The sequence below is a fragment of the Nitrospira sp. KM1 genome, assembly GCF_011405515.1.
Classification (GTDB): Bacteria; Nitrospirota; Nitrospiria; order Nitrospirales; family Nitrospiraceae; genus Nitrospira_C.
Genome location: NZ_AP022671.1, coordinates 3687924 through 3744228 on the forward strand (window position 1 = coordinate 3687924; position 56305 = coordinate 3744228).

The 56305-nt window shown below is 57.6% G+C and carries 63 protein-coding genes, 1 tRNA gene and 1 pseudogene (2 of these 65 only partly in view); 43 read left to right on the forward strand and 22 right to left on the reverse strand.

Features of this window, described 5'->3' with window-relative positions; translation table 11 throughout:
* Positions 1–397 carry the end of a DUF6159 family protein gene (locus W02_RS17370; RefSeq protein ID WP_173049961.1) on the forward strand. It extends 464 nt beyond the left edge of the window, so only the last 397 of its 861 coding nucleotides appear in the window; its start codon lies off the left edge, out of view; its stop codon occupies positions 395–397.
* A 160-nt stretch (positions 398–557) separates the two neighbouring features.
* On the opposite strand, the gene W02_RS17375 is transcribed toward W02_RS17370, so the two are convergent.
* Genes W02_RS17375 through W02_RS17390 form a run of 4 tightly spaced genes read right to left on the reverse strand, consistent with a single transcriptional unit; the run spans position 558 to position 2025 of the window.
* Complete coding sequence (locus W02_RS17375; RefSeq protein ID WP_173049963.1) at positions 558–854, reverse strand: ATP-binding protein; 297 nt, start codon at positions 852–854, stop codon at positions 558–560.
* Positions 851–1264 carry a hypothetical protein gene (locus W02_RS17380; protein WP_173049965.1) on the reverse strand — a complete coding sequence of 138 codons (414 nt, stop codon included), beginning with the start codon at positions 1262–1264 and terminating at the stop codon, positions 851–853. Before W02_RS17380 ends, W02_RS17375 begins: the two co-directional genes overlap by 4 nt.
* A gap of 14 nt (positions 1265–1278) precedes the next feature.
* Positions 1279–1629 (reverse strand): ferredoxin, encoded by a 351-nt coding sequence (locus W02_RS17385; RefSeq protein WP_173049967.1) that lies wholly within the window; start codon positions 1627–1629, stop codon positions 1279–1281.
* A gap of 12 nt (positions 1630–1641) precedes the next feature.
* Positions 1642–2025 (reverse strand): hypothetical protein, encoded by a 384-nt coding sequence (locus W02_RS17390; RefSeq protein ID WP_173049969.1) that lies wholly within the window; start codon positions 2023–2025, stop codon positions 1642–1644.
* A 171-nt stretch (positions 2026–2196) separates the two neighbouring features.
* Between W02_RS17390 and ald the strand changes: the two genes are divergently transcribed.
* The 11 genes from ald to W02_RS17445 all read left to right on the forward strand — a co-directional run bounded on the left by ald (position 2197) and on the right by W02_RS17445 (position 9657).
* Positions 2197–3300: an alanine dehydrogenase gene (gene ald, locus W02_RS17395; protein ID WP_173049971.1), complete on the forward strand. Its 1104-nt coding sequence runs from the start codon at positions 2197–2199 to the stop codon at positions 3298–3300.
* A 34-nt stretch (positions 3301–3334) separates the two neighbouring features.
* Positions 3335–3411: transfer RNA gene (locus W02_RS17400), tRNA-Pro, on the forward strand.
* 436 nt (positions 3412–3847) lie between these two features.
* The gene (locus W02_RS17405) at positions 3848–4144 is read left to right on the forward strand and encodes an acylphosphatase (protein WP_173049973.1); all 297 of its coding nucleotides are present in this window, start codon (positions 3848–3850) and stop codon (positions 4142–4144) included.
* A gap of 51 nt (positions 4145–4195) precedes the next feature.
* Entirely contained in the window at positions 4196–5128 is a 933-nt protein-coding gene (locus tag W02_RS17410; protein ID WP_173049975.1) for an RNA polymerase sigma factor RpoD/SigA, read from the forward strand.
* A 3-nt stretch (positions 5129–5131) separates the two neighbouring features.
* Positions 5132–5656 carry an adenine phosphoribosyltransferase gene (locus W02_RS17415; RefSeq protein ID WP_173049977.1) on the forward strand — a complete coding sequence of 175 codons (525 nt, stop codon included), beginning with the start codon at positions 5132–5134 and terminating at the stop codon, positions 5654–5656.
* Positions 5657–5761: 105 nt separating this feature from the next.
* Entirely contained in the window at positions 5762–6337 is a 576-nt protein-coding gene (locus W02_RS17420) for a TraR/DksA family transcriptional regulator (RefSeq protein WP_173049979.1), read from the forward strand.
* A gap of 135 nt (positions 6338–6472) precedes the next feature.
* The gene (gene queC, locus W02_RS17425) at positions 6473–7162 is read left to right on the forward strand and encodes a 7-cyano-7-deazaguanine synthase QueC (RefSeq protein ID WP_173049982.1); all 690 of its coding nucleotides are present in this window, start codon (positions 6473–6475) and stop codon (positions 7160–7162) included.
* 4 nt (positions 7163–7166) lie between these two features.
* The gene (locus W02_RS17430) at positions 7167–7334 is read left to right on the forward strand and encodes a hypothetical protein (RefSeq protein ID WP_173049984.1); all 168 of its coding nucleotides are present in this window, start codon (positions 7167–7169) and stop codon (positions 7332–7334) included.
* Between the two features lie 7 nt (positions 7335–7341).
* Entirely contained in the window at positions 7342–7728 is a 387-nt protein-coding gene (locus W02_RS17435; RefSeq protein ID WP_173049986.1) for a cytochrome c, read from the forward strand.
* A 225-nt stretch (positions 7729–7953) separates the two neighbouring features.
* On the forward strand, positions 7954–8757 hold the full coding sequence (locus tag W02_RS17440; protein WP_173049988.1) for an SPFH domain-containing protein: 804 nt from the start codon (positions 7954–7956) through the stop codon (positions 8755–8757).
* 219 nt (positions 8758–8976) lie between these two features.
* Positions 8977–9657 (forward strand): hypothetical protein, encoded by a 681-nt coding sequence (locus tag W02_RS17445; RefSeq protein ID WP_173049990.1) that lies wholly within the window; start codon positions 8977–8979, stop codon positions 9655–9657.
* Positions 9658–9729: 72 nt separating this feature from the next.
* Here the strand turns inward: W02_RS17445 and W02_RS17450 are convergent, their stop codons facing one another.
* Positions 9730–10728, reverse strand: coding sequence for a hypothetical protein (locus W02_RS17450; protein ID WP_173049992.1), 999 nt, complete (start codon positions 10726–10728; stop codon positions 9730–9732).
* Between the two features lie 234 nt (positions 10729–10962).
* On the opposite strand from W02_RS17450, the gene W02_RS17455 reads away from it, so the two are divergent.
* The 6 genes from W02_RS17455 to W02_RS17480 all read left to right on the forward strand — a co-directional run bounded on the left by W02_RS17455 (position 10963) and on the right by W02_RS17480 (position 15342).
* The gene (locus W02_RS17455; protein WP_173049995.1) at positions 10963–11628 is read left to right on the forward strand and encodes a hypothetical protein; all 666 of its coding nucleotides are present in this window, start codon (positions 10963–10965) and stop codon (positions 11626–11628) included.
* Positions 11629–11762: 134 nt separating this feature from the next.
* Positions 11763–13094, forward strand: a complete 1332-nt coding sequence (locus W02_RS17460) for a dicarboxylate/amino acid:cation symporter (protein ID WP_232068584.1) — start codon at positions 11763–11765, stop codon at positions 13092–13094.
* Between the two features lie 188 nt (positions 13095–13282).
* Entirely contained in the window at positions 13283–13678 is a 396-nt protein-coding gene (locus tag W02_RS17465) for a hypothetical protein (RefSeq protein WP_173049997.1), read from the forward strand.
* Positions 13653–14273: a hypothetical protein gene (locus W02_RS17470; protein ID WP_232068585.1), complete on the forward strand. Its 621-nt coding sequence runs from the start codon at positions 13653–13655 to the stop codon at positions 14271–14273. Before W02_RS17465 ends, W02_RS17470 begins: the two co-directional genes overlap by 26 nt.
* Before the next feature lie 18 nt (positions 14274–14291).
* Positions 14292–14753 carry a hypothetical protein gene (locus W02_RS17475; RefSeq protein WP_232068586.1) on the forward strand — a complete coding sequence of 154 codons (462 nt, stop codon included), beginning with the start codon at positions 14292–14294 and terminating at the stop codon, positions 14751–14753.
* A 22-nt stretch (positions 14754–14775) separates the two neighbouring features.
* Positions 14776–15342, forward strand: a complete 567-nt coding sequence (locus tag W02_RS17480; RefSeq protein WP_173049999.1) for a hypothetical protein — start codon at positions 14776–14778, stop codon at positions 15340–15342.
* Positions 15343–16275: 933 nt separating this feature from the next.
* Here W02_RS17480 and W02_RS17485 read toward each other — a convergent pair.
* Both W02_RS17485 and W02_RS17490 read right to left on the reverse strand, forming a co-directional pair.
* Positions 16276–17451 carry a YncE family protein gene (locus W02_RS17485; RefSeq protein ID WP_173050001.1) on the reverse strand — a complete coding sequence of 392 codons (1176 nt, stop codon included), beginning with the start codon at positions 17449–17451 and terminating at the stop codon, positions 16276–16278.
* Between the two features lie 287 nt (positions 17452–17738).
* Entirely contained in the window at positions 17739–17990 is a 252-nt protein-coding gene (locus W02_RS17490) for a hypothetical protein (protein ID WP_173050003.1), read from the reverse strand.
* An 82-nt stretch (positions 17991–18072) separates the two neighbouring features.
* Between W02_RS17490 and W02_RS17495 the strand changes: the two genes are divergently transcribed.
* Genes W02_RS17495 through W02_RS17505 form a run of 3 tightly spaced genes read left to right on the forward strand, consistent with a single transcriptional unit; the run spans position 18073 to position 22211 of the window.
* A complete protein-coding gene (locus W02_RS17495; protein ID WP_173050005.1) occupies positions 18073–18699 on the forward strand; it encodes a phosphatidylcholine/phosphatidylserine synthase in 627 nt (208 codons plus the stop codon).
* Positions 18700–18724: 25 nt separating this feature from the next.
* A complete protein-coding gene (locus tag W02_RS17500) occupies positions 18725–19612 on the forward strand; it encodes a hypothetical protein (protein WP_173050007.1) in 888 nt (295 codons plus the stop codon).
* 13 nt (positions 19613–19625) lie between these two features.
* Entirely contained in the window at positions 19626–22211 is a 2586-nt protein-coding gene (locus tag W02_RS17505; protein WP_173050009.1) for a TM0106 family RecB-like putative nuclease, read from the forward strand.
* Here the strand turns inward: W02_RS17505 and W02_RS17510 are convergent.
* From W02_RS17510 to W02_RS17535, 6 genes are all read right to left on the reverse strand, one after another.
* A complete protein-coding gene (locus tag W02_RS17510; protein WP_173050011.1) occupies positions 22140–22892 on the reverse strand; it encodes a lipoate--protein ligase family protein in 753 nt (250 codons plus the stop codon). The two genes, W02_RS17505 and W02_RS17510, sit on opposite strands and share 72 nt — an antisense overlap.
* Positions 22858–24267, reverse strand: coding sequence for a dihydrolipoyl dehydrogenase (gene lpdA, locus W02_RS17515; RefSeq protein WP_173050030.1), 1410 nt, complete (start codon positions 24265–24267; stop codon positions 22858–22860). Before lpdA ends, W02_RS17510 begins: the two co-directional genes overlap by 35 nt.
* A gap of 14 nt (positions 24268–24281) precedes the next feature.
* Positions 24282–25679 carry a dihydrolipoamide acetyltransferase family protein gene (locus W02_RS17520; protein WP_173050032.1) on the reverse strand — a complete coding sequence of 466 codons (1398 nt, stop codon included), beginning with the start codon at positions 25677–25679 and terminating at the stop codon, positions 24282–24284.
* A gap of 26 nt (positions 25680–25705) precedes the next feature.
* Positions 25706–28396, reverse strand: a complete 2691-nt coding sequence (gene aceE / locus W02_RS17525; RefSeq protein WP_173050034.1) for a pyruvate dehydrogenase (acetyl-transferring), homodimeric type — start codon at positions 28394–28396, stop codon at positions 25706–25708.
* Positions 28397–28792: 396 nt separating this feature from the next.
* The gene (locus tag W02_RS17530) at positions 28793–29629 is read right to left on the reverse strand and encodes a hypothetical protein (protein ID WP_173050036.1); all 837 of its coding nucleotides are present in this window, start codon (positions 29627–29629) and stop codon (positions 28793–28795) included.
* Between the two features lie 189 nt (positions 29630–29818).
* Entirely contained in the window at positions 29819–30508 is a 690-nt protein-coding gene (locus tag W02_RS17535; RefSeq protein WP_173050038.1) for an SDR family oxidoreductase, read from the reverse strand.
* Positions 30509–30803: 295 nt separating this feature from the next.
* On the opposite strand from W02_RS17535, the gene W02_RS17540 reads away from it, so the two are divergent.
* Both W02_RS17540 and W02_RS17545 read left to right on the forward strand, forming a co-directional pair.
* A complete protein-coding gene (locus W02_RS17540; protein ID WP_173050040.1) occupies positions 30804–31532 on the forward strand; it encodes a DUF3313 domain-containing protein in 729 nt (242 codons plus the stop codon).
* Between the two features lie 39 nt (positions 31533–31571).
* The gene (locus W02_RS17545) at positions 31572–32030 is read left to right on the forward strand and encodes a hypothetical protein (RefSeq protein ID WP_173050042.1); all 459 of its coding nucleotides are present in this window, start codon (positions 31572–31574) and stop codon (positions 32028–32030) included.
* A 12-nt stretch (positions 32031–32042) separates the two neighbouring features.
* Here the strand turns inward: W02_RS17545 and W02_RS17550 are convergent, their stop codons facing one another.
* Entirely contained in the window at positions 32043–33812 is a 1770-nt protein-coding gene (locus W02_RS17550) for an alkaline phosphatase family protein (protein WP_173050044.1), read from the reverse strand.
* Between the two features lie 252 nt (positions 33813–34064).
* Between W02_RS17550 and W02_RS17560 the strand changes: the two genes are divergently transcribed.
* The 8 genes from W02_RS17560 to W02_RS17590 all read left to right on the forward strand — a co-directional run bounded on the left by W02_RS17560 (position 34065) and on the right by W02_RS17590 (position 38214).
* On the forward strand, positions 34065–34358 hold the full coding sequence (locus tag W02_RS17560) for a BrnA antitoxin family protein (protein WP_232068587.1): 294 nt from the start codon (positions 34065–34067) through the stop codon (positions 34356–34358).
* Between the two features lie 92 nt (positions 34359–34450).
* On the forward strand, positions 34451–34582 hold the full coding sequence (locus W02_RS21835; RefSeq protein ID WP_255458529.1) for a hypothetical protein: 132 nt from the start codon (positions 34451–34453) through the stop codon (positions 34580–34582).
* Between the two features lie 11 nt (positions 34583–34593).
* A complete protein-coding gene (locus W02_RS17565) occupies positions 34594–34779 on the forward strand; it encodes a hypothetical protein (protein ID WP_173050050.1) in 186 nt (61 codons plus the stop codon).
* 262 nt (positions 34780–35041) lie between these two features.
* Positions 35042–36034 (forward strand): YafY family protein, encoded by a 993-nt coding sequence (locus tag W02_RS17570; RefSeq protein WP_173050052.1) that lies wholly within the window; start codon positions 35042–35044, stop codon positions 36032–36034.
* Positions 36035–36259: 225 nt separating this feature from the next.
* The gene (locus W02_RS22240; protein ID WP_173050054.1) at positions 36260–36523 is read left to right on the forward strand and encodes a CopG family ribbon-helix-helix protein; all 264 of its coding nucleotides are present in this window, start codon (positions 36260–36262) and stop codon (positions 36521–36523) included.
* A gap of 2 nt (positions 36524–36525) precedes the next feature.
* Positions 36526–36933, forward strand: coding sequence for a type II toxin-antitoxin system VapC family toxin (locus W02_RS17580; RefSeq protein WP_173050056.1), 408 nt, complete (start codon positions 36526–36528; stop codon positions 36931–36933).
* 144 nt (positions 36934–37077) lie between these two features.
* Positions 37078–37764 (forward strand): hypothetical protein, encoded by a 687-nt coding sequence (locus W02_RS17585; protein WP_173050058.1) that lies wholly within the window; start codon positions 37078–37080, stop codon positions 37762–37764.
* Positions 37765–37782: 18 nt separating this feature from the next.
* Complete coding sequence (locus tag W02_RS17590; RefSeq protein WP_173050060.1) at positions 37783–38214, forward strand: hypothetical protein; 432 nt, start codon at positions 37783–37785, stop codon at positions 38212–38214.
* A gap of 751 nt (positions 38215–38965) precedes the next feature.
* Here W02_RS17590 and W02_RS17595 read toward each other — a convergent pair.
* A complete protein-coding gene (locus tag W02_RS17595; protein ID WP_173050063.1) occupies positions 38966–39205 on the reverse strand; it encodes a type II toxin-antitoxin system VapB family antitoxin in 240 nt (79 codons plus the stop codon).
* 1522 nt (positions 39206–40727) lie between these two features.
* Between W02_RS17595 and W02_RS17600 the strand changes: the two genes are divergently transcribed.
* The 9 genes and pseudogenes from W02_RS17600 (at position 40728) to W02_RS17630 (ending at position 48358) form a co-directional block, all read left to right on the forward strand.
* Entirely contained in the window at positions 40728–44159 is a 3432-nt protein-coding gene (locus W02_RS17600; protein ID WP_173050065.1) for a TM0106 family RecB-like putative nuclease, read from the forward strand.
* Between the two features lie 397 nt (positions 44160–44556).
* Entirely contained in the window at positions 44557–44760 is a 204-nt protein-coding gene (locus W02_RS17605; RefSeq protein WP_173050067.1) for a hypothetical protein, read from the forward strand.
* Positions 44761–44940: 180 nt separating this feature from the next.
* Entirely contained in the window at positions 44941–45999 is a 1059-nt protein-coding gene (locus W02_RS17610) for a PD-(D/E)XK nuclease family protein (protein WP_173050079.1), read from the forward strand.
* Positions 46000–46593: 594 nt separating this feature from the next.
* On the forward strand, positions 46594–46887 hold the full coding sequence (locus W02_RS21635) for a transposase (RefSeq protein WP_232068588.1): 294 nt from the start codon (positions 46594–46596) through the stop codon (positions 46885–46887).
* Positions 46832–47137 (forward strand): hypothetical protein, encoded by a 306-nt coding sequence (locus W02_RS21340; RefSeq protein WP_197742255.1) that lies wholly within the window; start codon positions 46832–46834, stop codon positions 47135–47137. Before W02_RS21635 ends, W02_RS21340 begins: the two co-directional genes overlap by 56 nt.
* Before the next feature lie 15 nt (positions 47138–47152).
* Positions 47153–47305, forward strand: coding sequence for a helix-turn-helix domain-containing protein (locus W02_RS22245; RefSeq protein WP_197742053.1), 153 nt, complete (start codon positions 47153–47155; stop codon positions 47303–47305).
* Positions 47306–47582: 277 nt separating this feature from the next.
* Positions 47583–47803 (forward strand): annotated as a pseudogene (locus W02_RS17620) (DUF4160 domain-containing protein).
* A gap of 41 nt (positions 47804–47844) precedes the next feature.
* On the forward strand, positions 47845–48093 hold the full coding sequence (locus tag W02_RS17625) for a DUF2442 domain-containing protein (RefSeq protein ID WP_197742055.1): 249 nt from the start codon (positions 47845–47847) through the stop codon (positions 48091–48093).
* 34 nt (positions 48094–48127) lie between these two features.
* Positions 48128–48358: a DUF4926 domain-containing protein gene (locus W02_RS17630; protein WP_173050083.1), complete on the forward strand. Its 231-nt coding sequence runs from the start codon at positions 48128–48130 to the stop codon at positions 48356–48358.
* A gap of 625 nt (positions 48359–48983) precedes the next feature.
* On the opposite strand, the gene W02_RS17635 is transcribed toward W02_RS17630, so the two are convergent.
* On the reverse strand, positions 48984–49658 hold the full coding sequence (locus W02_RS17635) for a VPLPA-CTERM sorting domain-containing protein (RefSeq protein ID WP_173050085.1): 675 nt from the start codon (positions 49656–49658) through the stop codon (positions 48984–48986).
* Between the two features lie 641 nt (positions 49659–50299).
* Here W02_RS17635 and W02_RS17640 point away from each other — a divergent pair.
* A complete protein-coding gene (locus W02_RS17640; RefSeq protein ID WP_173050087.1) occupies positions 50300–50656 on the forward strand; it encodes a hypothetical protein in 357 nt (118 codons plus the stop codon).
* 654 nt (positions 50657–51310) lie between these two features.
* Here the strand turns inward: W02_RS17640 and W02_RS17645 are convergent.
* On the reverse strand, positions 51311–51571 hold the full coding sequence (locus tag W02_RS17645; protein WP_173050089.1) for a type II toxin-antitoxin system RelE/ParE family toxin: 261 nt from the start codon (positions 51569–51571) through the stop codon (positions 51311–51313).
* The gene (locus W02_RS17650) at positions 51555–51782 is read right to left on the reverse strand and encodes a CopG family transcriptional regulator (protein ID WP_173050091.1); all 228 of its coding nucleotides are present in this window, start codon (positions 51780–51782) and stop codon (positions 51555–51557) included. The genes W02_RS17645 and W02_RS17650 overlap by 17 nt, the downstream gene beginning before the upstream one ends.
* A 306-nt stretch (positions 51783–52088) precedes the next feature.
* Between W02_RS17650 and W02_RS17655 the strand changes: the two genes are divergently transcribed.
* Positions 52089–52760, forward strand: a complete 672-nt coding sequence (locus W02_RS17655; RefSeq protein WP_173050093.1) for a transposase — start codon at positions 52089–52091, stop codon at positions 52758–52760.
* A gap of 266 nt (positions 52761–53026) precedes the next feature.
* Here the strand turns inward: W02_RS17655 and W02_RS17660 are convergent, their stop codons facing one another.
* Together W02_RS17660 and W02_RS17665 are read right to left on the reverse strand one after the other, a co-directional pair.
* On the reverse strand, positions 53027–53740 hold the full coding sequence (locus W02_RS17660; RefSeq protein ID WP_173050095.1) for a site-2 protease family protein: 714 nt from the start codon (positions 53738–53740) through the stop codon (positions 53027–53029).
* Positions 53737–54603, reverse strand: a complete 867-nt coding sequence (locus tag W02_RS17665) for a DUF2167 domain-containing protein (RefSeq protein WP_173050097.1) — start codon at positions 54601–54603, stop codon at positions 53737–53739. Before W02_RS17665 ends, W02_RS17660 begins: the two co-directional genes overlap by 4 nt.
* Before the next feature lie 323 nt (positions 54604–54926).
* Here W02_RS17665 and W02_RS17670 point away from each other — a divergent pair, with 323 nt between their 5' ends.
* Positions 54927–55499 carry an ATP-binding protein gene (locus tag W02_RS17670; RefSeq protein ID WP_173050099.1) on the forward strand — a complete coding sequence of 191 codons (573 nt, stop codon included), beginning with the start codon at positions 54927–54929 and terminating at the stop codon, positions 55497–55499.
* An 84-nt stretch (positions 55500–55583) separates the two neighbouring features.
* Here the strand turns inward: W02_RS17670 and W02_RS17675 are convergent, their stop codons facing one another.
* Entirely contained in the window at positions 55584–56060 is a 477-nt protein-coding gene (locus W02_RS17675; RefSeq protein WP_173050102.1) for a hypothetical protein, read from the reverse strand.
* A 51-nt stretch (positions 56061–56111) separates the two neighbouring features.
* A protein-coding gene (locus tag W02_RS17680) for a hypothetical protein (protein ID WP_173050104.1) crosses the window boundary here: on the reverse strand, positions 56112–56305 show its final stretch. Its footprint extends 301 nt past the window's final position; the window shows 194 of its 495 coding nt (coding positions 302–495); the start codon falls outside the window, past its right edge — the gene reads right to left on this strand; the stop codon is at positions 56112–56114.

A 56305-nucleotide genomic window follows, 5' to 3' on the forward strand; every position in this document is an offset into this window, starting at 1 on the left:
ATTGGCCTGGAGCGTCGCGACGTTTCTGGTCGTGCCGATATTGGTTGCCGAGCGCAAGGGGCCGGTCGAGGCGGTCGAGGAATCGGTGGCGCTGTTACGCCGGACGTGGGGGGAAAACTTGTTGTCCGGAATCGGGTTCGGGCTCCTCTCCTTTTTATGGGCAATTCCTGGAGCATTTGTCCTTGTGGTCGGCGCCGGCATGATCCCATCGCGTCCAGTCGCCGCGATGGTCGTGATGGCACTGGCATTGTTGTACTTCCCCTCGCTCTGGCTGATCCTCTCGACGATGTCCACGATCTTCGATGTCGTGCTGTATCGGTATGCGCGGCTCGGGATGGTCACTCCCGGTTTCGATCGCGAATTGCTCGAATCTTCATTTGTCAAAAAACCTGCATAGGGCGTTGGTCTCGACCGGGCCAAGATGGAGTGGGGGGGGGACAAGCTGTACCCTGGATGCTCCGTCACGACCTCGTCGAGTGACTGAGGAATAGAGTGGAGATATCGAGCAGGCGCTGAGAATGAAACGAACTGCGCCCTCGCTGGATGCCGGAAGCGAGTTATTTTTTCTGCGGCCCCAGAATCTTATCTCCCTTTTTGAACACGGCGTAGATGGCCTGCGACGGACAGGCATCCAGGCACAGCCGGCAGCTCTCGAGACAACGGGAAGGGTCGAACTTGTAAGGCGGTGTCGAGAGCCAGGCTCCGGTGGGACAAATCGGAACGCAGATCGCTTGGTGCAGACACCGGTCGGGATGGCGAACAAGGTGATCGCGGGTGACCATCATGGGCTTGACTCCTTCGAAGAGACCTTGCGAGAAGATCTCGAACATATTTTTTTCAGGCAAACTGCTCACTCCCACTCCTTGACGAGGTCTTTCAGCCGGTTCTTCAATTCCGGAATCTGCTGGAGATTGTTCTGAATGGCGCCGAGAATCTTCTCAACACGCGCCGCTTTCAGCGCCTCCCGGTCTTTCTGTTCCAGGTGATCAAATTCTGCATACGCGTCACGATGCTTCGCTTCGAGATGCTGTCGGGCGACCGCGAGTGTTTCACCCAATTCATAGGGCTCGGTCATCATCGGGGGGGCGACTGTGAACGTTCCGTCGGTAAAAACAATTGCCGCGGCGCCCTGCTTGCCCTTGAGGGCGATGACAGCCTGAATCGTTTTTCCGTTCAAGGCCTCCCAACTAGCCAATAAACCGGGAAATTTCTTCATGAAGGCGACTTTTTGCAAGTTGGCCTTCCATTTGTCCTCAACAGCCATGTTGTCCTGGGACGCTACGTGTTTAGCGGAGGGAGCTTTGCCGGGGCCGGATGATCGGGCATGATCAGACGCGTCACCACTTCGCCACGCATCACATGACGCTCCATAATCTCCGTCACGTCGGCAGTGGAGGTCACTGTGTACCAGATGCCTTCCGGATAGACCACCACGCTGGGTCCTTCGGCGCAATGGTCGAGGCAGCCGGCTTTGTTGGCCCGAACGATATTTTTCAGATTCAGGCGTTTGGTTTCCTGCTTGAAGTGGGCGTGCAGCGCTTCCGATCCCAGTTTTGCGCAGCTCCCGCGAGGATCGTCGGGGCCGCGCTGATTCGTACAGACAAAAATATGACGTTTGAAGGATGGCACGAACGCTCCGTGTTAGGCCCGCATCGTCGTGGCCTGAAAGCGATCGATCAGTTGTTTGACCTCTGCGGCGCTCAAGAGTTGCGACTGTCCGCCGGATCCGCCCAATATGGCAACGATTTCACGCAGACGAAGCGTGGCGCGTTGAAACGCGTCGCCGTTCGAGAGCTCCGATTGCTGGCCTGCAGCAAGTTTTTCATGCTCCATCCCAATGTCCCGGAAATCACGTTGAAGGTTCTTTTGCATGGAGCAGGGCTCGCAATACCATTTCGGACTCTGATCGCTCGAAGGGGACAGGCGGTCGTAAGACCTCCCGAAAAAATCCTTGCCAAGCGAAAGCTTCATCAACGAGATGCCGCTTGCATTGCAGGCATTACAGGATCCCGACGCTGGGCTCATGCCGATTCCTCCACGTAAAATGACGTGTAAAGAAGCGAATTTTACACCAGGGTCTTGCGCACTGTCCACCGAGCGGCCCTTCCGGCAAACGCGAGCCATGTTCAAATTCAGCTGCGCGGTCGATAAAATAGGCATGCGGCCAAGGAGTGAACCAAGGATGGAGGCGAGTGCATGATCATCGGGATTCCAAAGGAAATCAAAGACCACGAATTTCGAGTGAGCGTGACGCCGGAGGGTGCGAGGGCGCTCGTCCATGCCGGTCACGACGTATGGATCGAGTCAACAGCAGGAGTCGGAAGCGGGTATCTCGACGAAGAGTATGGGAAAGCGGGCGCCCGCATCGCGCAGTCGAAGGCACAGGTGTTTGAAAAAGCCGACCTGATTGCCAAGGTCAAGGAACCACTTCTTTCGGAATGCTCCCTCATGCGGCCGGGGCAAATTCTTTACACCTATTTGCATCTTGCAGCGCTACCAGAACTGACCAGGGCGTTGCTCGCGGCCAAGGTGACCGCTGTCGGATACGAGACGATCGAAGCCAGGGACGGAACGTTGCCTATGTTGCGACCCATGAGCGAAATTGCGGGACGCATGTCGATCCAGATCGGCGCGCGCTACCTTGAAAAGATGCAGGGAGGCAGGGGGCTGCTGCTGGGGGGCGTGCCTGGTGTGGAACCGGCCCATACTGTGATCCTGGGTGCCGGCGTCGTCGGTAGCGCCGCCACGCGGATTGCTGTCGGCATGGGGGCTCGGGTGACCGTCATCAACCTCGACATCGAACGGCTGCGGTTTCTCGATGACCAGTACTTTGGCCGCGTCGTCACGCGGGCGTCGACGAAGTTGGCAATCGAGGAGGCCGTTCCCACAGCCGATCTGCTCATCGGCGCGGTGCTGGTCGCAGGAGCGCGTGCGCCAAAACTCGTTTCCCGCGAGTTGATATCACGGATGAAAGCCGGATCCGTCATTGTCGACGTGGCGGTTGACCAAGGCGGATGCATCGAAACGACTAAACCGACGACCCATTCGGAGCCCGTGTATACAGTTGACGGTGTGGTGCACTACTGCGTCGCCAACATGCCGGGGATCGTTCCGCGAACGTCGACCGATGCCTTGACCAATACCACACTCCCGTATCTGCTCCGGCTGGCCACGGAGGGCATGGAATCGACGGTTCGAACCGACCCAGGGTTCGCCAAGGGCATCAACCTGCATGATGGCAAGGTAACCTGCCGCGCCGTTGCGGAAGCACATGGCTTGCGTTTCGCCCCCTTGATGTAAGAGAATCGCGAGTCGCATCTCGGTGTAACTGGGTCGGGGCGTAGCGCAGCCCGGTAGCGCACTGCGTTCGGGACGCAGGGGTCGAAGGTTCAAATCCTTTCGCCCCGACCAACCGCCGATTCCTATCGCTTCCAGCTTTTCGCAAATACACCTAAGACTTGTTTCTCACGCACACTGATCGAAGGCGCAGTCCCCAATCGTTCGTTCAGGCCCAGCTTTCCTATATTAATGGAGGGGAGCCGTCCGGGCCCGCACTCCGTTGCTGCCGATTTGCGTCCGTTCGTGAACGCTTCGTAAACCAGTCCTATCCGCTCGGGCGTGATGGCGTAGTTGACACTTGCGACATTCGATACGATCGTTCAGTCGGATTTCGGATTCGGACAAGGCAGCGGCGTTCGTTTGTCCGTCTCGATATAAACCCGTAAAAAGTATCTGTTCATTTCTCGCGCAGAAGTGTAAAAGACGTGACGCGTTTTCACATGTGTGAGAATATTCGTTCGTTGCCGCGGCAGGCCCGAAATCTGCGCAGTGCCGCAATGTGCATTCGATGACCGATCCAGTTGAACCTCTCGCAATTCGCGCGATCATTTCGGTGAAGGGAAGAGTGCAGGGAGTCGGGTACCGCGCCTTTGCCCTTGGAGCGGCCTCCAGGCGTGGTTTGCGCGGAACGGTGAGAAACCTCGAAGACGGTCGCGTGGAACTCGAAGTCGAAGGCATGAAAGAAACCATTCTCGGTCTCACTGAAGATCTAAAAATCGGGCCTCCCGCATCCCGGGTTACGGCCGTCGATATCGACTGGCACCCGGCGACGGGGCGGTTCAGCGGATTTCACATCCGGTACTAAAGCGGAAGACGGTCAAGGAGCGCAAGACCGGCATCAGACTGGAGTGACCACGTGAGCGAAGCCCGCAGACAATATGCCGATCAGGACGATTCCGGCGACGCCCAGGAACGCGGCGAATCGGAGGAATCGGAAGGGGGATCGAGACGGCATTCCGAGGGTCTCGACACGCTCAAGAGTTATCTTCGTGAAATCCGCCATTCGAGTCTGCTGACGTTCAAACAAGAGCAGCAGCTCGGTAAACGGGTGATGGCCGGGGACGAGCAAGCCCGGCAGCAGATGATCGAATCCAATCTCCGCCTCGTCATCAGCATCGGCAAACGCTACATCCATCGAGGATTTCCTTTTTCGGATATCGTGGAAGAAGGCAACATCGGACTGATCAAGGCCGTCGAGAAATTCAACTACAAGCGCGGATTCCGCTTCAGCACCTACGCCTCCTGGTGGATCCGGCAATACATCGAACGGGCCATCATCAACCAAGGCAAGCTCGTGCGGCTGCCCGTCCACGTGGTGGAACGTCTCAACCGCTATCTGAATAGGGTCGAAGTGCTCGTACAGGAGCTGGGCCGCGAGCCAACGGCGGCTGAAGTCGCCGTCAAATTGAAGACGACAGAGGAAGACGTGCTCGACCTCAAGCAGGTCGTCCGGACAACCTGCTCGCTGGATAGTCCCATCGGCGATCGGGCCGATACCTTTCTGCGCGACATCATCGAAGATCCGATGTGCCCGTCGCCGGCTGACACGGCCGAAGGCGTCCTGCGTCGCGAGGAAATGATGGCGTGGGTGAAGGAGTTGCCGGAAAAAGAGCAAACTGTTATTGTGTCGCGGTTCGGGCTGGACGGTAGCGAAGCCAAAACGCTGGAGGAGATCGGGACCGAGATGGGTCTCACCCGTGAACGGGTCCGGCAGATCGAAATGGCTGCGCTCGGCCGTCTCCGCCATACCATCGAACGGAAAACGCTGACACGATCGGATCTGCTCTAGTCGATGCTCTCAGATTATTATCGCTCCCTCATCCGTGAGGTTCCGGATTTCCCCAAGCCCGGCATCCTCTTTTACGATATCACCACCCTGCTTAAGGATCCGAAGGCCTTCTCTGCGATCGCCGATGATTTGACGGCCTACTATCGAGACCAGGGCATTCACAAGGTCGTCGGCATCGAATCCCGGGGATTCATCTTCGGTGGAATTCTTGCCCAACGGCTCAAGGCCGGATTCATTCCGGTCCGCAAGCCTGGAAAGCTGCCTGCCGACATCTTCGAAGTCCATTACAGCTTGGAATATGGTTCCAATACCCTGACCATCCATCGCGATGCTATTTCCAACGGCGAGCGAGTCCTTGTCGTAGACGATCTGCTGGCAACCGGCGGCACGGCCGCTGCCACCGTTTCCCTCGTCCAACAGCTGGGAGGAACGATCGTAGGACTCGATTTCCTCGTCGAGCTGAAGGAACTCAAGGGGCGTGAGAAGCTCGTCGGCCACGCGGTGCACTCTTCCATTATCTATCCCTAGCGGCCCGCATACCTTTCGCTACAAGCTCTTGTCAAACTCCAACTCGACGTGCTATGAATGCCGCACTTTTTAGCCTACCGACGTCCACCAGGAGGGGACGACGTCATGGCCGCAAAAACGACGGCGAAAAAAAAGGCGTTGCCGAAACCCAAAGCGCCTGTCAAACCGGTTTCGAAACTTGAACCCGCTATTGCAGCGGTCATCGAGAAGATTACCAATATGGAAAAACCAACGAATGCCGCGATTTCTCCGTTGGCAGCCAAACCCAAAGAGTCAGCCAAAGAGCGTGAAGTCCGCGAACGTCGGCGGGATGCCTTGCAGCAGATGCTCATGCGGAAGCGCCAGGAGATCATCAAGGAGATCGAAGGCAGTCTCGGGCAGTCGCTGACCGAAGATCAGCAGCGGCGGCTTGAGTCGGCACGCGATGTCGGAGACCAAGCCTTGATGGACCTGGACAGGGAGTTGGGCATTTCCCTCATGGAAATGCGCAATCGCCGCCGCCAGGCCATGGATGAGGCCCTGACCCGCCTGACGGAGGGCACCTACGGCATTTGCGCCGAGTGCGGCGTCGAAATCAGCGAGCGCCGTCTTGAGGCCGTGCCGTTCGCCAAACTCTGCGTCGAGTGCCAGTCGAAAGAAGAACTCCTCGAGAAGATCGAAAAGGAAGAGGATCGCGACTGACGCGGATCCTTCGGCGGCCCGTTCCAGCACATTCCTTCCGATCGCGTAGGCCTTAATCCGACAAGCGCATGGCCGTGCGGCATGGCACCCCATTTCATGCTGCATCGGTATAATTGCCACGACATGCACCCCGCCATGTCACAACCTCGGGCGGTCATATTGGCGAGCGGCGGGCTCGACTCCACGGTGACCGCTGCCATTGCGCGCGAAGACGGCTGCGAGCTGTACTTCCTGACGATCGATTACGGGCAGCGGCACGCGATAGAAGTGGAGCGCGCCAGGCGGATCGCCACAGTGATGGGCGTCGCTCGGCATCTCGTGACCACGCTCGATCTCCGCGCCTTCGGCGGATCTGCCCTGACCGCGAATGTGGACGTTCCGAAAAACCGAGCTGAGTCGGACCGCGGCCACGGCATCCCGGTCACCTACGTCCCCGGTCGCAATCTCATCTTCCTCTCGCTGGCGGCTTCCTATGCGGAGACGGTCGGAGCGTCAGACATCTATTTCGGCGCCAACATAATCGACTATTCGGGCTATCCGGATTGTCGGCCGGAATTCATCCGTGCCTTCGAAGCGGCGGCCAACCTGGGGAGCAAATCAGGCGTTGAGGGGACGAGTTTCACGGTCCGTGCACCGCTGCTCTCGCTGACAAAAGCTGAAATCATCCGGCGCGGCATCGAACTGCACACGCCGATTGAACTCACGCACAGCTGCTACGACCCGTCTGGCCAACTGGCTTGTGGACAATGCGACAGCTGCCTGATCCGTCGTGAAGGATTTCGTCAGGCCGGGGTTGTGGACCCGACCTCATATCGAGTAACGTAGCCGCATGTTCGACATGTCTACGGAAGAATTCTTCATGTATCTGACGATCGCCCTGATCGTCGTCACGCCGATCGTGGCGCGGATCTACCGCCGCATGACGCTGCAGCGCACGCAAGCCATGCTGCGGGAACAGTTTGGCGAACCGGTTTCCAAGGATCCGGGAAGGAAGTGACACGGACATGACACGATCTCGATGGCCGCTCCTCATCGTCGCCGGTGCATTGCTGGCTGCGGCTGCGTGTGACTCTTCCCAACCCAAACCGGCGGTCGGGGGCGGACCGGTTCCCGCTGAGTTTCAGGCCGGAGAAGGCAAGTTCAACGCCAATTGCGCCGTATGCCATGGCAAGGAAGGCACCGGCACTGCCCAGGGGCCTCCGCTGGTCCATAAGATCTATGAGCCCAATCACCACGGGGATGCCGCATTTCAACGCGCTGCCGCCACGGGCGTGAAAGCCCATCATTGGGAGTTCGGCAATATGCCGAAGATCGATACCGTCACTTCCGCCGACGTGGACCAGATCATCCAGTACGTTCGCTGGCTGCAACGTCAGGCCGGCATCTCATAGTTTCCCCATAAGGTTTTCTCTTCGGCCGTGCCGACCACGCGTGGGGTCTGGAACTCCATGGAACGTCTGTATAAGTACGGGCTTTGACTTTTCAAAACAGCGCTTCGTAAGGTATTCCCATCAGTATGGATTGACGAGGCGAGCAGTTCACTGCGTGGTCCCTCGCGGGAGGGGAGGAAGGGGAGGACAGTTATGAGAGGTCCAGCGGGTTATGCTCCTGGCGTTGTGCTGGCCGTCGCGATAGCGGGTGCACTTAGCGGCTGCGTGGCGGTCGAGGCGGGACATGAGGGAGTTCTGGTCGAACAGCCGTTCTTCTTCGGGCATGGCGGTGTCGATCCGGTGCCGTCCAAGACGGGCCGCGTGTGGGTCGCGCCGACGACAAAGGTCGTCGATGTGGATGTCCGTCCGCTTCAATACTCCGAGCATTTCGATATCATCTCGGCCGAGAACGCTCCGGTGTCTTTCGACGCGTTCATGATCGCCAATGTCGTCGAAGGCCGCTCACCGGAACTCATCTCCCGCTACGGGCCCAACTGGTATCAGAATAATGTGAAAGAGGCCTTCCGGACATTCGTACGTGAAGAAGTGCAGAAGTACCCGCTCTTCCAGTTGACGACGGATCCCACGACGCGCAACAAGCTACAAGAAGCCATCGCGCGCGAAGTGCAGACCAAACTCATTGAAAAGCAGAGCATACCGGTACGGCTGAACCGGGTGGTGGTCGGAAGCATCCTGCCCCCGAAGGGCGTCGTCGAACAGACCACGCAGACCATCGTGCAGGAACAGCGCAAGATCACGATGGTGGAATTCCAGAAGGCCGAGGAGGCGCGTGAAAAGGCGGAAAAGCAGCGCGGCATCGCCGACCGGGCTTATCGGGAGTCGCTCGGGCTGACCGCACCGGAATTCGTCGATTTGCGCCGTATCGAAGTCCAGAAAGAAATCGTACAGCATTCCCCGACGGCTTTGACGGTGATCATGGGCTTGGAACGGGTCGGCATCAACATGCCGCCGTTGGCATCCGAAAAATAGTCGATTGAAGCCCTGTCTTTCCTCCTCTTGCGCGGGCACGGATGTCGTGCCCGCGCACCCCCGTAGAGTCCCCGTAAACGCTTTGTAACCCATTGACCTTGCGCTCGATTGTCTGGTTTTTGCGGCTTGAGCAACTTCAGCGGGTTGATGCCTGTTTCGCGGAAATCGTGATTTCTTAATGAAAACGGTCTATGCTTGAGATCACCTGTCGGAGAGCCTATGCGGGACCACAACGTCCTGAAACCATACCGCATGGTTTGGTTGATCGCTTTGACCGTCATCTCCTGCACCGGGTGCGTCAAGAGAAGCACCTATGATGACGTCCAAGTCCAACTCGATGTCACCAAGACCGAGATTGAAATTGCAAGGACTGAAAAGCAGGTCCTCGCCGAACAGATCAAAATGCTTCAGATTGAGGGGCAGGAACTGACGAAGAAAGCGGAGTCTGCAACTGCCGAGACGCGGAAGGCCAGGGAAGGGGCGGCCGCCGAGCAGCAAATAACTGAGGGAACCCTTACCAAACTCAAGCGGTCCGTGGCTCAGCTCACTGCCACCAGGAATTCTTTGCGGCATGCGCTTGAGGGTGCCCGGCGAGAAGCGGCTGCATTACAATCAAGCGCCGAGGCGTACAAGAACAGACTCAGCCACGAGGAGCGCATCCGCACTCCCTTCTCAAGCGCACCGGAAACTAGTGAACCGACACCCGCCATACCGCCTCCCACAACGGTCGTCCCGAAGACGCCGGCAGAGCCTCAATCAGCGGTGACGACCGCTTCTGCATCCACCGTCGGTTCCGACTCGCCACGAACGGCAAAGACGTCGCCGCTTCCTGCCGAGGAGGGTTTCGTTGCAACCATCAAGGGATGGCTTCTGTCTCTGTGGCATTCGGTCTTTTCGTAACATCCGTGCCAATGTGAGACCCAACCGTGCCGGCTGTACCATTGGTCGAGACGGGTCTCCCATAACGCAGTCTTAGTCATTCCCGAATATGTGCGGATATAAGTTGTAGCTGATCCGAAATCCATACGTCGGTCCGAAATCCTGGCTGTTGAGCTGATCGTTCCACGTTTCCAGCGAAAAATTTCTGATCCGCATCGCGACCGTCCAGAATTGCTGCTCTAACCGGGAGCCGTTGGCATTCGCAAACAATCCCGAGTCCATTGTCGCGCCCGCCTCGACTTCGAACCAGGGTTCCTTATCGACCTTGTCATAAATGCCCCAGCTCAGAGAGGCCTGCGCCAGATAGGATTGCGGGTTCACCGTGCCGGTGGGAAAGGCCGATCCGTTTTGAATCGCCCCGAACCTGCCCATGCCGGAGAGCCGAAATCCCTTCATGAACGCTCGAAACCAGCCGATATTTTCAACGGACTTATCGCAACGATCCCACATGAGCGCCAGCGCGCAACCAAGAGGAAATCTCCTGATTCCCGCCCGCCCGAATCCCTCAGTATAGAGACTTCCCGATGACACGCCGCCTCCGATGAAGAATACGCGAGGCGAATCGAACACGCCGTGCCAGTAGGTCGCAGACGCATCGACCATGAAGTCGAATGAATTGCGTGTTTGGAGTACCGGCACCGTGGGAATGTTGTAAATAGTGTTGTGGATGAACTCATTTTGCAGGTAACGCGTCGGCTGTTCCCCGGTTGGACCGCCGCCGAATGTCACGTTCGTGCTCAAACCTTCGAGCCGCTTCCAGTGCTGCGTCCAGCTCAATGCGCCGAAGTTGAAGCCGCTCGTCTCCGAAATATTATTGAACTGTTCCCTGTCGCCGTTGAATTGTGTGAACCGGTTGCCGGTGTACCCGATCGACAACGTGTCGGCCTGGTCAGGATAGTTGAGGGCACCCCAATGGACCGATGGTGCCGGAGTTTCGGCCGTCACGAAGGAAGGGACCACCAGCAGGCACAGGGCGGTACAGACGGACTGTACGACGGTGCGGCTTAGAGATGTGAGTCGTATAGATCTCATGTTGCAGTTCATTCGAATACTAATTGCCGGTTCCCCCTTAGACAATCTCCGATCTTGGGATCGGAGGACATGATGGCGAGGGGGATGTTCTGAAACAGGACGCATTGTCCGCGTTGCAGACAAGAGTTCCCATTCCAGTGAGAACGGACATGTGAAACGTTCGCTTTTGCAGCCGGTTTGGTCTTTGCACCCGTTGGGACACGGGCTGTCAGAACCAGAAACACCTGCTCTACGATGAATCGATCGACACGCATCATTCACAGATTGCCTGCAGTCAAGACGCTTTTCCTCTGTCTGGTGCTCGCCGCCTGTGCGGGACCCAAATACGTGCCGGAGATCACGGTGTCGTCGTCCGGGCCCATCATCGATGCCACGGCCGAATTCCACGATCTCTATCCAACGTTTGATCTGTTATCAGGAAAGGTGACCTTTGGGATCGATACTCCTGATGCCGAAAAGACCGAGCCAGGGGTGTTGACCGACCAGATCGGGACCGAGATCATAAAAGCAATGGCCGCGGCCGGTGTCTTTATGCGCGTGACACGATTCGATCCGCACCCTGACGTCATTCTGTCTGGGCGGATTGTGGCGCTCAATGAGCATGTTCGTCCTCAGTTCTGGACCAAAGTCCCGGTTCCGGCGTTTGCCACGGTCGCCCAGATGCTGCAGTTCAAGACGCACGTCACCAGTGGCGAGGCGCATCTGATCATCTATGTGATGAAGCCGAACGGCACTCTCATCGGAACATATACCGGTAAATCGGTATTCAAAGAGAAGTTCAATCCCACGAATGACGTCCCACCCGGCACTCGCCTCAATCGTGCGCTCTCCGAGGCCATGAAACAGATTCAAGAGCAGATGGTGCACGATGCGCAGTTGAGAATAATCGCCTCCCGCTAGCCCTGCTCCGGTCGATATGCGTAGAGGTCATCCCTCGCCTGCCGGTAAAACGAATGCCGGAGACGCGGCATGCCCATCGCTGGTATAAGTGCGGCAAGGCAACGTGAGTAGTCCAGCGTTGGAGGATCGGCCAGTTGATCGATAGAGTGCCGTCTCAGGAGACGTCATCAACGTCGGAGAATCGCTCCCGCCTGCCGCTCTACACGCAAGTGCTCATCGCTGTGGCCTGTGGAACCCTGCTGGGAATCCTTTTCGGCCAGCAGCCGTATCTGTTCGGCTTGCGCAACGAACATCTCGGCAAGCTCGGGCTGTTCGTGATTACCGTCCTGAAGACACTCGCCATTCCGCTCATCTTTTTTGCCATTCTCGATTCGTTTCTTCGCACGAATCTGCCATTGCGGCAGGGTACCAGGCTGATCGCCATTTGCCTGATCAACGTGACGGTTGCCATGACCATCGGTCTGCTCATCATGAACCTGTGGGAGCCCGGTCTCTCCTGGAAAGGCCGCGTCGAGGAACTGCTGAATGTCGTACCCGATTCAAAGGCGGCGCCGGCTGTCGCAGCGGCACAACCAGATGATGGAAATGCGTTTGAGCGGATTGCATCCTACATTCCACGGACGATGTTGCAGCCGTTTTCAAGCAACAACGTCATCGGCGTCGTGATCCTGGCCTTGCTCCTGGGCGTCACGTTCCGCCGCCTCCACGCCAAACCCGACCGCACCGGCAGCGCCAAAGATCGCCTCGCCTGGGTCATCGAGCGGATCTATCAGTTCCTCGTGAAGATATTGGAATGGATCATCTTGGTCGTGCCGTTTGCGGTATTCGGCGTACTGGCCTACGTGGTGGGCCGATCCGGGGCCGGGGTGTTTCCCGTGGTCGCCGTGTTTCTCGCCGCAATCATGGCCGGCCTGACGATCCATGCATTTGTGTACTACCCATTGGTCGCATGGCTCATCGGGAGGAAAACCCCGAAGGAGTATATCGGGAAAGGGGCCGATGCGATCATGACCGCCGTCTCGTGCAATAGCAGTCTCGCCACCGTACCCGTCACGCTCCGGTGTCTCGACCGCATGCACGTCTCGCCCGAGTCGGCCCGCCTTGCCGCTTGTGTGGGTACGAACTTGAACAACGACGGGATTACGTTGTATGAGGCGATGGCGGCGCTCTTTCTTGCGCAGGCCCTCGGGTACGATTTACCGGTGACCAGCCAGCTCCTGATCGTGTTGGCCTCGATCATGGCTGGAGCCGGCGTTGCCGGTATTCCCGAAGCCGGGTTGATCGTCTTGCCGCTCGTGCTCTCGGCTGCCGGACTGCCCGATCACGTCATCGTGGCGGCCATCCCGCTCATCATGACCGTCGACTGGATCCTGGCCAGGGCGCGTTCCGGGGTCAACGTGATGAGCGACATGCTGGTCGCGATTCTGCTCGATGCCGTGCAGCAGAGGCGGCAGTCCGGACACTGAGCGCTCATGGGTAGGCAGCGCCGGCCCGGGTGATTTTCACTAGAGAAAACAGTATCCTGACAATGCAGCGACCGGGCCGTCGTGGTAGGGTGTACGATGGCATTGTAACAATGCGTCCTGGTTGCCGTCATGCGAGAACGTTCAAATAGATGCCGGAATCTCTCCGGATTTCACGCGAGGGGGTCACAATGAATTACCGATGGGTACTCTGTGGACTCTGTTTTTCGATCGGCCTTGCCGGCTGTGGAGGCGGAGGCAGGGCTGAGATCAAGGATGAACGGTTGACGGTGGGCAGAGTACAAAGCGAAATCAAGGTCGGCATGCCGTCGGCCCAGGTCGTCGAGATTCTGGGTTCTCCCAACATCGTCACGACCGACGAAAAGCGGCGGGAGGTATGGATGTATGACAAAGTCTCGACCGACCGGGTGAACACCAGCAGTTCCTCCTTTGGCACCTTGATCATCCTGGGCAAGAATTCACAGGACACCTCGAGCTCTCAGCGGCAACGCACGCTCACGATCATCATCAAGTACGATGAAGACAAGAAGGTCCGCGATCTTGCCTATAACTACACACAGTTCTGATCATGCCTCCCGATCAGATCGGCTCGCCGGCCGGGCGGCTTGCTTCGCGTGGGCCGCGGGGCTGACACTGCTGGCCGGGTGCATCCAAGAGACGAAACCCGACGAACTCTTCCAGCTCACACCGGAAAGCTTGCGCAACCGGGCGATGTCCATTCGCACGTTCGACACGGCATCCGAGACCGAATTGCTGTCGGCTTCGGCGGCTGTCCTCCAAGACTTGGGTTACCAGGTCGAGGAGAGCGTGCACGAAGTCGGCTATTTCCGTGCGGTCAAGGAGCGGCCCGCCAGCGAGCATGCCCATGGCCTGCGGCGGAACATGTTTTTCTTTTTCCCGCTGAGGGTCGAGGTTGTACCGGTCGCTCTCCACCAGCAGCTGGTTGCGAATCTGGTCACCAAACCCATCAACGCTGAAGGTACGAAACAACAGGTAAGAATCAGCTTCTACCGCATCGTGTGGAAGGGAGACGGTCACGTCAATCGGGAATACATTCCCCCGGGCGGACAGTACATGGAGATGATCCGCGATCCGGAAATCTATCAACAGTTCTTCGTCAAGCTGTCCAAGGCGGTGTTCTTGGAAGCGCACGATATGTAGCCCGAGGAGCCGGAATCTATGCGGGGATCTGCGCTGAATCGACACCGGGGATGGGGAGCCGCAATCGTCCTCTTGGGACTGTTGTACGGATGCGCGATGTCGGACCCGTCACAGACTCTGCTCGCACCGACCCAGGCTCAGTTGAAGATCCGGAATTATCAGACTCGTATCTTTGACATGAACGACCGTAATTTTGCGATCCGGTCCGTCATCGGCGCGCTGCAAGACTTGGGATTCATCATCGAACGCGCCAACGACGCCCTCGGCCTCGTGACGGCCGCCCGTTTCGCAGAGCCGAATTACTACGACGTCCTCATGCTTACGGTGACCGTACGGCAGCTCAATGAGACCCAGCTCACGGTGCGGGCCAATGCGATTTACAACAACCGGCCGATCGAGGATCCCAAGGTCTATCAAAATTTCTTTGCCTCTCTCGAACGATCGTTGTTCATAACCAAGGATAGCCCAACTGCACCGTGAAAGGGACGAAGGGAATCATGTCATGACGGTTTCCGTGGCATACCGGATGGTCGCTGCCTTGGCCTGCCTCGCGATTCTTTATGGCTGCAACCGTGACGAGCTTCAGGGGAACGGGTTGGACTGGCGGGACCAGGTCTGGCTTTCCGAGACGAGCCAGCTCAAGATTCGGGCCGCCCAAACCAGAATCTTCGACACAACCGATCGCCTGAAACTGCTCCAAGCGGTCGTGTCGACCATGCAGGATTTGGATTTCAAAGTCGACGTCCTTGACCAGGACCTGGGAGTCGTTTCAGGCAAGAAGTTCGTCGAAGTCGAGACCGATTACCTGGGCGACCGGGTCTCGTACTATATGTACCAGCCTGATACCTTGTTGTTCCTTGCCAGAAGCTACCGGTCGTGGGGACCGTTCTATTACCGCAGCAACCTCGTGCGCTTCACTGGAACGATCCGTCCGCGCGGCGAAACTCAATCACTTGTGCGCATCAGTGTCCAGTATTCCATGCGCGCGCTCGAAGATCCGAAGCCCTATCAAGAATTTTTCCGTACGCTCGAACAGTCGGTTTTCCTGCAAGGGCATGAGGAGTCCTAGGAAGGGTGGGTGTTTCCCGTTGAAGGATGAGGTTCCGCTTTCGCTAAGCTTGCAGAACCGGACAATCGATACGATCTCAATGAGCCCTGTACAGCACGAGAAGGAGCATCTTCATGGCAGAGCCGCGTAATTCACCAATCCCCACTGGAATGAAGCCACCGAAAGGTCAGATCATCTGGCAATGTTTCCACTGCTCCCGTCGATATCTTACCGAGCAACGGCCTGCGAAATGTCCGTTCTGTCTTCAACCGGACAGAGCCACGCCCGAGGCCACCATCGGTTCCTGACGGTCTCACCGCCCGCTTCTCAGAACGTACCGGCATTCTTGGAATTCCGAGGGATTCCACAAGGATGCAGAGAGAAGCGGATCTTTTCTCCCAACGTTCACGTCGAGGACGAATTGTCAGTCCCAGACAAGATTTCCCAGCAGCCCCTTGAGCCGGGCAGCCGGTTGCCTCATGCATCGCCATAGCTATCCCGGTGATGTCGCGTATATTTGCATGCAGGCGGACCCTTCACCGGTCGATTGGCCCTGCCTTTGCAGAGCTAGCGGCTGTACCGACTTATTAGTCTGTGACCAGAAGGCTGTTATGCCTATCAGCGCACCGGAAGTGTATGTCGAGGAACACAGCGTGACGATCACTCCCGGCGGCCTCGTCTCCAAAGCGCGGCCAGTTGGTTGGAGCGCGATTTGGGTTGGAGCCCTCGCGGCGCCGAGCAGCAACTCCGACACATCCATGCCTAGAGAACGGGTCCAACGGGGGAAGGTCCTATGCCTTATGTCATCATGTGGCTCTTAGGCGTACCAGTAAGTCTCATTCTCATCATCTGGCTGATCGCCGGCCACTGATGCGGAGGCAGCCGGAGAAAGCCGGGATAGCAAAGGAGCGTGCTGTCCCGGCTTCTCCGGTTGTGTTCCGCGCGAGAATATTTCTACTTCGCGCTCGCCCTCATCGAGCCCTTCTGAAAATGATTGGGCAATAGCATAATGCAGTTCGGATTGAATCCAGCCGATTTCAATGTGTCGATACTTCCCATGACCGTATCGTTTTTGAGATCGATGACGGTGATCGAGCCGTCGCTCATGCCGTCCAAATTGAGCAGGCTGTTCTGGACGAAGAGGTAGCGTTCGTCCGGCGACAGCACACTGTGGTGAGCACCGGCAGCCGCAGGGATCGTCTTGAGGAATTTCGGCTTTCGAGGATCGCTGTTGTCATACAGATTGACGAACCCGGGCTTCGCCGTGGTGACGTACAGCCGATCGGCCTTGGCGTTATAGAGCATTTCCAGCGGCATGCCCTGTTCACGGGGACCGAAATCATCGATCTGAGTGAACGAGAAGGCCTTGGCGCTCGAATCCCAGACGCCGGCCCAGAGCGTTCCTTCCAACATGTTGGTAATGTGCACCACCGGCGGATTGGCATTCGGCGAAAACATGATTTCGACCGGGGCCGATTTGGCAGGAGAGGGTTTGGTCGAGATCTTATGCGTCGAGAGGACTTTCCCGGTGCTGGCTTCCAGCACGGTCACCGACTCCCCCGCGTCCGACATGTCAGGCTTGACGGTGCTCGTCACGAGCACGCGGTCGATGCCATTGTGAATCGCAATGCCATGCGGATAGAGAATTGTCGCGACCGCGGGATCGGACGTGCTGACTGTCTTGGTCGGTCGATCATTCACCGCATCGCCCATGATCACGTTACTGGATCCCATGCAGGTGAGGAACCATGTCTTGTTGTCCTCGGACACCACGAGATCCTCGCCGACCTGGCAATCCGGTACGCCGATGGCGTGCAGCCGGTAAGGAAATTTGGTCAGATCCACGACGTGGAGCAGGCTCTTGCCCAGCGCGGTGACATAAAACTTCGACCGGTCGCGGTTGAAGAAAATATGGTGTGCGACGAGATCGGAAGGCAGGGGAATCTCCATCAGGATTTTTCCGAAGTCAGCCGAGTCGGGATCGATTTCCATGATCGCAATCCCTTCGCGCCGTACCTTTTGATCCGGCTTACTTTCGTAGTTGACCAGCGCGAGAATCTCCGCCGATACCGGCGACAGGCAGGTCACAATCAACCCAATGGTGAGCGAGAGGAGCCGGAGCGTGCTCATAAGAGCCTCCTTGGATGAAGTGGGATGCGGTGAGGAAGCGTACTCCCTTTTCCGAAAAGAAGAAACGTCCGGTGTGGCGCTGGTCTGCATGGAATCCTCCTTTGTGAGCGGCAATCAGGTCCTCTTCGACGAGGTAACGAGACGTCGCACTATAAGCGAATTCCTTACGCGCGTCTTATCCGGGCGTCTGATTCTCTTGCCCAAAGGGGGTCAAAGTTGACGGCAATGGCTGCCGTGTGAGCAGCGGACCATACCGCCGGGCAAGCCCGGTTCGTTGCGGAGAGGGCCTATTCCTCCTGCCTTCGTACGAATTCCCTTGCCCCGCGCAAGTCGGCCCTTGTGCACAGCTGTTTCTCCAACAGGAGATGTTCGAGTGCGGCCACCCGCGCGGTGACCTCCGGCAATACGATATCGATCCGCTCGCAGAGGTCATCCAATCGATTGAGGACGTCGGCTTTTCTTTGAGAGCCGGATGATTTCTTTGGTTTCGAAGCGGCGGCCGGCTGCGTTGTCCGGTTTCGCGAACGGATCTTGTTCATGTTCGTGCCTCCTTGGTTGTGATTCCGCTGTGTTCAAATCTGCGAATAGACATTTTAGGGAATCCCGCGTAAGTTTTCCCTCATGGCCGAGACGCGCCGGAAACATTTTTCGATGATTCGCGAGTTTCACGTCGCGGATGTTCTGACGCTTGCCAATGCCGCCTGCGGACTCGGAGCCGTCCTGTTCAGCATGCTCTATATGGAAAGCCGCTCGCCGACCTATTTTTTCGCCGCCGCGGCCCTTGCGCCCGGTGCGCTATTGTTCGACTGGCTCGATGGCCGCGTTGCCCGCGTACGGCACGAGCATTCGGCGCTCGGCCGCGAGTTGGATTCCCTGGCCGACGTCATCTCGTTCGGCGTGGCGCCGGCGGCGCTCGGGTTCGCGGCCGGCCTGCGCGGAGAATGGGACTGGTTTGCGTTGATGTACTTTGTCTGTTGCGGCGTCAGCCGGCTGGCGAGGTACAACGTGACCGCAGAACAATTATCCGCAGGGCAGGACAAGGTCGCCTACTTCGAAGGGACACCGATTCCGACCACCTCGGTGCTCACGGCCATCCTGGCGGTTGCGGCGTGGCAGGGGCGAGTGGGCGACCACCTGTACGGAGGTGTGTGGACGATCGGTCCCTGGGAGCTGCACCCGCTGGTGCTGATGTTCATTTTGTCGGGCAGCCTGATGATCAGCAAGACACTCAAGATCCCGAAGATATGACTTGGCGGTTGACACAAAGGATCGAATGAAAAAGTCATCAACGGGGCAGTTGCAGTATTCCCCCAGCGACCTCATGACCTACCTGGCCTCGCCGTTCGCCTCCTGGATGGACCGGTATCATCTGGAATGTCCCGGGTCCATAACTCCGGACGAACTGACGGAGGACGATAAGCTGATCGCGAGGACCGGCGCCGAACACGAACGGGCGGTGCTCGGCGACATGAGGACAGCCGGCAGGGCGATCGTCGAAGTGTCGACGCGCAACTTCGCCCAAGCTCAGGCGCAGACACGATCTGCCGTGACTGCGGAGGCTCCCGTCATCTACCAGGCGGCACTGTGCGACGGTCCGTTTTTCGGATTCGCCGACTTTCTTTTGCTCGACGAGCGTGGCCTGTATCAGGTCTGGGACACCAAGCTGGCTCGCTCGTCCAAGCCCTACTATGCCATCCAGCTCTGCTGCTATTCCGACATGCTCAGTTCCGTGAGCGGCCGGTTGCCGCAGACCTTTGGCGTGATCTTGGGGAGCAAGGAAAGGGTCATGTTCAGGCTGGAGTCGTTCATCCATTACTACCGCCATGCGAAGAAGACCTTTCTGGATCTGCAAGACCGGTTCACCGGGAATCTCAGGAATCGTCCGCTGCCGTTTCCCCGCGCCGAACATGGCCGATGGACGTCACATGCCGACCGGTTCTTTCGAGATCGCGACCATCTGGTCCTCGTGGCCAACATCACCTCGAGCCAGATCAGGAAACTCGCGAAGGCCGGCATTCACACCACGGCCCGCCGACGTCTCAGGAACGAAGATTCCCGGGCTCGACTCGACGACGCTCGAAAAATTGGCAGGCCAAGCCCGCCTGCAACGGCGGACGGGCGAAGCCAGGCACGCCGACCCGCAAGCGCCGCCGAGCCATGAGGTGTTGCATCACGTGGGGCCAAACGGCGAGGCGGTCGGACTCGCCGCGCTGCCGCCCGGAGATCCGGGCGACGTCTGGTTCGACATGGAGGGCTACCCGCTCGCGCCTGGCGGGCTGGAATACCTGTTCGGCATCTGCGTTCGAGATCACAGCGGAGGACAATACCGCTTTCAAGACTGGTGGGGGCACGACCGGGGCGGGGAGAAGCTGGCGTTCGAAGGATTCGTGGATTGGGTGTTCGATCGCTGGAAGAAGCATCCGGGCATGCACATCTATCACTATGCACCCTATGAAGTGAGCGCGGTCCGGCGGTTGAGCACCCGCCACGACAGCCGGCAGGATCAGGTCGATGACCTGTTGCGGAACAATGTATTCGTCGATCTCTATCAGATCGTCCGGCGCGGGGTGCGCATCGGCGAAGAGAGCTATTCGATCAAGTCGGTCGAGCGCCTCTATCGTCCGCAACGGGCCACACGGGTAGCAACCGCCGCGGATTCGATCGTCGCCTATAGCCGGTGGATCGAAAGCGGAGAATCCGGCGACTGGAAGCAGAACGGCATCCTCAACGGCATCCGCGATTACAACGAGGACGATTGCCGGTCCACCGCCGAGTTGACCGCCTGGTTGAGAGACGCAGCCAGAGCTCATGGCATCGTCCCGCCTCCTCCGACAGAGCCCGTCCAGGAGGAACAGCGGGAGATGGCACCCATCGTGATCGACCGGTTGCAGACCGTCGGAGATCTCAGAAAGCTGCAGAACAGCACGGCCGCGGCGCTGGCCGACCTCGTAGAGTTCCACCGGCGCGAGCAGAAACCGATATGGTGGCGCATGTTCGACCGGGCGGCGGCTGCTCCAGACCAGCGGCGCGATGATCCGGGATGCATCGAGGGCATTCAGTCTGACGGACCTTGCTCGACGGAGAAAAAGTCGCTCGTCCAGGGCTATGAGTTCGATCCTGCGCAGGAATGCAAGCTGGCCAAAGACGACCAGGTGAGATTCGCGCATAATCTTGACGCCACGTTCACGCTGACTGAAATCGACGCAGCAGCCGGTCGCCTGAAGTTAAAAATCGGTCAGCAGAGTCTGAAAACCAAATGCGAGGGTTTGTTCTACAAGGAGGGATCACTCATCCACAACGAATTTATCTCGCCGGCCGGCATTCCGGACGCATTGGCTGATCTCGCCGCTTCGCATCTTCACGGCGCATTGCCGAAGTCCGTCACGGCGTTGTTGACTCGGCAGCCTCCGGCCGCACGCATGCAACATGAAGCGGAGACAACTATTGATGCTGCCGTACGCATCGCCAGGGGGATGGATGGGGGTTGTCTCGTCATCCAGGGACCGCCCGGTACGGGAAAGACCTATGCCGCTTCCCGGGTGATCGTTGCGCTGCTCGAAGCGGGGAAACGAATCGGCATTGCCTCGAACAGCCATAAGGCCATCGGCAATCTGTTGAAGGCATGCGGCGAGGCGCTGAGAGAGCAAGGCGGCAAGCTGGAGGGCCTGAAGGTCGGAGGGGAGTGCGACGAGCAGCTTCATCAGGCGAACCCGGAATTGGTGCACATTCCCGGCAGCGGAGATGCGAAAGGCCGTTACAAGTCCGGAGTGGTCGGCGGCACGGCGTGGCTCTTCAGTCGCGGCGAATGGATCGACGGCCTCGACTATCTCTTCATCGACGAAGCGGGACAGGTCACGCTCGCAAATGCCGTGGCCATGGCAAGAAGCGCCAAGAATCTCGTGCTCCTCGGCGATCAGATGCAGCTTGAACATCCCGTTCAAGGGTCGCACCCCGACGATGCCGGCCTGTCTGTGCTGCAGTATGCCCTCAAGGATATGTCCGCCAGCTTGCCGGATGTGCCGGTCTTTCACGCGGTCGTTCCGTCGGATTACGGACTGTTTCTCGGTGAATCCCGTCGCATGCACCCGTCTGTCTGCCGATTCATCTCGGAAAGCATGTACGACGAATGTCTCAAGTCTCATCCTGATTGCGCCAGGCAGCAGATCGACCGAGTCCTGAACCGGGCGAACCTCATCCTCAAAGGGAACGGCATCGTCCTCAGCCCGGTCGAACACGAAGGGAACGTCCAGCAGAGCGTGGAGGAGGTCGAAAGGGTCAAAGCGATCTATGAAGAGATGTTTGGCCGCCGCTACACCGGCAAGGACGGCAAGACGAGACCGCTGGCGCTCGAGGACTTTCTGTTCATCGCGCCCTACAACGCGCAGGTGCGTGCGCTGCAGGCCGCGCTTCCCGCTGGAGCCAGGGTCGGAAGCGTCGACAAGTTCCAAGGGCAGGAGGCGCCGGTCTGCATCCTTTCTCTCTGTTCGAGCTACGGGGAATACGGCTCGCGTGGCCTGGCGTTTATCTTGGATCGCAACCGCATCAACGTAGCCGTGTCGCGCGCCCAATGTCTTGCCGTCGTCGTGGCAGACCCCCGCATCGCCGGCTCGATCCCGTCCTCGCTGGAAGAAATGATGCTGCTCAATCTGTTCTGCAAACTGCAGGATGCGTCAGGAAGCGAAAGGGAATCAGGGATGGCTGCGTTCGAGCACATTCCGGATGCCGGCCTGCAAACGGAATTCTGGCCAGCCCGCAACTGATGAAACGGCGTTCCATGCTCCGGCAATCGCATGCTTGAGGTCTGGCGCCTTCGCAGCAATCGTCCTCAGAAAGGCTTCATGGGGCCGGTTCGCCCGATAGTCGGGCTGCTGTGCGGGGTGCTTCAGATACCGCGCAATGAGATCGGCGCGCATGCCGTGTAAGATCGTTCCGTGAAACAGCAGGGCGCGCTTCGTGCGCCGCTGCGCGTTCCCGGATATTTTCATCCCGCCGGCGGCAAGGTCGCTGATCCCGCAGAAGGCTATCTCGGGTTCCCAGCGGCGGAGTGCCGACGCGATGCGGTCGAGGATGAAGCGGTTGGTGGCGCGGATATCCCCCAGGCTGGGATGCAGATCCCGTCTCGCGACGAACGCATAGGAGAGGCAGCCTGGCCCCTGGAGGACCGTCCCGCCGCCGCTGATCCGCCTAAAAATCGGTATGCCGTCTCGTTCGCATTCGGAGACATTGACCTCGTCGGTGGTGCGGGAACTTCGGCCGAGCACCACGAAGCAGCGGTCGCTTTCCCAGAAGCGCAGCAGGGGATGACCCCCGCGTTCTTCCATCTCATCGAGCAACGCCTCATCGACAGCCAGATTCTCAACCGGCGAGGGCAAAGTCAGGTCGAGCAGTCGGAACCGGCCTCCCGCGCTAGCGCTTTGTATAGAGGTGGGTGGGTTGTCCATGGAACGATTCGGCTGCTTCCATGACCGTCTCGCTCAGCGTCGGATGGGGATGGATCGAAGCCGCGACGTCCTCCGCCACCGCGCCCATTTCCACCGCGAGCACTCCCTCGGCGATCAACTCGCCGGCGCCCACTCCGCAGATGCCGACTCCGAGGACGCGGCCTGATTCCTTATCGAACACCAGCTTCGTGAGGCCGTCGTTGCGTCCCAATGTCGTGGCGCGTCCTGAGGCGAGCCAGGGGAATTTCGTGACGGTCACGGCCTGACCGGATGCTTTCGCCGCCTCCTCCGTGAGACCGCACCAGGCGATTTCCGGATCGGTGAAGACGACGGCTGGAATAACCGCGGCGTCGAATGAGGCATGCTTGCCAGAGATCACCCTGGCTGCGGCCAGCCCTTCATGGGTGGATTTGTGCGCGAGCATCGGCTCGCCGGTGATATCGCCGATTGCGAAGATCGTCGGCTCGGCCGTGCGCAGCTGCCGGTCCACTTGGACGAAGCCTTTGGAAGACAGCGCGGCTTTGGTGGTATCCAATCCCAGCTCCTCCGTATTAGGGCGCCGTCCCACGGCGACCAGCACCCGATCGAACACCTCGCTTGTGCTGCCGTCCGGTCCGGCCAGCGTCGCCGCAATCCCTTCTTTTTGTGGTACCAACTTGTCCACCTTGGTCTCGAGCTTGATGGCCTTGAAGCGTTTCTCCATCCGCTGATGGAGCGGCCGAACGAGATCAGCATCCGCGCCGTTGAGCAGACGAGGCAGCGCTTCGACCAGGGTGACCTCGGATCCCAATGCCTGGTAGACCGTCCCGAGTTCGAGACCGATGTAGCCTCCTCCCACGACGAGCAAGCGTCCCGGTATCTCCGGCAAATCCAGCGCCCCGGTCGAATCCATCACGCGCGGGTCGTCGATCTTGAGAGAGGCCGGCGCGACCGGACGCGATCCGGTAGCAAGGATCGCATGCGCGAACGTGAGTTCGCGGGAGTTTCCTCCACTGCGTAACGACAGCGTCGTTCCGTTCTTGAAAGTCGCGCGGGCCTGGATCAGCTCGACTTTGCGGCTGCCGGCCAACGTCTGGACGCCCTTCGTGAGTTTGGTGATGATCGCCCTCACCCGGCGGCGCAACGTGTCGAGGTCGATGCGTGGCTTCTCGAACTGAATACCCCAGGCCTGCGCCTCCTCCGCCTCACTGATGACACGCGCCGCATGCAGCAGCGCTTTCGAGGGGATGCAGCCGCGCAGCAAACAGACGCCGCCCGGCTGGGCTTCTTGATCGATCAACGCTGTGCGTAAGCCGAGGTCCGCCGCCTGAAAGGCTGCGGCATAGCCGCCTGGTCCTGCGCCGATCACTGCCACGTCGTAGTGGGATTCAGCCATCGATGGTTCTCCTGCTAGAGTCCTAGGAACATCGCCTGGAAATCTTCGAGCACTTTCACAATCTCGTTGGTAAAACGCGCGCCGTCCGCTCCGTCCACCAGCCGGTGGTCGTAGGCAACGCACAACCGGAGGATATTGCGGGGAACGAGCTGGCCGTCGCGGTACACCGGCGTCAGTCGGGATTTGCCCACACCGAGAATGCCGACCTGCGGCGGGTAGATGATCGGCGTAAACGGTCCTGCGCCGAGACCACCCATGTTGCTCACGGTGAACGTCGCTCCGCGCAGCTCCTCGAGTTTGACCTCGCGCCTCCGCGTACGGTCGGCGAGATCGGCCAGCTCCAGTGAAATCTGCAGAAGATCCTTCTGATCCACGTTGTGGATGACCGGCACGATCAGTCCTGCCGGCGTTTCCACCGCGACACCGATGTTGTAGTAGTTCTTGTAAATCACCTCGCCGTTCGTGAGGTCGAGCGAGGCGTTCATCTGCGGATAGAGTTTGAGGGCATGGACCGAAGCCTTGAGGAACAGGCTGCTGAGCGTCAGGATCGTGCCCTTTTGTTTGAACTGCGGGGCGTATCGTTTGTGCAGCTGCATGAGATCGGTGATGTCGGCATCCTGGAACTGATGGACGTGCGGAATATTCGTCCAGGCCTGCGTCATGTTGGCCGCAATCTTTCGCCGGAGCGATGGGAGCGCTTCCCGGCGCTCGGTGCCGTACATCGTCGAAAACACGTTGCCGCCGGCCCCCTGCGCATCTTTACCGGCCGGGCTGCCCGCACCGCGCGATCGTTCGCGCACGTAAGCCTTGACGTCTTCCGCCGTAATGCGCCCTCCGGCCTCGGATCCTTTCACCTGCGTCAGGTCAACGCCCAATTCGCGCGCCAGCCTGCGAATGGACGGGGGAGCGGGGATGGTCGCTCCGGAAGGTTTCGAATGGTCGGCTTCGCGATCAGCTCGTGCCGGTTGCGCCGGTACCTGATCCTGGTGATCCACGACTGGAGCGTCAGGCGAGGCCGGTTGAGTTTGCGTCTTGGATTGGTCCGATGCCTGTGACGGCTTCGATTCCTTCGCCTCGACCGATTTGGCGTGGGCTGCCTCATCTTCCGGTACCGGCTGCCGGGCAGGCGCGACGGCAGACTTTTCGGGTTTCGCTGTCTTGGAAGATTGGCCGTCGCCGTTTCCACCGTCGAGTTCGGCCAATGCCTGACCGACCTTGATGTGATCGCCCTGATGCACGAGCAGGCGGGTCACTTTGCCGGCGGCTGGGGCGGGCACCGGCACGGTCGCTTTCTCGGTCTCAAGCTCGATCAGCGATTGACCTTCCGTGACTTGTTCGCCTTCCTTGACGAGAACTTGGACGACGTCGCCGCCTTCGACGCCCTCAGCCAGGAATGGGAGTTCAACCTTCATGACTCATCCTTTGTGCGCTCACCTGTTCACCGGTGCCAAGGCGCATCGTCATGCGGACTCAGACCCAGATCCTGCGCGGCCTGCCGGACGATCTGGGCCGTGACCTTTCCGTCCCGGCGGTGAAGCGCATACAGCGTTGCCACGGTAATATGCTCGGCATCGATCTCGAAGAACCGGCGCAGGGCCTTGCGCGTATCGCTTCGGCCGAAGCCGTCTGTTCCAAGCGCCAGTAGACCGCCGGAAATCCATGGCGAGATTTGCTGGCAGACGAGCCGGACGTAGTCGCTCACGGCCACGCAGGGTCCGTCGAACGAGCGAACGGTCTTTTGCAGGTAGCTCTCGCGCGGCGGCTCGTCAGGGTGCCACATGTTTCTGCGTTCGGCTTCGAGCGTCTGCATGCGCAGGTTTTTGTAACTGGTCACGCTCCACACGTCTGCGGCAATGCCGTACCGTTCACGCAATAGATCTTGAGCGCGCAGCGCTTCGTTGACCAGCGGGCCGCTTGCCAATAGATGCGCACGATGTCCGCGGCGCTCGGGCGCCGGCCGGAAACAGTACATTCCTTCGCGAATTCCCGGCTCTGCGCCCGCCGGCATGGCCGGCATCGGATAGGACTCATTATAAAGGGTGATGTAGTACGACAACTCCTCCTGATCCTGATACATGCGCTTCATGCCGTCCTGCAAGATGACCGCGAGTTCGAACATGAAGGCCGGATCATAGGCCGCCATCGTAGGAAACGCGCCGGCCAGCAGATGGCTTTGTCCGTCCTGATGCTGCAAGCCTTCACCTTCGAGCGTCGTGCGTCCTGCCGTCGCACCTAGCAGGAAGCCGCGCGCTCGCATGTCGGAAGCGGCCCAGATCAGGTCGCCCACGCGCTGAAAGCCGAACATCGAATAGAAAATATAGAGTGGAATAGTATTGAGCGAATGCGTGGCGTAAGCGGTGCCTGCGGCAATGAACGACGACATGGCTCCGGCTTCCGTGATGCCCTCTTCGAGAATCTGTCCGTTCGTGGCTTCGAAATAATAAAGCAGCGAACTCTTGTCGACCGGTTCGTACTGCTGGCCGACATGCGAATAGATGCCGTATTGGCGGAACAGCGCTTCGAGCCCGAACGTGCGCGCCTCGTCGGGAATGATCGGCACGAGATGCTTGCCGAATTCCTTCGTGCCGAGTAATCGGCCCAACATGCGGGCAAACCCCATCGTGGTCGACACCGCGCGGTCTCCCGATCCTTCGATGAACTCCTTGAGTTGCTCCAGTTTCGGCGTTTCGAGCGATTCGACCTTCACGCGCCGTTCCGGCAGGAAGCCGCCCATCGCCTTGCGGCGCTCGACGAGATACGCGGCCTCCGGGCTGGCGGCCGGCGGCTTGAAAAAGGGTGTCGAGCCGAGCTGGTCATCCGGAACCGGCACGCCGAACCGCGTGCGAAACTCGCGCAGCTCGTGTTCGTTCATCTTCTTCTGCTGGTGGGTGACGTTGCGGCCTTCGCCCGCCTCGCCCAATCCATATCCCTTGATCGTTTTGGCCAGGATCACTGTTGGTTGCCCGCGATGTTCGACGGCGGCCTTGTAGGCGGCATAGACTTTCTTCGGATCGTGGCCCCCGCGCATCATCTTGTGGATTTGCTCGTCCGAGAGATTCTCCACCATCTTGAGGAGCTTTGGATCGGTCCCGAAGAAGTGTTTGCGGGCGTAGGCGCCGCCTTCGACGGTGTACTTCTGATACCAGCCGTCGACGACCTCGCCCATCCGCTTCACCAAAATCCCTTCATCGTCCTTCGCGAGCAACGGATCCCAGTCGCTTCCCCAGATCACCTTGATGACATTCCAGCCTGCGCCGCGGAAGATGGCTTCCAGCTCTTGGATGATCTTGCCGTTCCCGCGAACCGGCCCGTCGAGCCGCTGCAGATTGCAGTTGACCACCCAAATCAGATTGTCGAGCCGCTCCCGCGAAGCCAGCGTGATCGCGCCGAGACTCTCCGGTTCGTCGGTTTCGCCGTCGCCCACGAATGCCCACACGCGGCGGCGGCTCGTATCCTTCAAACCGCGATCTTGGAGGTACCGGTTGAAGCGCGCCTGGTAGATCGACATGATTTGTCCGAGCCCCATCGAAACAGTGGGAAATTCCCAGTAGTCGGGCAGCAGCCACGGATGCGGATAAGACGAGAGCCCCTTGCCGTTGTCGCTCAGCTCGCGGCGGAAGTGATGCAACGATTCTTCGGACAGACGTCCCTCCACGAACCCGCGTGCATAGATGCCAGGTATGGCATGACCCTGGAAATACACCAGGTCGCCTCCACCCTCCGTGTCTTTACCGTGAAGAAAGTGATTGAAGGCGACCTCGTACAGGGTAGCAGCCGAAGCGAACGTGGAGATGTGTCCGCCGATACCCGCATGCTGTTTGTTGGCCTTGACGACCATGGCCATGGCGTTCCAACGGATGAAGCTGCGGATGCGGCGTTCGATTTCCAGATTGCCGGGGTAGGCCGGCTCCTGCGCAGCAGGAATCGTATTGACGTAGGGTGTATTGAGCGGGGCGGAGACCTTCGTTCCTTGGGAGCCTAGTCGTTCACGGAGCCGTCCGAAGAGATAGGACGCACGATCCGCACCCTTCGCCTTGAGCACATAGTCGAGCGATTCCAACCACTCGCGTGTTTCCTCGGGGTCGCTATCGGTTTGCGATTGTTGAGGCGCGCGATTGTCGTCGCTCATGCGGTCTCCCATGGGATGTAGGTTCATTCTAATGGGAGGGGAGAGGTGCACGCAAAGGATAAACTCGGTGGACGCCCGCACGCTCCGGTGCCTCAGCTCGGCCGTACGGGCTTCGCCTCTGCTCGGCTCCGCAACTTGGTCCGTCCGATGCTGTGCAGGACGGACCGGCGAACAATGCTCGCCGTCGTGGGGCACGACCGCATCGGCTTACCGTACGGTGTCCCGCGCTTCGGCACAAGTCGCGCGGCGGCCATTCCACCTTCGACTGAAGGTAAGGAACGCGGCTCAGCCGGGCGGACGCCTCGCCGCTGTGGTCAAGTCTACTGTGTTTTAGCTGGTATCAAGCGCAGGTGATGTCGAAATGTAGATAGCTAGGGCTGCTGGTATAGCGGTAAATCAGCGATCTTGCTCAATGGTTCGAACGCGCTGTTCGAGTCGCTCAACTCGTTCCTGTATTTGCCCGTAAGAAAGCTGGACGAGGGCGCGGGTTTCCCTGAATTGTTCATCAAGATGAGATCTTTCCTGAACATGGAGCTGATCCAGATGTATCTGAAATCCCTCGGCGACCAACTGGAGTTCATGCCGTAGCTCTTCAGTCAGAACACCCGTGTGGCGCCGGGTGTCAGCAATATCTGCCCGAAGTGAGTCTGCCGTCGTGTGAAGATCTTGTTTAACCTCTTCGGTCAGGACATCGGCATGGAGTTGCGCTTCAGTAATATCGGTTCGAAGCAATTCAGCCGTTGACTGAAGATCTTGCCTGAGCTCTTGAGTGAGGATTTCCGTGTGGTCTCGAGCGCTGGCAATATCGGCTCGAAGGGACTCGGCCGTTGACTGAAGATCTTGCCTGAGCCCTTGAGTGAGGATTTCCGTGTGGTCTCGAGCGCTGGCAATATCGGTTCGAAGGGACTCGGCCGTTGACTGAAGATCTTGTCTGAGCCCTTGAGTGAGGATTTCCGTGTGGTCTCGAGCGCTGGCAATATCGGCTCGAAGGGACTCGGCCGTTGACTGAAGATCTTGTCTGAGCTCTTCGGTCAGGACGCGAGTGCCGGCAATATCGGTTCGAAGTGACTCCGCAGTTGACCGGAGATCTTGCCTGAGGCCTTCAGTGAGAACGCCGGTATGATGTCTTGCTTCCGTAATGTTGGCTCGAAGCGTTTCGGTGAGGTCGGCCCGCAGCGATTCTGTAGCCGCTCCAACTATCTCTCGAATTTGTACGAGCGATTCCTGATCCATATGTGATCCGCTCAAGGCGGGTGAAGTCTAGGCTGCTGCAAACGTCAAGTCAACGCTGTGCAAGCAAGCAACTGAAATATTCAATGCAACCATTTCGAAATGCGTGGAATTGATATTAAGAAGAACGATGGCATCTCAAGGCAATTGAACTTAGCCTGCATCTTCGCAAAGTTCTCAGCACTTCTAGGGTTACCAGGGAATTGCCTTGCGGTCTTTGACGAACTGTCCCGTCATGGACTGAGGCGCTTCGGTCGCGAGCCAAACGATCGTGTCCGCGCCCTGTTCGACCGAACGCGGCGCGTCGCTTCCTCCCATGTCAGTCCTCACCCAGCCGGGGCAAACCGAATTGACTGGAATGTTCTCGCCGGTCAATGCCGAGGCGAATTGGTTGGTCACGCCGTTGAGCGCCGTCTTCGAAATGCTGTAGGCCGGCGCCCAGGTGCCCAACTCCGAAAGTTGGCCGGCTCCGCTCGATACATTGATGATCCGCCCGGACTGACTGCTGCGGAGTAACGGCAGGAAGGCTTGGATCATGAGCAGCGGCCCGATCGTGTTGGTTTCGAACATCCGATGAAGACGTTCGGCCGGCAGGTCGAACACCGAACCATCATCGTCATCCGCGATTGCGGCATTGTTCACCAGCACGTCCAGATGGTCCGTCTCCTGGGACACAGTTCTGAAGGCCGATTCGATACTGCTGATGCTGGTGACGTCGAGCACGATCGGCGTGACGGATGGGCCAAGTGAGGCGGCAGCATCCATGACTTGCGAGCGCGACCGGCCGGTGAGAAACACCCGCCAATCCTTGGCCGCCAATTGCCTGACGATCTCCAGGCCGATCCCCTTGTTTGCACCCGTCACCAGGGCGAGATTAGGCATAGCCTGTCTCCTTTCGTCCCGATCCCCGTTAGTTCGCTCCATTATATAGACGCGCCATTTCCTTATGCCTCTATCTCTTGGTCGTTGATTAGTACCATGCGGTTGGGCTCTATCTCTATAATGTGCCCCGAGCTTCGCGCGTAAGTCTTGTGACCGCATGCACAGTTGTCTCCTCCTCTTCTTTCCTTAGTGGTATTGCAATTGGCTGTTACACCCTCGTAAGCTTCCGGCGTGCCGCCGCATCGGCAATCCGGCGCAGGCGGTCTTGCCGTTCATTCCTTCATGGAGGGACTACATGATGTCGCTGCAACGCATGATGCTCGTTGCCATGGTTCTCATCGTCTGCGGATGCGCGGCGACGAAGCAGGCACGGACCGTCGATAACCTGGGTTTCATGAAAGATATGTATCCCATGATGTCGCACGGCAACGAGGATTTGGGAGAATCGCTGTTGATCTATAAGAATCCCAAGGTTGCCACGCTGCCGCCGAACTCGTACACCAAGATTTTGTTGGACCCCGTGTTGATCTTCCGCGGCCCGGAATCGAAGATGAAAGGCGTCTCGCAAAAGGAAGCGCAGGTCATCGCCGACACGTTCTATGCACTGATCTACCAAGAACTGTCCAAGGACTTCGAGATGGTCGACAAGACCGGCCCGAAGACCCTGCGGGCGCAAGTCGCGATCACCCACCTGGAAGAGTCCTGGCCGGTGTTGGACGTCGTGTCGTCGATCCCGGCGCCGATGAATGCGCTGGCGGCAGGATCGGTGATCAAGACCGTCGCCACCGGGAAGCCGGCTTTTACGGGAGAGGCCGTCATCGAAGCCAAGATTACCGATGCGGAAACCGGAGAAGTCCTTCGAGCTGGAGTGGACCGCCGCGTGGGAAAGAAGAAGCTCGATGCGAATTCGTTCAACACATGGTCGGACGTGTATGAATCGCTGAGGTATTGGGCGGAAAACGGCCGCTATCAGATCTGCAAGGCGCGCCGGCTGCACGCCGAGTGTGTTCCGCCGCGGGCATAGAACAGGAAGCCCCGGCCGCAAGACGAATCAGGAGGACCGGTGACACGCCTCATACTAGCTGTCTATCTGTTGAGCCTGAGTGCTATTGTAGCGGCCGCGTCCGACAATCCATGGGTCGGGACATGGATTCTTCGGGAGCCCGAGCCGGGAGGTCAGCTGACATTGAACATCGAAGAGGTCAGCGAAGGCTGGAAGCTGATGTACACGGTGATCGGTCCCGGAGCGCCGGGGGCGAGTTATACGACGGTCGTCACGCCGCTGAACGGCAAGGATGCTCCGGTCATGATCGATGGCAAGACGTCCGGTCAAACCATGGGCATCACGAAGATCGACGACCTGCATACCGTCAACGTGATCAAGTACGAAGGCAAAGAGATCGGCACGTCGAAGACGGAGTTGTCCTCGGACGGCAAGATCATCAAAGTCGAGACCGACTATCCGGATTCCAACCTCGGCGCCCCCGCCTCAAAACAGATTCAGTTCTGGGATAAGAAGTGATCAGCCTCAGTGTCACGCCGGCCTGTTCTGCTTCAGGAACTCGATCGAATCGTTGATCGTATGGACTCCCGGCGGCATGTCGGAGCTGCCGGTCGCGACGGCGTTGACCATCTTCACCAGATCCCTCGCCACGGCTCCGGGAGGATTCAGCCCGTCGTTCGCCGCTTCCTGAGGCGACAGTTTGCGCAATCGCAAGCGCGGCATGTCCTCGCGAGTCCTCGGGGTGGGCAGGCAGGGAAGTGCCGATAGGCTGGTCGAGGCCGCATCGCGTGCGGTCAATGCGTCGAGACCGAACTTCTCCTCCAGCGTCTTCATCAGCGTGGTCGCATCCAGCGGCGTACTGAACACTGTGCCCTTGGGAATCCAGGGGGAAATCAGAATTGTGGGGATGCGCTGTCCCAGCCGGTTGAACGGGAAATTATCCTGATCGGCGTACCCGTCGCCAGGCGGCACCGCCGTCGGGGGCGGCACGTGGTCATAGCAGGTTCCGCCTTCATCGAACGTGATGATGAACAGGGTATTGAGCCAGTTGCTCCCATTCGGTGAATTCGAATTGCGGATCGCCTGGTAGATGTCATTGACGAGGATCTCACCGCGCTTCACGGCCGGTGCGCCGTAGTCCGGATGGTAGCTGTTCGTCTCCAGAAGAAAACGCGGCTGGATAAACGTATAGTCCGGCAGGGTGCCGTTCTCCACGTCGTCGTAGAACGAGGTCATGTCTTTGAAGTAGGGCGCGGCATCTGGAAAGTCGCCCAATGTCGGATAGTGCAACAGCCGCGTCAGCGGCACGATATCGAAGCCGTCATAATAGATGGTCCAGGTATGGTTGGCGTCGGTCAGCGACTGAAAGATCACAGGCGCCGTATTCTCGAACGGCCAGCGTATAGACGGCGTATTGATGACGAATCCCGATGACGAAGCGGCGTGGAAAAAGGCACGATTGGTATAGGTCTGGCTGGGCACGGCGCAATGCCAGTTGTCGCATACCCCATAGTTCTGAGCCAGTTGACTGATCGCCGGGACGATGCTCGGCGGGTACATCTGCATGATGGTCGAATATTCCTCGTAGGTTCCGGCCTTTCCCATCGAAAGCAGACTCCAATAAAACGACGTGATGAACCCGGTCATCGGAGGCGGAAAGAACGCGCCCTGGTCGGGCACATTGTACGGCGTGGCATAGTCTGCCTCCGTCTTGGCAAACTGGTTGGTCAGCGGATTGAACGCGTTGTAGAGCGCCACGTTGACCGAGCCGTACTGCTCGGCCGGATCCACAACTGGGTTTAACAGGCCGGTCGCCTTGGACACGGGGATCGTCCCTTGGCCGGATCCCGGCGCATAGGGCGGGATCGGATTGGACAAATTCTTCGTTGCGACGCCGTCGAAGGGCTGACCCTGCGGGCTCACGTCTTTCGGATACAGATAGCCCAATAAGTTATCCAGCGAGCGGTTTTCCAATTGCAGGACGACGACATGCTTGAAGGATTGCATCAAGTTGGCCGGCGCTGGCGGCGTGCCGCCGGTGAACACCGGATCCGGTCCGAAGAAGCGCGACGGGTTGGGGATCTCGGTGGGCGGAAGTTCACCGGGAGCGGTCAGGTCGGCCGGGTCTGGTTCACCTGGAAACAGAGTTGTCGAGGTCGATGAGGGTGTCGATGAGGCCGGTGGTGGGCTGGAGTCGTCCTTGCTGCAGGCCGCGAGCGCTGCGGCCATTGCCAGGCTGGCTTTCAGGAACGACCGGCGGCCCAATGTATTGTCGGTATTGTCGTCGTCGGAGTTGTCCATGGATCGGCGCTCCCCTCTGTGTGGCTCTCGGGCGTGAGGTGTGACGCGTATCCCAGATTCGTATTGCCCCACAGCGCGCCTCCCGAAGGGCAAAAACGGCAGGCACAATAGCCACCATTCAGATTTGAAGTCAATGGCCGGGGCGGGGTTGCTGGCTAGGGGAATGTTTGAGGATCAGGGAGAGTCGACGTATAGGGCAGTCAGTAAGAGGAAGGATTGTATTTGTCGTCTACACATTGCGGAGTGATGAACATGGGAAAGAAACAATCAGGATCATCAACGCGCGGCAAGCGAGCCGTCGTGAGCGCGAAGCATATTCCGGACTCTAAGATCGATTTCTCAGATATGCCTGAACTGACGGACGCACAGTTACGTCGCATGCGAAGAGTTGGAAGACCGACAAGTGGTCTGGCCAAACAATTGATTGCCATTCGGTTGTCGCCGCGTCTTTTAGAGCGGCTTCGAAAAATGGCGGCCAAGCAGGGGAAGCCATATCAGACACTCATACACGATTTGTTGGAACGAGCGGCCTCGCACGCCGCCTAGAGGGACTGGCTCCGGCGCAGTCGGTGCCTGTCCCTGTCTTGCGTGCAGATTCGAAGTCAATGGCTGATGCGGATTCCTGACTAGGAAGAAATATGCGATTACCCAGCTTGTGCTGTGCTCTACCAGGAGGTCCAGGCATGAAGGATACGTCGCGCGACATGGAGGAGCGGTACCAGACCTTGCTGATGCAGCGCACCGGCGAAGAGCGCCTCATCGCCTCATAATGGGATGCTCCATGCGAGACACCGCACGCGCGCTTGTGGAAGCATCTCTGCGTGAGCAAGATCCGCAGGTCACAATCGAAAACCTGCGAAAGGGCGTATTCCTTCGTTTTTACGGACACGAATTCGCCCCGGACACGTGTGCCAAGATTTTCGCCGCCATCGAACAAGCAGCCAATGCAGTCCCATCCGGCCGTTAAAACGCACAACATCGTCCATTGTCTTCGGTGCCTTCCAGCATCCAAAAAGATACATTTACAGCCGAACTGCTCGTAAGATTACCGGCAATTGCCTGAAAGATTCTTTCCTTCTTTCTTTTTTGCTCAGACCCTCCTTCCGAATGATTGCATTCCGAACAATGGATGGGTGACCCTGTCCGCTCATTGCCGGCGCGCATCGGCTGATCTGGTTTCTCGTAGGGATGACCATGCGTCACGATGAGGTCTGAACCACTCTGACTCCATGCCACGAAACGATCAGGTGACCAGACAGTGGTATCTGCTCAGGCTCCTTGAATCGCCAGGGGGCGTCACGCTCGAAGACATCGTCAACCGCCTGCCGGCCGACTATCTGCGGCATCCACGAACCGTCCGGCGCGATCTCGAAGCGCTCGAAGCGGCAGGCTTTCCTCTCGTGAACGAACGGGGCGACGGCCGGGTCCGCTGGCGGTTGATGGACGGGTTTCGCCAGGCTCCCTCGCTGTCGTTCTCACCGACCGAACTCATGGCGCTGGTCATCAGCCGCTCTCTGCTCAGGCCGCTGGCCGGCACGCAGATTCAAACGGCGCTGGAATCCGCAATGGCCAAGGCCTCGCGTCTGCTGCCGGCCGCCTCGTTGGACTATGTTGACCATATACAGAATGTCTTTGCGGTTGGATTAGGGCCGCACAAGATGTACCGGCAGCATCGGGAGACCATCGATAAGCTCACCCGGGCGATCGAAAGTCATCGTACGGTTCAGGTCCGGTACTTCTCCGCCTCACGCGTGCGTATGACGCGGCGGGAGATCGATCCTTATCGGCTCTGGTACGCATCGGGTGGGCTGTATCTGGTTGGATACTGCCACCTGCGCAAAGAGCCGCGCATGTTTGCCGTCGAACGCATGCGCGCGGTGGCGGCGACAGACCATCCCTATCAAATGCCGCTGGGGTTCGACCTCGATGCGTTCATTCAGGATTCACTGACCGTCATGCGGGGGCCTCGCATCACCGTGGAACTGCTGTTCGACCGTGCTACCGCGGTGTGGGTCAAGGACCGGACGTGGCATCCCAGCCAGACGACCAAACCGCTCAAAGACGGCCGGCTGCGGATGACGCTGACGGTGGCTGACACGCGCGAGCTATTGGGATGGATCTTGAGCTTCGGCAGCGGTGTCCGGGTGCTGCGTCCCCCCTCACTCGCCGATGCGGTATCGTCGGAGGCGAAAAAGATCGCTCATCTTGCCCGGAGCAATTAAAACTCGCGGAGGCGGCGGAAATACTACCGTCACGCAAGAAGCGAAAAACATTCTGCAACGGAAACCACTGAGTGGTTACATCTGTCTGGTTGGCACTCGTCTGTCCTCGACTCTGCATACATACAACCATTCCGTTCACCGGCCGAGACGAACTTCGATCTTGCGAGAAATCGAAAGCCGTAGTACAGTCCTGTCATACAACAATATTAGTAGTGAAACCGCATCATGCCGCTAACAGTACGAGTTGACGTCAAAACGGAACGGTTGATTCAACGACTCGCCAGGAAGCGGGGGAGGACGAAATCGGAAGTGATACGAGATGCGATCGGGGTGTTTGCGAAGCAAGTTGAGGCACAAGATGAGCGGGAGCGTCCCTATGAAAAAGCACGCGATTTGATCGGAAGCGTGCACGGGGGCCCTTCCGATTTATCCTCCCACACCGGGAAGACATTTCGCCTAATGCTCTCCAATAGCCACCGAACAGCCTGACGATGGTCTTGATAGATGCAGGACCGCTCATTGCCTTGATTCACAAAGATGACAGGCATCACGAGCGCTGTGTTGAGGCCCTGCGATCGGTCAGTGAACCGTTAGGTACTGTGTGGCCGGCGTTCACCGAAGCAATGTATCTGTTGAGCTTTTCATGGAGAGCACAGGAAGCGCTTTGGGAGATGCTCGAACGAGGTGTGATCGTGCTCCTTGCTCTTGAACTCCAAGAGGTCTCAAGGATGAGGGAGCTGATGAAAAAGTACAAAGATCTTCCGATGGATCTAGCCGACGCAGCTCTCGTGGCGGTGGCCGAACGCGAGCGGATTAGGCAGATCTTCACCCTTGACCGTCGAGACTTCGAAGTCTATAGACCTGCTCGGCTTGGGCGATTCATCCTCCTTCCTCAGTAAGTCGTCCCCAGCGATCTATTCCAGCGATTCGACCCTGCCGCTGAAAGAACACGGAGCGTTCGACTCTTTGAGACGAGTGACCTCCGATGTCACAGTTCACCTCTATGATGGCCGCCGCTGAACCACAAACCTGGAGGTGATCGTATGCATGACAACCGGAGTGGGAATACCGATTCCGTCCCGCAGCCATTGTACGTCACGCTGATTCTCGACGAAACCGGATCGATGCAATCCTGCAAGGGCGCGGCGATCGCCGGCTTCAACCAATATCTCGCGAAACTCCGGCAGGAGCCTGCCAACACCCGTGTCACCCTGACACTCTTCAACTCCGGCAAAACCGAGATCCGGTATCAGGGCGCTGATCCGTCCGCCGTGTCCGATCTGGACGTCGAAACGTACCGGCCTTGCGATACGACCCCGCTCTACGATGCCATCGGCCGCACGCTCACCGCCGAGAGGCCGGCGGCTCCCGCCGAAACCAAGAAACTGTGCGTCATCCTGACGGATGGATTGGAAAACGCCTCGAAGGAATACCGGCACAAACAGGTGTTCGACATGATCAAGGACTTCGAACAGCAGGGCTGGACGTTTCTCTACCTGGGCGCCGATCACGACGTGTGGGTAGCCGGTGAATCGCTCGGGATCGCCGGCGATAATACCGTGTCGTTCTGTAGAAGACAGGTCGACGGCACATTCAACCGGCTGTCCGAACGGATTGCCGCGTTTCGGCGCGAACCGGCCGGGAAAAAGGAGCCGCTGCCGGCCGAAGAGCAGGCTCCGCCTGTTCCGAACCCGCCGCAGGGAGACGGCACCTCTTCAACCTTGAGCTGATGAAGATGGAGGAACGCCATGCCAACGATCGGTCTCTTGTTGCTCGCTCTGCTCGCCGCTCCGGACGTGTTACATGCGGAAGATCTCGGCTATCTCAGTGCCAACCCGTTTGGCATCGATTCAACGTCCAACCAGTTTGGCAAGGGCAGCCCGTTCGCGCCGGACGGCATCAACAATCCGTTCAGCCCGTACGGCAGTCCGTTCAGCAACCAGTCCGCGACCAGTCCGTTCGCCACCGACGCACCCAGACTGTACGATCAAGAGGGCAACTACCGGGGCAAGCTCAGCGCGAATCCCTTCGATCCGGATTCGACCAGCAATCAGTTCGGCCGTTACGGCTCGCCCTATTCACCGGATTCCATGAACAACAAGTTCGGCGCAGGCAGTCCCTATCGATACGACTCGCCGAACAATCCGTATGGGGCGGGATGGAAAATAGAGGGTAAGTGATCGAAAGCGCCGTGCTCCGTCGCCTCTCGCAGCACCCCTTCCACGGCGGTCCGAGCGGAAGCCTTCTGGAATTCCCTCGGTCACGGTTGTCTCAACCGTGTTCCTCGGTCAGTTCCAGCTTTCCTTCTCAGGCCGCCGGGCGGGGCCCCACTGCTTTGGCGAAAGTCGCACAGGGCTTTCGATCACTTGCTGGCGGGTAGTGGAAGACTCCAGCTCGCAAAGCGGTAGGGGGACTGACTCCGATGCAGTCGGTGCCTGTCCCCCCTTAAAGATCCAGATTTCCTATGTTGATTCCGGTGTGTTGAAGATCATTACACTCTATGAGCCCGACCCAGGGAAGATAAACTGCACGATATGGAGTCGTGTGCCGTCTTGAAATCACCGTGCAGTCGGTTGGTAGAAACGAATACCCGGTATTTTTTTGAAGTGCATGTCGAGGCTATACACTAAATGCCTTTGCTCCAGAGCCAGCGCTGCAATGATGAGGTCGGACACGGCAATGTCACTCCTTTGCGGAGCAACTGAGCGGAAAGGTCGCCGGTCTGCTCCCAAATAGACCGGTTGATCTCCCGATACGGTAAAGCCGAAAGGGCTTCGGAAAGCACCGCCCGTTCAGAGGATGTCCGACATCCCTGCAGTAGCTCAGCCAAGACGACCCCAACGAGTACGACGTCATCGGCATCGATCAGTAGGTCCAGGGCGGCCTTTTCAGGTGAATCGGGGGTTAAAGAAGGGAATCCAGACGGAGGTATCAGCGATGACCATGTCGGCGGCGTTTGAGGGAGGTTTGATGACGGACTTCGACTTGCTCGAGTTGCTTCCAATCGAGATCGAGATGGATTTTCCCGCTCAGGTTTTTCAACTGATCGAGTTTTTTTCTCCGAATCAGTTCGTGAGCGGCAAGATGGATGGCTTCAGTCTTGGTCTTGGCCGAAGTCGCTTTCATCAGCTGCTCGATCAAGTGCTGGTTGAGATCCAACGTGGTACGCATGCTACCAATGGTATGCATAGTCTATGCATATGTCAATTTCATCACCATTCAACACTACCAATCGCCGGCAATCCATAGAGGACAGGATGGAAAATAGAGGGTAAGTGATCGAAAGCGTCGTGCTCCGTCGCCTCTCGCAGCACCCCTTCCACGGCGGTCCGAGCGGAAGCCTTCTGGAATTCCCTCGGTCACGGTTGTCTCAACCGTGTTCCTCGGTCAGTTCCAGCTTTCCTTCTCAGGTCGCCGGGCGGGGCCCCACTGCTTTGGCGAAAGTCGCACAGGGCTTTCGATCACTTGCTCATAAGCGGTGGAGGATTAACTGAGCGATGAAGAGCACCCCATGTCGCGGAATACGCTCAGCATCGGTGGATGCCTCGCTCCTCCGGTCGAACTCGCCAAGCGCGAAGGCATCAGGTGAATCGGGGGCGATTAAAGAAGGAACCAGACAGAGGGAGCAGCGATGACCCCATGGGCACTCCTCAGTCCTCAAAAACCTCAATAAATAAACCATTCCTGCACTTTCGAATTTGCTTTCGTTACAGTCAACACGATATGTCTGAGCTCAGGAAGTCGTTTGGGTAATGGATAGCGCGGATCAGGGCGTGCAGAATGAATATTCGTTTCTATGTTGACCTCGAAACAGACTTGCCTCACGTCTATGGTCATCAAGTTGACGAACGGGAGGTAGAGAATGTATTGAGACACCCAGGAGAGGACCGTCCAGGGAGAGAAGGCGCGCGGGTAGCGATCGGACAGACGAGGGCGGGGCTGGGATGAAGCGAGAGTCCGCCGAGTTTTGGCTCACTATGAAGAGCAGTCCGACCAAGAAGCAGTGGCAGAAGATGAGGCCGCCATTGAAGACAAGACCCAAACGGTCATGGAGATTCCCACCGATCTGGTTCCCGCCGTGCGAGCACTAATCGCGAAACGACGAGCAAGTTGATTCCCCAACCTATTAGTCATTGACTGCTGCTGCAACTAAAAGGCTGAGGACCGCTCAGGCCATACGTCAATAGCTCTTACTCTGGTATTCTCAGCACTCCGCACTGACTTGGATGGAGGGTAGGGGACTGGCTCCGGTGCCTGCCTCGCGCCTTCATCATCCGAAAATCCCCCCAGCTCGCAACCCCTAACCCGATACATTCATCCAGAGCGTGTCCCACTGTGACCTCAGATGTCACAGTGCTCTGCCACAATGCGCTACATGATCATGGAGTCCGGCATGTGGAAGGAGGCGGCCATGTGGAAAAAAATAGTGATGCTCCTGGCAGTGCTCTCGATGAGCCCCGCCGTAGCCGTGGCGGAAGATCTCGGCAGTCTCGGGTGAAAACGGGCATTGCATCACTGATCGTTCAAAGACCATGAGCTCAAGATGACAGACGTTCTTGCTTTAGAAGGATTGCTTTCTTTAGGGGGAATCGGTATGCGTTTCAGCTGCGCTCATGTGCGTTGCCCTATCGCAACGAGGCAAAACGCCGGACGCTAAGCTGGGCTATTCCACAAGGGTAAAGAAACCATGCACATGACTGACAAGACAGCAGTTTTTGCCGCAACGGATCTGTCGAACTTTCTGGCGTGCCGGCATCGTAGTGCATTGGACCTGGCTGCTGCCATGGGAAAGCTTAAGGCGCCCGCCGCATTGCTCGATATGGCACTCACGCTGCTGCGGGAGAAGGGCGCTGCACACGAGCGAGCCTACGTCGAACATCTGCGCGCGCAAGGACTCACCGTAGTCGAGATACCAGTTGATGCGGCACCTGACGAGCGCGTCTCGCAAACCGTCGTAGCGCTCAAATCTGGAGCGGACGTCATCTGCCAGGGAGCGTTTGCCGGCCAGGGCTGGATTGGCTATGCCGATGTCCTGCGCAAGGAGCCTTGTCCACCTGGAAGGCGATCGAGTCTCGGCGACTTCTACTATGAGCCCTATGATACGAAGTTGGCGCGTGAGACGAGAGGAGGGACGATCCTGCAGCTTGCACTCTATGCCGACCTGCTGGGCGAGATCCAAGGCGTCGCGCCCGAGCGTTTCTTCGTCGTCACCCCCGGGAAGGATTTTATCGTCCAGCCGTATCGTCTCGCGGACTATGCCGCGTATTTCCGCATGGTGCGCGCCCGGATGCTCAAGGTGTTGGGAAAAGGGCCCGATGTGCTCCTGACAGAGACCTACCCTGATCCCGTGGAGCACTGTGATGTCTGTCGCTGGTGGGAGCGCTGCAACAAGCGACGCCGGGATGACGATCACCTTTCCTTCATCGCCGGCGTGGGCCTCTCTCAGCGCACCGAATTGGTATCGCGCGGCGTGACGACGCTGGCGGCCGCAGCCGTGATGCCCGTTCCCGTCACATTCAAGCCGTCCCGAGGCACAGCTGACACGTACAACCGGATTGTCGAGCAGGCGCAGGTGCAGCTTGAGCAGAGGACAAAGAAGGAACCGATCTTCAAGGTGCTGCCGGTCGTCCCCGCCCAGGGGCTTTGCCGCCTGCCCGAACCATCCCCCGGCGATCTCTTTCTCGACCTGGAGGGAGCACGCTTTGTCCGTGAGGGCGGGCATGAGTATCTGTTTGGGCTGGGTCACGTCACCGCTACCGGAGACTTTGAGTATCGGCGCTGGTGGGCCATGGATACCATGGAGGAACAAGCGGCCTTTGAAGCATTGATCGATGCGATCCAGCACGCACGGACAGTAGACCCCCATCTCCACATCTATCACTTTGCGCCGTACGAGCCGACGGCTCTCAAGCGTCTCGCAGGCCGTTATGCGATCAAACAGGACGCGCTCGATGACCTGTTGCGGGGTGAATGCTTTGTCGATCTGTATGCGGCCGTTCGGCAGGCAGTACGCGCCGGTGTCGAGAGCTATTCGATCAAAGAGCTCGAGCAGTACTTCGGATACCAGCGAGTGATCGCCTTGCGGGACGCGGCAACGCACCGCATCGCGATCGAGATCGCGTTAGAAATTGGCGACCCGGACACTATTTCAGAAGAAACGCGGCAGATCGTCGAAGAATATAACCGCGATGACGTCGTCTCCACATGGCGGTTGCGAGAGTGGTTGGAAGGTCTGCGGACGCGTCAGATCGAAGACGGGGTAGAGGTGCTGCGGCCAACGACCAAAGAGGCCGAAAAAAAGGACCCAGACGATCGCACCGCACGCGCAGAGGCCCTTCGCGCCGAATTGCTTGACGGCCTCTCACCGGAGGCAGCGACCGACCCCCACCATCCCGACCATCCCCGATGGCTGCTGGCTTTTCTGATCGACTGGCACCATCGGGAAGAAAAAGCAAACTGGTGGGAATACTTCCGACTAAAGGACCTTCCGGAAGAAGACTTGATCGACGAACCAAAAGCGCTTACCGGTCTTCAGCATGTCGTCGAGGTCGGACCCTTTCTGGGGAAGAAGGGGAAGCCGACCGGGAGTATCATCCACCGGTATCGGTTCCCGCTGCAGGAGGTGGAACTTACTGAAGGCGATACGCTGAAGCGGCTCGACGGTCAGGCCTTTGGCGAGGTACTGAAGCTCGACCGAACGGCGCTGACCATAGACGTGAAGCGCGGCCGTAACTCAGGCAAGGACCATCCCCGGTCGGTGTTTTCGAATGATGTGTTCGGTATGGAACGGCAGCAAGAGTCCGTGATGCGGTTTGCGGCGAATCTGCATGCGGCGGGCTATCAGCAGCTCTCCGCCGGCGCAGACCTTCTTTACCGGCGTCCTCCGCGACTCCGCAAAGGCGAGTTCAATCCTCGCCTGAACGAATCCGCAGCGGACTTCGCAGTCCGAATCGTCACCGAGCTGGATCGAACAACGCTGGCCATTCAAGGGCCGCCCGGGGCTGGGAAGACGTATGCGGGCGCACGCATGATTCGTACAGCGGTAGGGGCCGGTATGCGGGTCGGCGTGACGGCGAACAGTCACAAAGTCATCCAGAATTTACTCGCCGAGATCGAGAAGCAAGGCCGAAACGAAGGGAAGGAACTCCGGCTTGGCCACAAAGTGGACGACGAGGGGAACCTTGCTGATGGTGTGACGCCGTTTAAGGATAACGGATCAGCCATTGCCGCCATCACCAGTCGGGAGATCGAAGTGCTGGGCGGAACGGCCTGGCTCTGGGCGAGCGAGCATGCGACGCAGTCGGTAGACTTGCTGTTTGTCGATGAAGCCGGACAATTCTCGCTGGCGAACACGCTGGCAGTAGCATCAGCAGCGATGAGTGTCGTCGTGTTCGGCGATCCGCAGCAATTGGATCAGCCGCAGAAGGCGAGCCATCCGGAGGGTGTCGGGGTCTCGGCACTGGCTCACGTCCTCGGTGGGAGCGAGACGATGCCGACTGATCGAGGCATTTTCATGCCGGAAACCTGGCGCCTAGCGCCGGCGGTCTGCAGCTTCACCTCGGAGTTGTTCTACGCCGGCAAGTTAAAACCCCTTCCATCTCTGGCCGTTCAACGGCTTACCGGGACAGCGGTCTTCGATGGTGCGGGGCTTTGGTGGATCGCCGTGGCGCACGACGGCAATCGCAGCTCGTCCGATGAGGAAGTGAGGGCCGTCGCGGAACTGGTGGATCAACTGATAGGCGCGAGGTGGGTGGATCAGGATGGGAAGACGTGCCCTTTTATCGCGGCTGACTTAAGGGTCGTGGCGCCGTACAACGCCCAGGTGAACCGTCTCGCTGCTCGTCTCCAGCCACGGGGCGTTCCGGTCGGGACTGTGGACAAGTTCCAAGGGCAAACCTGTGCGGCAGTCATCTACTCGATGGCCACTTCGTCTCCCGAGGATGCGCCTCGCGGGATGGAATTTCTCTATTCTCTCAACCGGCTTAATGTGGCTACGTCGCGTGGACGCTGTGCCACGTTCATCGTCGCAAGCCCCGCACTTCTTGACCCTCAATGCTGGACACCAAGACAGATGCAGCTGGCGAACGGCCTGTGCCGGTTTGTAGAAATGGCGAGGCGGCCTTAGCGCGGAGAAAGGTGTCAGAGCGCGGAGAAAGGTGTCAGGAACCATTCCTGACTTGCCCCGGCCCAGATGGAGTGGGTGAACGCCGATGAGCACCACGAGCAGGTCGAAGCGCTTCGCCGCAGTCGTGAAGGGTCTACCGTTTTGAAGCGAGCCATGGACGAAGCAGATGGTGACGAGATGGAATCTCGGCATGACGCTGCGAGAGAGGGGACGGTCACCGAAAGACTAAACAATGGTTCCTGACACCTTTTTGTCTTCACCTTTTTGTCTTCACGACCGGGATTCGCAGAAGTGGTTCCGGCCTGCCTCAGGCCAATTTCAAATCACATATAAGCATGGCGCTTCGCACCATGACTACCAACCCGATTTTGTCGCTGAGACAACAGACTGTATCTACATGCTCGAACCCAAAGCCAAGAACGAGATGACGTCACCCGATGTGTTGGCGAAGAAAGAGGCCGCTGTCCTCTGGTGCAGCCGCGCCACCGCTCACGCTCTGAGCAACGGCGGCAAGCCATGGAAGTATGTTCTCATACCCCACGACGTGATCGCGGAGAATATGACGCTGACAGGGCTGGTGAAGCAATATTCAATCACATGAATTAAATGGATTTAGAATCAGAATGACTGTACCGGCAACGGATGGATTCAATCCCCCGCATATTGCTGTCTCGAGATCGTCGATGGACAGCGAAACTTTAAAGTATAGACGAAGTGGGAACATAAGAATGGCAGCTCCTTTCTATCTCGTCGGATCTGGTATAAGAAAAAGCACAATTACATGGCTCTAGATAATTTTCCTGTTCAGCGAGACCTGTTCACAGCTGTAGGTCATCTCGGAATGAGAAGACATGCAGAGGACAGTCTCACAAATGCATTTCAAGCGTGCTTTACATACTCTCCTGTGTTTCAGCAAGCAATACTGCAGAAGCTTTGGTTGGTGTGCGGTCTCGGAAGAATTCCGCCGATCAACATAAACTGGAAATGTGCAACACAGATTAGCGATCAAGACTCTCGTTATGACATCTACATCTCGCCAGAACTAGAGAATCAAAGTAAAGCGAAAATCCCTGTTTTTATAATTGAGAACAAGTTAGCCGCCCCCTTGATTGATCGACAACTTAAGAAGTATTCGAAAAAGAAAAGGGATTGCGATCATTGTATTGTCGTTATCACGAGGGATCATCCAGAAGTCTCGCTAAAATGGTTAAGCATGAATGCCATAGCCGCTTTGCGCTGGCAGGATTTGTATCTTGCACTCCAGCAGGCATCAGGTAAAGGAAACAAGGTAGACAAGTTTCTGATCGCTAACTTTCTAAAATATTTGTCGAGGGCAAATATGGCCTATGAGTCCGTATCGCTTACAGATATTCAGCATTTCGGCCGCTTGTTAAGTGCCATTTCAAAAGGCAGACGGGACGGCATTGTCAATAGAGGGCGAAAGGCATTCTCCACAGGTGATGCAATTCTCCGGTTGTTGAAGGAGGTGCAGGTTATTGCTGAGGAACATTTATACAGTCCAACACGCTTTTATCTCTGGGGCCCTGGCTATGATAGGTATGAGGACCAAGGCATTTGGCATTGTCTTTATTTCTCCTTCTATAAGGGCAAACAATCTATTAACTGCGGAATATCAATTTCCGATGATGCTAAAGAAGACGTCTACCTTGAGATCTATTATTGGGACGACAAAAACAACGCTTACCATAAACAACCAAATTGTTGTCTGGACGTGAAACAGTTCATCATCGATGGCGCGCTTGATAAGGACAAAATTGCATCAAAATGCAGAAACTTGTTTCAACGGTGGGGTGTCGCAAAGCGGACTATGCATAGCTGACAGTGAAAATCATTTGAAACAATCATTTGTTTGTCTGGGCTCAGGTCTTGCGGTCAGCATTATCCTGAGTAGGCTTCTGCGCCATGGCCAGACTGCCTCGCATCGAATTCCCACGATCTTCTGCCGGGCATTGCCGTGACTCGTCACATGATAGACGGCCGCGCCGCCCGGTAATTCTAGAAATGGCACTTAGTTATCCGAGTAGATACACTGTTATATCTTTTCTGAAAAATACTGGTATTTCCTCTATAGGTCATACCTTTTTCCCGCCACCCCTCCTTTGGAATGATTGTTTTCGGATCTAAAGATCGGTAACTCTCTTTGCCAATTGCCTAAAGTTTAAAGTTGCCGGATAGGGTCATGAGAGGGCAGGGAGACCTCTGAAGCAAGTCAAAAAACATCCAGAGGCTGGGAAGACCGCATTGGGGTCAGGTCTTGCAATCGTGCATTGTGAGCGGTACAGTCCCTCCCCATGGCCCGTCCACTACGGATCGAATTTTCCGGTGCCGTCTACCATGTGACCGGTCGGGGAAATGACAGGCCATCGTCGCCAATGATCGTGACCGAACGCACTGGCTTGCGGTTCTCGCCCGCGTGATCGAGCGCTACAACTGGCTGTGTCATGGGTACTGTCTGATGGACGACCATTATCATCTCCTCCTCGAAACGCCTCAATCCAATTTGTCTCTCGGTATGCGTCATCTCAACGGACTCTACACACAGGGATACAACCGGCGGCCCCGGCGAGTCGGCCATCTGTTTCAGGGACGGTTCAAAGCCATTCTCGTGGAGAAGGGAAGCTCACCTGCTCGAGCTATGTCGCTATGTGGTCTTGAATCCCATCCGGGAAAAAGTGGTCCTGCATCCGCGACAGTACGGCTGGAGTAGTTATCGGGCGACGGCTGACGAGCTTACCCCTCCGGACTGGCTGACCACTGACTGGATACTGGGGCAGTTCGGCACGCGCCGAGGAGACGCCTGTAGTCGATATCGGGACTTTGTGAAAGCGGGGCGCGGAGGAGCCGCTCCGTGGGATCAGGTACAGGGCCAGATCTATCTCGGGTCGGAGGACTTCGTCGCCCGGCACCAACCGAATTGCGTAATTCGCGACATTCCCCGGCGGCAGACGCAGGCCTAACGGCCTACGCTCCGCGTGCTGCTTGATCGCAAAGGAAAGGTCAGGCAGCATATCCATACTGCATATCGGCAGTATGGTTATCGCTTGGCCGAGATCGCGGATTATCTCGGCGTTCATGCGGCGACAGTCAGCCGGCGGCTGAAAGACGCTGAACAGGCGAATGTATGATTGAAAACCTGACCGAAGAGACTTTTCCCGCTCTTGGTCATGTGTTTTGCCTTTCGTGGCAAGGCTGACTGTTATTCAAACCGGAGAAGATCCCAAGACGGTACTTTCCCGCTGCGAGTGGGGACATGACGATTACAGTCTGAAGATCGAAATTTGCCGAAGGCGCCAGCCCCACCAGGGCAGCAGGATCTAGGGTTGGAAGGCACGTGACCAGATTCAGATCGGAGTAGGGCCGTCCATGCCGACGATCAGTGTTTTCTATGGTATCGTGATTCAAATGTTTTGGCGAGATCATAATCCACCGCATTTCCATGCGCTGTATGGCGAGCACGAGGCGGTTTTCGATGTGCGCGATTTACGCATCTTGCGAGGAACGCTGCCCCTCGTGCCATGGCGCTTGTCCTGGAATGGGCAACCGATCATCGAGACGAACTGATGGAGGACTGGAATTTATGCAGCCAACTCAAAACTCCAAAACCGATAGACCCTCTGACGTAGAACCGGCCATCCGGCATGTTGTGCCTTGGCGGGTTGTTTCCGTGAGCACCATGCCTGAGTTCTCGTTGCGGGTCGCGTTTGTCGATGGCGCCACGGGTGAGGTGGACATGCGAAACTTTCTGAGTGGTCCTCAGACGACTGGAACGGTGTTCGAGCCGCTACGAGACCCAAGTGTCTTTGCTCAGGTGGGTGTGGTGATGGGCACTGTCCAATGGGCGAATGGCGCGGATCTCGCTCCCGATGCCATGTATGACGCGATCAAAGCCCATGGCCGGTGGATTGTCGAGTGAAGGGACACCTTTTCACCTTTCAGGAGTCATGACCATGATTAAAGAGCATGATCGAGTGGTGCTGGCTGCGACCGTGCCAACCGAAGGGCTTGTGGCGGATGATGTGGGTACGGTGGTGCACGTCTATGGAGATGGTCAGGCCTACGAGGTGGAGTTCACCACTCTGGAAGGGAAGACTGCTGCGGTCATCACGGTGGAAGCCGCCCACGTTCGCCCTGTGGGCAAACGCGAGATCACCCACGCCCGCGAACGTGCTTCGCGGTAGCCCAGCCGATTCACCGTGTCACTTCTGCTGCAAGAAAGCCTGCCGGACCTTGCGGACGAGTTAACCTCTCTTCTTGGGAAAATGAATGAACGGGACCTGATCGCCCAAATTCCGAAACTTCGGCTGGTTGATCGGTGCCGCTGCGGCGATGATTTCTGCGCCACGCTCTACACGGCGCCTAAACCCAATGGAGCTTATGGACCGAACCACCAAAGCCTCTCTCTGAGTCCTTCCTGCGGACAGTTGGTTCTTGACCTCGTTGACAGGAAAATTTCGTGCATTGAAATTCTCTTCCGAGAGGACATCAGAGGCAGAGTCTTGCAACTGTTTCCGCAGACATCATGAACCTCCAGCCATCGTCCACAAGCTCTGCTGATCCGCTGTATTCCGTCGTCGCTCCAATCCCTCCCGCCACGCCTGCCACTGAACTCTGTCCCTCAGTGTTTCGTGAATCAGTGCATCCCAAAATCCTCATGCCAATGTATTCTGCCCAGTTGCGCCGGGCGATGGCGACGTTGAATTTGGTGCCCACGATTCACGCTGTGGCTACCGTAAGCGCAAGCGGCGCAGTATGACGTCCGATCAGGCGATGGAGCGAAAACCGGAGATATCCTGCTTCCTCGGGTCAGACAGATGCATGCCGAGCTGCACGCTTGAGGAGACGGCTGTGCCGCCCGATGGAGGAACCTAACATAGTCTTGCGAGCCATCGCTCCGATGCCCAAAAGCCCCGACAAGAACAATGGCAGACCGGCGGGAAGCGGAACTGCGGCGACCTGGTAATCCAACGAATACGTCGTGCTGCCCTCTGTTTCCTGCAGCCAGAAACTATAGACGCCAGGGCCTAGGAGGCTAGGACCCAAGACACCGGGACCTACCAGGCCACTGGTAATGAAGTCGAGCAAATTATTGCCAACCGAAACCCCTGGCGTACTGCCAATCAGAGCCCAGCTATCGACACCGGTGAACCCCAGGTTCTCGAAGCCGTTTCCAATCGCCAGGCCAAAAAATGATTGATCATCGGTGGTTGTGTAACTCGAAAGCACGATGGCATTCAACACTTGGCCGGCGCCGATGGTAACAGAGAAGAAATCGCGATCCAGCGGCTGGTGAATGGTAGAACCCACAATCACGTTCCCTCCCACACTGAGGCCAACAGCAGTCGGGCTTAAGTGATTGTCGGATAGATCGCCGTGAAGCACTTCGTCATAGACTGTTGCCGCTTGAGCATTGAATGCGATCAAGCCGGAAAACACCACCCCGAAAACAGTACGAAACACCGTATTTACTCGTGCGCTCATTAGTCCCTCCTTCAGGGAATTCAATTTCAACAATACGATCCAGCTCAGCCGGTGCGATGTCGTCGAAAGGCGGTTGTGATCGGAAGGGGGTCATGGTCAGAAGTCCTATACAGCAAACTCCCGGTCGGAGAATATGTTCTGACACCGAATGAGGATGTTCATTTTCCTGATAGGCCGTGGACATACCGAAATGGGGGGCATATGGTGTTACTGCAGTTGTAAATACCGCGCGTGACAAATGGCGAAGTTGTTTACTGCGGTGATCGGGAGGACTTTACAGATTCACTGGAAGACGTAACGCGGCGAGAAGTCCCTGTATCCGGAACCAAGTTGGAAGGAGTAATGCTGAGAGCAGGAACGTCAAATGTCCATAAGTCAAAGAATGAAAAAAGTGCAAAGGCAGTGCACGCTGCATCTCATGAATGGCTGAATAGTAATCAAACCATCTGCAAATGAGGAGGGGATTAGCCTAATATTAGAAGGTGCTTACACATCGCACCGTGCACACAGTGCGATGGCGCACATGTCGCATGAAGTCGTGCTGGTATGCGTCCGCATGTTGTTAAGGATATGCGTTGACTGCCGCCTTGGCATCCAAGCTGCATTACCATGTGCTTGGTGGGCGAATGCGGAGGTGCCGTATGCACGACCTGATCCTCGGTCGTTCTGCCACTGCAATCGTTCTCAGCGTATTGAGTCTCTCCTTATCTCCTTCGATCAGCGCGGCCCAGGCTCAATCGGAATCGTATCCGTCGACCACGGTGAAAGGCCAGGTGTCAGCGGTGGAGGGAGAATTTCACATCGCGAAGGATGCTCGTGGCGAGGACATTCTGAAGCTCGTCGATCGCTCTTATCTCGTCACCACGCCGGCGGGCCAAGAGATCGAGCTGAAGCTTACGCGCGAGACAAAGGTCCCCGCTCGAGCGAATCCCGGCGACCGAATCGAGGCCAAGATCTCGGACAAAGGCCAGACGCTGTCGGTTGTGCTGGTCAAGTAAAGAGCGCGGTTGCCTTCAAGTGGTACTGCCGATTTCGAGCGTGGAGAAAGGTGTCAGTGCGTGGAGAAAGGTGTCAGGAACCATTTCCTGACTTGATGGGTGAAAGATAAAAACAGGTACGTGGAAATCGGAATGTTGTGATCTTCATCAGGAAGCCGATGGGGCATGTTCTTCAAGCTTTGATGGAAGTCCTGAAACAAATCGAAGAGAGGCTTCAATCAGGCACGCTTAAGCACAGTCATCTAGGCGGGAACTCTACACTTGGTTCAATGTCTGAATAACAGAGGTCGAATGCAACGGCGTGCTCCTCTCTCGATATCTCATCTCTAGGCGAGCAATAAGCTATCATGCTCTCGAAGCGATCAACCAGACGAACACTTCGAGGCACAGTATGTGACGAACCGACAAGGAAAGAAGACCGTTGTCGTGCTCTCTCAAGCGGTATGCGCGCTTGATGGAAGATTTGCGTGATCTCGCGGTGGTAGATCTGAGAAGCCGCTGAATGCCGACGAGATGCGAAGGCGAACGTACGCTCCCCGCCGCTCTACACAAGGTACATAACGATGACGCGTGTCCGCGAGCAAAACTAAAGCGGTCGGGGTTCTTTGTCTTGTCATCTAGGATGGCAAACGAAAAGGAGAGAGAGTATCACGTTCAGCGGTAGATTTCTCGGCGGTGACCCACCTTGACGAGAGTTACGATGCGAGCTTCGTCGTCGATGCCATAGATTATACGGTAGTCTCCTTGTCGAATACGGTACTGATCGTGCCCGGACAGTTTTTCGCAACCTTGAGGCCGTGGCGTGTCGGCAAGCCCTCGTAGGCGCTCTGTGATGCGCCGGAGGTCGGATTTGGGTATTGTTCGCAGCTCCCGTTCCGCCGACTTCTTGATCACAAGCTTATAAGAGTCCGTCACGCTTGAGATCCTTTAGGACCTGTTCAAACGGACGGGTTGATTCCTTGCTGCGCTTGTCGAACGCGTCAAGATCGATTGCGTCTTCGCGGAGCGCCTCGATGACGGCGGCATTCACCAACTCCGAGACGGATCGGTCCGTCGTCGCGGACTTCACTTTCAGGGCTCGATACACCTTCGGTTGCAAGTACACCGTCATACGACTGTCCGCCATAATATTCCTCCCCGCGTTACAACGTTTTAGCGCTAAAACGTTGTAACACTATATCATACTGAATACGAGGAGACTCAATCGCGCGGAGAAAGGTGTCAGGAACCATTTCCTGACTTGATGGTGGAAAATAAAACAAGTCCGGCCTGAGCCCATCGATGGATTTCGGAGTTCGGTGGTCAGCATAATGCTGGCATTCTCAAGACGTTCTGCGGGTCATCCTCTTCATTTGCCTTGACCCCCACCCCACATTCGGCGTACAAGCGCACGCACATTTGGTGAGTTGGTGCTGCTCGAAGGAGAGGCAGTATGGGACGGCCGTTACGGGCGGCTCCAGGAGACACCGTCTATCACGTGCTCAATCGAGCCAACGCCCGCATGACGTTATTCGAGGACGACGGTGACTATCTCGCGTTTGAGCGCGTGCTGGCCCAAGCCTGTGACCGAGTGGGGATGCGGCTCTTGGCGTATTGTGTCATGCCGAATCACTGGCACCTGGTGGTGTGGCCGCGAGGGGATGGCGATCTTTCTCGGTTCATGAATTGGCTCACGCTGACGCACACCCAGCGCTGGCATCGGCATCGCAACAGTGTGGGGAATGGTCATGTCTATCAAGGACGATTCAAATCATTTCCCATTGAAACGAGTGAATACCTGTTGACCGTATGTCGGTATGTGGAACGCAATCCGGTGCGCGCCGGGCTCGTCACGCGTGCAGAGCAGTGGCCGTGGAGCAGTGCAGCCTCCTCCAAGGGCGCCGCACTGCATCAGTGGCCGATACCTCGTCCCCAGGCTTGGGCGGAATGGGTGAACGCCGATGAGCACCACGAGCAGGTCGAAGCCCTTCGCCGCAGTGTCGTGAAGGGTCTACCGTTCGGAAGTGAGCTATGGACGAAGCAGATGGTGACGAGATGGAATCTCGGCATGACGTTGCGAGGACGGGGACGGCCATCGAAAGAACTAGGCAACAATGGTTCCTGACACCTTTCTTAGCTCCGAGATCAAACGCGTGCAGGCGTTGCTCAACGATCGGCCGCGCAAAATTCTCAACTGGCACAGTCCTGCCCATGCTTTTCACCAACTGTTGCACTAGGACCTTGAATGCACACTGACACCTTTTCTTAGCAGGAATCTTCTTTCCGTTGCGCTAACCTGTAGAATATTTTGTGGGGGGTTGGAAGCAGCAAGAACTCTCGAATAAGGTCCATCCTAGAGATCAGCGGCCAATCGGTTGGGATGTCTGACGATCAATGCGTGCGAGGCAGCATTTGGTGCAGTTCGTAGCTCATCACGCTCAGGAATGCTGCGAGGCCGAGATAGTAGGCTGCATAGCTGAACCGGGTGGCGAGAGGCGTGTCGTAATAGCGAGCATAGGCCGGATCTTGTTCGTTGCGCCGGAACGTCGAGAGAAGGTGCGGTGCGGCAAGGACGGCGATGAGCAGCAACATGGGGCTTTGCGTATTGATGAACAGCGCGAGGAGAATCGGGACACCCACCCACCACAGCTTCGGCGAAATGATGGCAGTGATGCGGCCGCCATCCAGCGGGGACAAGGGAATCAGATTGAACAAGTTGATCATGAATCCCGAATACGCGAGGGCCAATAACAGCTGGCTGTCGAAGTATTGCGCCGCGTAGTAGCAGCCTCCCGCGGCAATAGTCCCGGCCACGGGCCCCGCAATGCCGACATAGGCCTCCGTTTCCACGTTCATCGGTTGATCCTTCAATTGAATCCATGCACCGACGAACGGAATGAAGGTGGGCGCGCCGACGTTGAGTCCCCGCTGCTTTGCAGCCAGGTAATGTCCCATCTCATGGCCGAAGATCAACAATACAAAGCCCACCGCGTACCACCACCCGAACACCAAGGCATAGGCCCCCATCGACAGCAGCATCGTGCCGGCTGTCACGGCGGCTTTCCCGAGTTTTCCCGCGGACAGTAAGAGCAGCAGTGTCTTCATGGCGATGGCGGTGTGGCCGCCGGAACGGGCGCGGGTTTCTTCTTCAACCATTTTGCCAGAAGCCCGCCGACGACGAGGACGAGGAAAATGAGCAGTTTCTTTCCGGCAATGATCAGGGGGATCAGTAAGGCCCAGAGCTTGGCGAGGATGCCCGACTTGAAGGCCGCGCCCGCAATCAATGCCGCAAGGCCGACCGCCGCGACCTTGTCCGTCGCGCTGTTGAAATCGGCATAGCGCTTTCCTTCCGTGAAGTTCAGATTGGTAAGGAGCGTCTGCACATGCGGTTTCAACTGCGGCAGATCGCGCAGGTCACCAACCATGTTCATGCTCATGTATCCGTGCCGTCCCAAGGCCAGCGTGTTGTAATTGACCCCGGCACTCTGGCTGCCCTGGCTGGAAATCGCCCAGACCACCTTGTGCGCCTGCGCATCGTAGTGAGGTTTCTCCTCCCAGCCGATCAGGACGAGCGGCGGGATTCCTTGTGCCTCACGGCGCTTGTTGTCGTCTTCGGTTCCCTCCTTGATCGACGCGAAGAGCTCGTCCGCGTTCCAATTGGCCGCGTCGTCATCTTTGACATAGCCCGCATCGACATAGCGCACCACAACGAACCAGTCCTCATCCTTGGCGGGCGCGATCAGTCCCAATTCAGAACCGGAAGGAAAGTTTCCCATACTCTTGAGGACCGCTTGCGTTTCTTCAGGACCGAGGAATCGATACCCTTCCGGGAGCCGAAGCGTGGCCTGATCCGACAGCGTCACGTCCGTCGGCCCGGCTTGCCAGGAGAGCGGCGCGTCGGCTTGCTCCGCCATTGCCTGAGAGCAGGCGAAGATGAGTGCAATGAGCAGGATCGATGTTGTTTTCATGGTCAGTTCCTTGCTTGGAGAGTCAATCGCATAGATGCCTTCCACCTTGGATCGTGAGCAACCCTCATACCATTCGTTTCGCCTTGTTGGAAGTGTAGCGGACAAAGCGAATCCGTCAAAGGTCTGGCCGCGAAGGGCATCCTAAAGGGCATTCTACTGGATCGATAAAGATTCAGTCACTTGGAACAAATGCGTATTTGACAGTCAGATTTCCGTGATGTGATCCGGCAAGAGCCAGCCGTAATGGCCGATGTTGCGGATGAGCGTCTCTGAGCGTCTACCGCGTTGACAGACTCCATCTCGAGCCGTAAATTACACGCGCAATGTCGAACAACAATCCCAAGGCCCTTGACGCATTTGCTCAACAGCTGCATGTGAAGGCGACATGGGAGCAGGTTCCCTTGCCGCCTGCTGAGCTGGCCGTACTTCGGCAGATTGTCCGAGACATGAAGCTACGCCAACCCGCAGGGAAGCGAGCTGTCTCACAGCCGATACGCGGTCAATCAGGGGTCGTCGCAATATTCGACGGGCCATCCGGATCAGCCAGGACCATGGCAGCTGCGGCTCTGGCGCATGATCTTGGAACGAATCTCTATCGTGTCGATCTTTCTGCCGCGGTGAACAAATACATCGGGGAGACGGAAAAGAATCTCGCTCAACTATTTGACCAGGCTGAACGCTCCCAGGCGATTCTCTTTTTCGATGAGGCCGATGCATTGTTTGGGAAGCGCAGCGAGGTGAAAGACACTCATGGCCGTTATGCCAGCCTCGATGTGGGGTACCTGCTGCAGCGCCTGGAGACCTTCAACGGACTGGCGATTCTTGCGAGTAATTCAAGGACCCAGCTCGATGAGACATTTCTCCGCCGCATTCGCTACTTCGTGAATATCCAGTAGGCCCTGTTCGTTCACTTCAGGCCCTATTCCCTGTACGAGATTGCAAAATAGCCCCTGTCGGAGGGAAGGGATCGCGGGATCTGGCTACTTGAAGTATTGTTCCAGAAGGTGCGACTCCATTTCACTCCGCTTCTGTTCGAGCTTTCGCCGATGAGTTTTCAATTCTTCCACGGTTTTCACGAAAGTGGCCTGACGGGTGGACCATTCTGTACCAACTGTCGCTTTGTCCTGCGGCGCTGCCTTCACCCGTTGAATTGACGCGAGGGAATTCAGAAGATGATCGCGTTGCACCACCCATTGCTGCAGATGCAGTTGCCACGCCACAATATCCAATCCAAGGAGCTCTTGCATTCGGGGATCCTTGACGGCCGGCATGTGCTCGAGGTGGTCAATATGTTCCTTGAGCTCATCGATGTTCCCGTTGAGCTCGATCACGCCACGGTGCAACATATCGACGACGGCATCCGGTTGCTGCCCCTTCCGTTCTTTCGCGACGGTTCCGGCACATCCGGCCGCCGCCAGTAAGGCCAAACCGATCATCACCAGGCGGTGCGTCTTCATCGTTCCTTCCTCCGAACTGAGCGGGCGCTCTTCATAGAATCCTCATATACGTCAGGAATAGCGGATCGCCGTCCCCTTCACTGTTGTGACATGAACAAGGTAGGACACTGGGACGGTGCGACGGTAGCCCCACCCGAGTCCCCATGGTGAATAGCGATACCCCCACGGTCCCCAATACCCGTAGGGGCCGGGACCATAATAGTGCGGGGCGTAGTATCCCCAGGGGCTATAGGACGGCTCATAGG

Coding starts and splice junctions, on each gene's coding strand:
- W02_RS17480 (WP_173049999.1), top strand. CDS start 14,776: ATGACGGTTTCCGTGGCATACCGGATGGTCGCTGCCTTGGCCTGCCTC.
- W02_RS17535 (WP_173050038.1), bottom strand. CDS start 30,508: ATGCCTAATCTCGCCCTGGTGACGGGTGCAAACAAGGGGATCGGCCTG.
- W02_RS17635 (WP_173050085.1), bottom strand. CDS start 49,658: ATGAGCGCACGAGTAAATACGGTGTTTCGTACTGTTTTCGGGGTGGTG.
- W02_RS17510 (WP_173050011.1), bottom strand. CDS start 22,892: ATGGACAACCCACCCACCTCTATACAAAGCGCTAGCGCGGGAGGCCGG.
- W02_RS17475 (WP_232068586.1), top strand. CDS start 14,292: ATGCGGGGATCTGCGCTGAATCGACACCGGGGATGGGGAGCCGCAATC.
- W02_RS17585 (WP_173050058.1), top strand. CDS start 37,078: ATGCATGACAACCGGAGTGGGAATACCGATTCCGTCCCGCAGCCATTG.
- W02_RS17390 (WP_173049969.1), bottom strand. CDS start 2,025: ATGAGCCCAGCGTCGGGATCCTGTAATGCCTGCAATGCAAGCGGCATC.
- W02_RS17490 (WP_173050003.1), bottom strand. CDS start 17,990: ATGAACAAGATCCGTTCGCGAAACCGGACAACGCAGCCGGCCGCCGCT.
- W02_RS17640 (WP_173050087.1), top strand. CDS start 50,300: ATGCACGACCTGATCCTCGGTCGTTCTGCCACTGCAATCGTTCTCAGC.
- ald (WP_173049971.1), top strand. CDS start 2,197: ATGATCATCGGGATTCCAAAGGAAATCAAAGACCACGAATTTCGAGTG.
- W02_RS17380 (WP_173049965.1), bottom strand. CDS start 1,264: ATGGCTGTTGAGGACAAATGGAAGGCCAACTTGCAAAAAGTCGCCTTC.
- W02_RS17485 (WP_173050001.1), bottom strand. CDS start 17,451: ATGAGCACGCTCCGGCTCCTCTCGCTCACCATTGGGTTGATTGTGACC.
- W02_RS17500 (WP_173050007.1), top strand. CDS start 18,725: ATGAAAAAGTCATCAACGGGGCAGTTGCAGTATTCCCCCAGCGACCTC.
- queC (WP_173049982.1), top strand. CDS start 6,473: ATGTCACAACCTCGGGCGGTCATATTGGCGAGCGGCGGGCTCGACTCC.
- W02_RS17590 (WP_173050060.1), top strand. CDS start 37,783: ATGCCAACGATCGGTCTCTTGTTGCTCGCTCTGCTCGCCGCTCCGGAC.
- W02_RS17600 (WP_173050065.1), top strand. CDS start 40,728: ATGACTGACAAGACAGCAGTTTTTGCCGCAACGGATCTGTCGAACTTT.
- W02_RS17660 (WP_173050095.1), bottom strand. CDS start 53,740: ATGAAGACACTGCTGCTCTTACTGTCCGCGGGAAAACTCGGGAAAGCC.
- W02_RS17550 (WP_173050044.1), bottom strand. CDS start 33,812: ATGGACAACTCCGACGACGACAATACCGACAATACATTGGGCCGCCGG.
- W02_RS17450 (WP_173049992.1), bottom strand. CDS start 10,728: ATGAGATCTATACGACTCACATCTCTAAGCCGCACCGTCGTACAGTCC.
- W02_RS17520 (WP_173050032.1), bottom strand. CDS start 25,679: ATGAAGGTTGAACTCCCATTCCTGGCTGAGGGCGTCGAAGGCGGCGAC.
- W02_RS17580 (WP_173050056.1), top strand. CDS start 36,526: ATGGTCTTGATAGATGCAGGACCGCTCATTGCCTTGATTCACAAAGAT.
- W02_RS17670 (WP_173050099.1), top strand. CDS start 54,927: ATGTCGAACAACAATCCCAAGGCCCTTGACGCATTTGCTCAACAGCTG.
- W02_RS17565 (WP_173050050.1), top strand. CDS start 34,594: ATGCGAGACACCGCACGCGCGCTTGTGGAAGCATCTCTGCGTGAGCAA.
- W02_RS17605 (WP_173050067.1), top strand. CDS start 44,557: ATGCTCGAACCCAAAGCCAAGAACGAGATGACGTCACCCGATGTGTTG.
- W02_RS17630 (WP_173050083.1), top strand. CDS start 48,128: ATGATTAAAGAGCATGATCGAGTGGTGCTGGCTGCGACCGTGCCAACC.
- W02_RS17560 (WP_232068587.1), top strand. CDS start 34,065: ATGGGAAAGAAACAATCAGGATCATCAACGCGCGGCAAGCGAGCCGTC.
- aceE (WP_173050034.1), bottom strand. CDS start 28,396: ATGAGCGACGACAATCGCGCGCCTCAACAATCGCAAACCGATAGCGAC.
- W02_RS17445 (WP_173049990.1), top strand. CDS start 8,977: ATGCGGGACCACAACGTCCTGAAACCATACCGCATGGTTTGGTTGATC.
- W02_RS17530 (WP_173050036.1), bottom strand. CDS start 29,629: ATGGATCAGGAATCGCTCGTACAAATTCGAGAGATAGTTGGAGCGGCT.
- W02_RS17540 (WP_173050040.1), top strand. CDS start 30,804: ATGATGTCGCTGCAACGCATGATGCTCGTTGCCATGGTTCTCATCGTC.
- W02_RS17420 (WP_173049979.1), top strand. CDS start 5,762: ATGGCCGCAAAAACGACGGCGAAAAAAAAGGCGTTGCCGAAACCCAAA.
- W02_RS17495 (WP_173050005.1), top strand. CDS start 18,073: ATGGCCGAGACGCGCCGGAAACATTTTTCGATGATTCGCGAGTTTCAC.
- W02_RS17435 (WP_173049986.1), top strand. CDS start 7,342: ATGACACGATCTCGATGGCCGCTCCTCATCGTCGCCGGTGCATTGCTG.
- W02_RS17650 (WP_173050091.1), bottom strand. CDS start 51,782: ATGGCGGACAGTCGTATGACGGTGTACTTGCAACCGAAGGTGTATCGA.
- W02_RS17595 (WP_173050063.1), bottom strand. CDS start 39,205: ATGCGTACCACGTTGGATCTCAACCAGCACTTGATCGAGCAGCTGATG.
- W02_RS17675 (WP_173050102.1), bottom strand. CDS start 56,060: ATGAAGACGCACCGCCTGGTGATGATCGGTTTGGCCTTACTGGCGGCG.
- lpdA (WP_173050030.1), bottom strand. CDS start 24,267: ATGGCTGAATCCCACTACGACGTGGCAGTGATCGGCGCAGGACCAGGC.
- W02_RS17455 (WP_173049995.1), top strand. CDS start 10,963: ATGAATCGATCGACACGCATCATTCACAGATTGCCTGCAGTCAAGACG.
- W02_RS17655 (WP_173050093.1), top strand. CDS start 52,089: ATGGGACGGCCGTTACGGGCGGCTCCAGGAGACACCGTCTATCACGTG.
- W02_RS17415 (WP_173049977.1), top strand. CDS start 5,132: ATGCTCTCAGATTATTATCGCTCCCTCATCCGTGAGGTTCCGGATTTC.
- W02_RS17465 (WP_173049997.1), top strand. CDS start 13,283: ATGAATTACCGATGGGTACTCTGTGGACTCTGTTTTTCGATCGGCCTT.
- W02_RS17665 (WP_173050097.1), bottom strand. CDS start 54,603: ATGAAAACAACATCGATCCTGCTCATTGCACTCATCTTCGCCTGCTCT.
- W02_RS22240 (WP_173050054.1), top strand. CDS start 36,260: ATGCCGCTAACAGTACGAGTTGACGTCAAAACGGAACGGTTGATTCAA.
- W02_RS21835 (WP_255458529.1), top strand. CDS start 34,451: ATGCGATTACCCAGCTTGTGCTGTGCTCTACCAGGAGGTCCAGGCATG.
- W02_RS17430 (WP_173049984.1), top strand. CDS start 7,167: ATGTTCGACATGTCTACGGAAGAATTCTTCATGTATCTGACGATCGCC.
- W02_RS17570 (WP_173050052.1), top strand. CDS start 35,042: ATGCCACGAAACGATCAGGTGACCAGACAGTGGTATCTGCTCAGGCTC.
- W02_RS17405 (WP_173049973.1), top strand. CDS start 3,848: ATGACCGATCCAGTTGAACCTCTCGCAATTCGCGCGATCATTTCGGTG.
- W02_RS17610 (WP_173050079.1), top strand. CDS start 44,941: ATGGCTCTAGATAATTTTCCTGTTCAGCGAGACCTGTTCACAGCTGTA.